Origin of the sequence: Actinoplanes sp. NPDC049118, assembly GCF_040648555.1 — a bacterium.
Classification (GTDB): Bacteria; Actinomycetota; Actinomycetes; order Mycobacteriales; family Micromonosporaceae; genus Actinoplanes.
This window is the reverse complement of the sequence record NZ_JBEZDY010000012.1, coordinates 57,672-115,342: the sequence shown is the minus strand read 5'-3', so window position 1 is coordinate 115,342 and position 57,671 is coordinate 57,672. Positions and strand designations below refer to the sequence as shown.

Genomic DNA, 57,671 nt, shown 5'->3' with positions numbered 1-57,671 from the left:
TGGCTACGGCACCGACGACAGCGTGCGGGCCACGCTGGTGCGGCGGTGCCGGGAGCGGGCCGAGGCCAAGTACGGCGAGCGGTTCCGGGCCGTGGTGGTCGGCGACACCGCCTACGACGTGACGGCCGCGCTGGCCAACGACGCGCTCGCCGTTGGGGTGGCCACCGGATCGGCCAGCATGGCCGAGCTCGCGCTGGCCGGGGCGCATGCCGTGCTGCCCGACCTGTCCGACGTGGACGCCGCCGTCGCGGTCATCACGAGCTGAGGCCGGAGCGGCGGTGACTCACGCGGGGGCGACGGGGTTGGGGATCGCCCCGCCGAAGCGGCGGTCCCGCCGGGCATAGAGCTCGCAGGCATACCAGAGGTGGCGGCGGTCGAAGTCCGGCCACAGCGTGTCGAGGAAGACCAGCTCCGCGTACGCCGACTGCCAGAGCAGGAAGTTCGAGGTGCGCTCCTCGCCGGAGGGGCGCAGGAACATGTCCACCTCGGGGATCTCCGGGTGGTACAGGTATCTCGCGATCGTCTTCTCGTTGATCTTGTCGGCCTTGAGCCTGCCCGCCACGACGTCGCGGGCGATCGCCGCCGCCGCGTCCGCGATCTCCGCCTGGCCGCCGTAGTTCACGCAGAACTGCAGGGTCAGCTTGGAGTTGCCCTTCGACATCTCCTCCGCGGTCTGCAGCTCCGAGATGACGCTCTTCCACAGCCGGCCCGCGCGGCCCGACCACACCACCCGGACGCCCAGCTCGACCAGCTGGTCGCGGCGCCGGCGGATCACGTCGCGGTTGAAGCCCATCAGGAAGCGGACCTCCTCCGGGGAACGCTTCCAGTTCTCCGTCGAGAACGCGTAAGCCGAGAGGTAGGGGATGCCGAGCTCGATCGCGCCCTCGATGGTGTCGAAGAGCGAATACTCGCCCTGCTCGTGACCCTTGGTGCGGGACAGGCCGCGCTCCTTGGCCCAGCGGCCGTTGCCGTCCATCACCACCGCGACGTGCTTCGGGATCGCGGCGGCTGGCAGGGCCGGCGGCCGGGCTCCGGAGGGGTGCGGGGTTGGCGGACGCGTCACGAGGTGCTCTCCCGTCGATCGACAAGTGGCAGCGCGCGCAGGTTGCGCTCCATGTGCCACTGCAGGTGTGCTGCCACGAGGCCGCTGCACTCGCGGCGTACCGGTGGCTCGGTGGCGTCGGCGACCTGCCAGTCGCCGCTGGTCAGGGCCGCCATCAGGGCGATCGTCGCCGGGGCCGGGTGCGCCGCGCCGGGCGGGCGGCAGTCGGGGCAGACCGAGCCGCCCGCGGGCACCGAGAACGCGCCGTGCTGCCCGGGGGTGCCGCAGACCGCGCACTCGGCGAGCGCGGGCGCCCAGCCCGCGAAGTTCATCCCGCGCAGCAGGTAGGCGTCCAGGACCAGGCTGCTCGCGTGCTCCCCCGCCGCGAGCGCCTTGAGCGCGCCGAGGGTGAGCTGGAACAGCCGCAGCGCCGGCTCCCGCTCGACCGGGGAGAGCCGCTCGGCGGTCTCCGCGATGGCGCTGGCCGCGGTGTAGCGGGGGTAGTCGCCGAGGAACCTCTTGCCGAAGAGCGTCACGGCCTCGACCTGGCTGACCGAGTGCAGGCTGCTGCCCACCCCCTCCGGCGAGCCGGCGAGCTGCAGGTCGATATGGCCGAACGGCTCGAGCCGGGCGCCGAAGCGGGACGTCGTGCGGCGCACCCCGCGGGCCACCGCGCGCAGCCGGCCGTGCCGGCGGGTCAGCAGGGTGATGATCCGGTCGCTTTCGCCCAGTTTCTGCACGCGCAGGACCACCGCGTCGTCGCGGTAGAGCTGGCGGCGGTATCCGGCGGGCACGGACGCCATTCTGCCCCCTGGGTACGACGGACCCTGACCCGGATCTCAGGGTCTTCTCCGGGCTGCCTCAGTGGGAGGACCGATAGCGCCCGGACCGGGACGCCCCCTAGCGTCACAGACATGACCCCGACTCTCGCCCGGCGCGCCGGCGCCATCACCCTGATCGCCGCGACCGCGGCCGCCCTGGCCGGCTGCGGCGGCGGGATCGGCGCGCGGCTGACCTACGACGACACCGAGAAGGTCAAGGTCTCCGAGATCGTCCTGAGCGGCGGCAGCGGGAACGTCACCGTGTCGACGGCCCCGATCGCCGAGACCCGGATCAAGCGGGTCGTCCGCACCGGCGGCTCCGACGACCCGCAGGCCTCGTACCGGCTGGACGGCACGGTGTTGAGCATCGACACGCGCTGCGGTGACCACTGCAACGTCTCGTACGAGATCCAGGCCCCGGCCGGGGTTCACGTGCGCGGCAAGCTCGGCTCGGGCGACATCAGCCTGACCGAGGTTGGCGCCGCGGACGTCACCGTGGGCTCCGGCAACGTCGAGATCGACCGGGCGAGCGGCGCGGTGTCGGTCAAGTCCGGTTCGGGCGACATCGTCGTCAACGACCTGCACGGCACCGTCACGCTGGTGGCCGGCTCCGGCAACGTCGAGGCGCGCGCGCTCGCGGGTGGCGCGGCGGTCCGGGCCCAGGCCTCGTCCGGCGACCTCGACGTCGAGCTGGCGCAGGCCGGCCCGGTAACGGCGCGGACGGGCAGCGGGAACGTGGAGCTGCTGGTGCCGGACGGCGCGTACCAGGTGAAGACGCACACCGGCTCGGGCGACGCCGACCTGATCGGCCTGGTCAACGACCCGAGCGCGAAGAACATGCTGGACGTGCAGACCGGCAGCGGCGACGTGACGATCACGACGGTCCCGGGGTCGTAGCCACCGGCGTCAGGTGCGCACGGTCTCGCCCATCGCGGCCCGGTGGCTCACCCGGGGAATCGCCGGGGAGACCGGCGCCTCCGCCGGCCGGCGGGGCCGCCCGCCCGGCACCAGCACCGGCAGGCGCCCGGCGGCGAAGTCCTCGACCCAGCCGAAGAGCAGCACGGCCAGGGTGACGAGGGCGACGATCACCGCGAACCGCCAGCCGATGCCGACCGGGCCGCGCACCGGGAGGCCGTGCGTCTCCCCGATCCGGGTGACGGCCACGATGATCGGCACGTGCCACAGGTAGATCGTCAATGCCCGGGCGTTGAGGATCGTGACCAGCCGCCGCGGCCGCGCCGCGGTCGCGACCGGCGCGAAACCGAGCGCGATCAGCACGAACGCGGCAGACCACAGCGCGTTGCCGAGGGGAATGTCGTTGAGGTCGTAACCGCGCGGGCCGGGATGGGTGGCGATCCAGGCCGCGCCGAGCGCCGCCAGCCCCGCCGCGAGCCCGACGAGGCGCCGCCGCGGCAGCCGGTGCAGCATCCCGTCGTGGTGGGCGAAGCCGAGCAGCCAGGCGCCGCCGTAGAGGGCCATGTCGCGCACGATCGGGTGCGGCGTCAGCCCGCAGAGCGTGATGACGGCCAGCACGACGTAGGGCACCGCGACGGACAGCTTCGGCAGGCGGCGGAAGACCGGCAGGACGAGCGGCGACAGCAGCACGAACCAGAGAAAGTCACGCAGGTACCAGGTGGCGCTCAGCGCCATCGAACCCCAGCCGTTCGCCGGCGGGTCCTGGATCGGGAACGCCCAGTAGAGCACCTTCCAGTCCCAGGCCAGCCCGGTGCACAGCATCGCGGGCACGGCGATCACGGACATGGCCCACAGCGAGGGCAGCAGGCGGCGCAGGCGGCGTTCGGCGGCGAGCGGCCCGCAGCGGTCGATCGAGGCCGCCATCAGGGAGCCGGCCAGGGCGAACATCACGGTCATCGCGGGGAAGGCGATGGTGAGCGCCACCCAGCCGGTGGAGTGGTAGACGACAACCCGGACGATCGCGATCGCACGCAGCAGGTCCAGATACCGATTCCGCATGGTCTAAATGGCTATCGAAATAACCCCCGACAAAGCAAACGAAACGGTCAGACCGTGAGATGACCCACAAATATAGTTAAAATCCCAACTTACGGAGCTGCTTGGGATCTCGCTGCCATTCCTTGGCGATCCGGACGTGCAGATCCAGGTAGATCTTGCGGCCGAGCAGCTTCTCGATCTCGGCCCGCGCCCGGATGCCGACGTCCTTGAGCCGGGCGCCCTTGGCGCCGATCACGATCGACTTCTGACTGTCCCGCTCCACGAACAGGTTGGCGTAGATCTTGGTCGTCCTGCCCTCGACCAGCATCTCCTCGACCAGGACGGCGATCGAGTGCGGCAGCTCTTCGCGCACACCCTCGAGCGCGGCCTCGCGGATCAGCTCCCCGATGAGGACCTGCTCGGGCTCCTCGGTGAGCACGTCGTCCGGGTAGAGCGGCGGCGACTCGGGCAGGCGCTTGACGATCACGTCGACCAGCGTCTCGACCTGATGCCCGGAGACGGCGCTGACCGGCACGATGTCGGCGAAGTCGTAGAGCTTGCTGACGTCGAGCAGCCGCTGCGCCAGCGTCGCCGGGTCGACCAGGTCCACCTTGGTCACGACGGCGATGACGGTCGCCTTGAGCGCGGCGATCTCGGCCGAGATGAACCGGTCCCCGGCACCGACGGGCTCGTCCGCGGGGAAGCAGACCCCGATGACGTCGACCTCGCTCCAGGTCTCGCGGACCAGGTCGTTGAGGCGCTCGCCGAGCAGGGTCCTCGGCCGGTGCAGGCCGGGGGTGTCGACGAGGACGAGCTGTGAGTGCTCCTGGTGCAGGATGCCGCGGATGATGTGGCGGGTGGTCTGCGGCTTGTTCGACGTGATGGCGATCTTCTGACCGATGATCGCATTCGTCAGGGTGGATTTGCCGGCGTTTGGCCGTCCGACAAAACACGCAAATCCGGCACGGTAGGTGGTGTCGACGGTCGCGGCCCGGCTTGCGGCCTTGTGCCGGTGCTTCTTTCTTTCCGTACGGGCGTTCTCCGCGCCGCCGGAAGTCCGTGGCCCCGGGCTCGGCTCCTCCCGAGGGGCGCCGCCGCCGCGAACGGTCTCGCCGGCCGCGCGCGGCTTCGCGCTCGCCGCGCGCTTCGGGGCGCCCGGGGCGGTGGCGCGGCCCGGGGCGGTGGCGCGGCCCGGGGCGGTGGCGCGGCCCGCGCCAGCCGGCGCCGCGTCGGCCTGCTCGCGGCGCGCGGCCCGGCGCTCCTGGCGTCGCTGCTCGTTGCGCTCGCCGGCCGTGAGCCGCCGCTCGCCCGCGGGTGCCTCGGCGGGGCCGGCGGCCCGCGCCGGCCGTCCCTCGCCGCCGGCCGCCTGCGCGCGACCGGGCCTCGCCGGCCGGGCCTCGCCGCCGCGCCCGGCGCCCTGGCCACGCCCGGGCCGGGCGGGGCGCGCCTCGCCGTCCTTGCCGACCCGGGTGGGCCGGGCGTCACCGCGGCCGGCACCCTGGGCCCGCCCGGTCCGAGCGGGCAGAGCCTCGCCGTCCTTGCCGACCCGGGCCGGCCGGGCATCGCCGCCGCGCCCGGCGGCCTGACCACGCCCGGCGGTTTGACCACGCCCGGCGGCCTGACCACGCCCGGTCCGGCCCTCGCGCTTCTCCGGCGTCACGCCGTCACCGTGCCCAGCAGGGCGCCGGTCGGGGCCGCAACGTGGATCGGCGCCTCGGCCGCCAGGTCCCGGACCGCCGCATGCCCCGCACCGTCCAGCGTCGACGCCTCGGTCACCACCGCGGCCGCCTCGAGCCTCGTCGCGCCCGCCGCCACCGCCGAGGCCACCGCGAGCTGCAGGGCCGTGATCGACATGCTGGGCAGGGCAACGCTCGCGGCCGCGTAGGTGCGGCCGTCCTGGTCGCGTACCGAAGCTCCCTCGGCCGCGCCCACCCGGGCGCGTGCGCCGCGGGCCAGGGTGACCAGTTTCGCGTCCTCGGCGCTGAGCTCGCCCTCGGCGGGGTTGACGGCGGATCCGGCGGGGGTGCTCTGGTCAGGCATCGGCGTGCTGTCTTTCCTCGTTCTCGGGGGCGTTCGCTTCTTCGTCACTGGTGTCCGACCCGACGCGGCACACCAGCACCGAATCGATCCGGTTGCGGCGGCCGATCGTGCCCTCCGCGATCAGGTGCAGGCCGCACACGTCGACCGACGCGCCCGGGATCGGCACCCGGCCGAGCGTCTGCGCGAGCAGGCCGCCGACCGTCTCGACCTCGTCGGCGGGCAGTTCCACGCCGAAGATGTCGCCGAGGTCCTCGATCGGCAGCCGCGCGGTCACCCGCACCGCACCGTCCTCGAGGTGGTCGATGGGCGGGTGCTCGACGTCGTACTCGTCGGTGATCTCGCCGACGATCTCCTCGAGGATGTCCTCGATGGTGACCAGGCCGGCCGTGCCACCGTACTCGTCGACGACGATGACCAGGTGGGTGCGGGCCGCCTGCATCTCCGACAGCAGATCGTCGACCGGCTTGGACTCCGGCACGAAGGTCGCCGTGCGCATCAGCTCGGCGACCGGCGAGGCCGAGGCCGCCGGGTCGCCGTTCTGGGTGCTGCGCACGACGTCCTTGAGGTAGAGCACGCCCAGCACGTCGTCGACGCTCTCCCCGATCACCGGGATGCGGGAGAAGCCGGAGCGCAGGAAGAGGTAGAGCGCCTGCTGAAGCGTCTTGGGCGCCTCTATCCACACCATCTCGGTGCGCGGCACCATCACCTCGCGGGCGATGGTGTCACCGAGCGCGAAGACCGAATGGATCATTTCGCGCTCGCCGTGCTCCACGACGCCGCGCTGTTCCGCCAGGTCGACAAGCTCCCGCAGTTCGACCTGGCTGCCGAACGGTCCCTCGGGAAAGCCCTTGCCGGGCGTCACCGCGTTACCGATCAGGATCAGCAGCGACGCCAGCGGGTTCAGCGCGCGGCCGAGCCAGCGCACCAGCGGGGCGGTGGCCCTGCCGACCGCGTACGCGTGCTGGCGCCCGAGCGTGCGCGGCGCGACGCCGACCACGACGAAGCTGACCAGCGTCATCGCGCCGGCCGTGACCAGGGCGGCCCGCCAGCCGGCGCCCCAGCTGTCCACCGCGACGAGCGCGACGAGCGTGGTCGCGGTCAGCTCGCAGAGCAGCCGGAGCAGCAGCAGCAGGTTGAGGTGGCGCACCACGTCGCCGGCCACCGCCGTCAGCGCGGCGGCACCGCGCCGGCCCTCGCGCTCCATCTCCGCGGCGCGTGCCGGGGAGACGGTGGCCAGTGCCGCGTCGGTCATCGACGCCAGGCCGGCGAGGAGGACCAGGACCACCGCGTAGATGATCAGTTGCAGGTCAGGCAGGCCGCCGGGGTGGCCCGCCGCGAGTAACGACGGCTCCACGGGGATCAGCCGGCCCGCCGTCCGGAGCGCCAGCTCTGCAGGAGCCGTGCCTGCAGCGCGAACATCTCGCGCTCCTCCTCGGGCTCGGCGTGGTCGTAGCCGAGCAGATGCAGCACGCCGTGCACGGTGAGCAGGTGCAGCTCATCCGCGGCGGAGTGCTCGGCGGCGGCGGCCTGCTTCGCCGCGACCTCGGGCGCGAGCACGATGTCGCCGAGCAGCGCCGGCTCGCCGGTGCCGGACTCGCCGGGACCGTGGTCGACGCTGCCCTCGTCCATCGGGAAGGCGAGCACATCGGTCGGCCCGTCGCTGCCCATCCAGCGCAGGTTCAGCTCGGCCATGTAGTCGATGTCGACCAGCAGGATGGAAAGCTCGGCGAGGGGGTTGACCCCCATCTCCTCGAGCGCGTGCCGGGCCACCGCCAGGATCGCGTCGGTGTCGACGTCGACTCCCGACTCGTTGGCGATCTCGATGGACATGTAGTGCTTAACCCCTTATCAGCGCCGGCGGTTCGGGCGGCCGCCGCTGGCGGCGCGCCCCTGCACGGCATGGACGGACTGCGTGGCCTGTTGCTCCTGGTCGGCGTCGAAGCGGGCGTACGCGTCGACGATCTCGGCGACCAGCCGGTGCCGCACGACGTCGGAGCTGGACAGCTCCGCGAAGTGCACGTCCTCGACGTCGCGCAGGATCTCCCGGACGACGCGGAGCCCGCTGCTGGTGCCCCCGGGCAGGTCGACCTGGGTGACGTCGCCGGTCACCACGATCTTCGCACCGAAGCCGAGCCGGGTGAGGAACATCTTCATCTGCTCGGGAGTCGTGTTCTGCGCCTCGTCGAGAATGATGAACGCGTCGTTCAAGGTCCTTCCCCGCATGTAGGCCAGCGGGGCGACCTCGATCGTGCCCGCCTGCATCAGCCGCGGGATCGACTCGGGGTCGAGCATGTCGTGCAGCGCGTCGTAGAGCGGCCGCAGGTACGGGTCGATCTTCTCGTTGAGCGTGCCGGGCAGGAAGCCGAGCCGCTCGCCGGCCTCGACCGCCGGGCGGGTGAGGATGATCCGGCTGACCTGCTTGGCCGTCAGGGCCTGCACGGCCTTCGCCATCGCCAGGTAGGTCTTGCCGGTGCCGGCGGGGCCGATGCCGAAAACGATCGTGTTCTCGTCGATGGCATCGACGTAGCGCTTCTGCCCCAGCGTCTTGGGGCGGATGGTCTTGCCGCGCCGGGACAGGATGTTGAGGGTGAGCACCTCGGCGGGGCGCTCGGCGGTGTTCTGCTCGAGCATCGCGACGGTGCGGCGGACGGCGTCGACGCTCAGCGTCTCGCCCTTCTCGGTCAGCTCGATCAGCTCCGAGAAGAGGCGCTCCGCGGTCGCGTTGTCGGCGGGTGCGCCGGTGATGGTGATCTCGTTGCCGCGGACGTGCACGTCGCTGGTGAGGATGCGCTCGATCAGCCGCAGGATCTCGTCCTTGGCGCCGAGTAGATTCACCATGATCTTAGGGTCGGAGACCGAGATTCTGGTCTGCACCCGAGCGGCGGCGCTGCTGGAATCGGTGCCGGTCATAGGGCGGCCGTGAGGCCTACGCCACCTGCTCTCTTTCTCGTCCCCGCCGATGGTCGGCGGCCCGCGTGAGGATCGTGCCATCGTATCCGGTCGGCGCCCCTGCCGCCGAGGCCATTATCGGCGGGTCCGCCGCCGGTAGACAGCCGGGTCAGCCCGTGGAGACCGGCACGCCGTCGAACGTCTCCTGCACCCGGGTGAACCGGTAGGTCGCCCAGTGCATCCGGACCACCGTGCCGTCGGCGTCGCGGGTCAGCCGGAGCAGCTCGCCGGCCTCGCGCCCGGAGACCGTCCGGAGCAGGTCCGGCTGGTCGGGCAGCGGCCGGAAGATCGACGGCGGCCGGTCCGCCGGCGCGTCGGCGGCGCGGGACTGCAGGGCACCGTCGTGCCAGCTGAAGACGTGTGCGAAGCCCTCGCCCCACCACGGCCCGAGCACCGACCGGTACGCCTCCGGCGCGGCCTTGCCGGGCGCCCAGGGCCGGATCTCGGCCGGGTCGGCCTCGACCGCGAGCCCGAGCAGCTCGTGCACCAGCTCGTTGATCTCGACGGCCGTGCCGGAGGAGCCCAGCACCGCCGCGCCCAGCGCGCCCGGGTTGCCCTCCCCGCCCCGGCGGCCGTACACGCCGGCCAGGAAGCCGGGCATGGCGCCGTCGTGCCCCACGTGCATCACCCGCTTGCCCTGCGGCGCCAGGATCAGCCCGAGACCGAAGCCGCCGGCCCAGAGCGTCTCGTCGGTGGTGGTCTGCGGCCAGCACATCTCGGCGACGGTGGCCGCCGGGAGTACCCGGGAGCCCGGGTCGACGGTCTCCGGGCCCGTCAGGAAGGCGGCCCAGCGGGCCATGTCGCCGGCGGTGCTCCAGAGCTGCGCTGCGGGCGCGGCGCCGCCCAGGTCCAGCTGCGGCTCGGGCCGGGCCGCGTCCGAGTACCTGTCCACCAGGTAGCCGACGACGGCGTCACCGGTCGGCTCGACCGTGGTGGCGGAGAGGGACAGGGGCTCGAGGATCCGGTCGCGCAGCACGGACGCCCAGGTGCCGCCGCGCAGCCTGGCCACCAGCTGCCCCAGCACCGCCAGGGCGAGGTTGGAGTAGTGGTAGCGGCGGTTGTTGGGCAGCACCCGCTCGGCCAGCGCGAGGTCGGCGAGCAGGCCGGCGTCGTCCGGCGCGACCAGCACGTCCCACACGTCGCCGTGCGGCTCGCGCTGCAGGCCCGCCGTGTGCGACAGGAGCCGGCGGATGGTGGCGCCGCCGTGCGCGGGCACGTCCAGGTGTGCGGAGATCGGGTCGTCCAGGTCGAGCAGGCCGTCGTCGCGGGCCTGCATGACCAGTACGGCGGTGAACGTCTTGGTGACCGAGCCGATCCGGAACCGGCTGTCCGCGTCCAGCGGGTGATCGGCGTTGCCCGAGTCCCCGACGGTGCAGGTCCAGAGGGCGCGGTCGGGGCGGTGCAGCGCGACGGAGAGCGCCGGGACCCGGGCGTCGGCCTGTACCCGGCGCACCGCGCGTTCGAGCCGTTGCTGGGGCGTCACCGGGACACCATCGGGCCGAGCGGCCGGCCGCCGAGCACGTGGGCGTGCACGTGGAAGACCTCCTGGCCGCCGTTGGCGCCGCTGTTGAAGATCAGCCGGAAGCCGTCGGTGAGCAGGCCCTCGGCCTCGGCGACCGCGGAGGCCGCGGCCAGCACGTCGGCCGCGGCCTTCGGATCCGCGTTCGCGATCGCGGCGACATCCCGGTGGTGCTCCTTGGGGATCACCAGGACGTGCACCGGGGCCTTCGGGTCGATGTCGCGGAAGGCGAGCGTGGTGTCGGTCTCGTGCACGACGGTCGCGGGGATCTCTCCGGCGACGATGCGGCAGAACAGGCAGTCGTTGTCCACCCGGAAGATCCTAGAGTGACCTCATGACAGGACGGGCGATCCTCGTGACCGGTTCCTCCCGTGGCATCGGGCGGGCGATCGCCGCTCGTTTCGCCGCGGACGGCGACCGGGTCGCGATCCATCACCGCGACTCGGCCGACCTGGCGGAGCGTCTGGCCGCGGAGCTGCCCGGCACCGGCCACGTCGTGGTCCGTGCCGACCTGGCGGACCCCGCCGCGGTACGCGCCATGGTCGACGACGCGGCGGCGCGGCTCGGCGCGCTGGACGTACTGGTCAACAACGCGGGCATCTACGGCCCGGTGGACCGCCCGCACCCGGTCTTCGGCACCGGCTACGACGAGTGGCAGGCGACCTGGCGCCACACGTTCGACGTCAACCTCTTCGGCGCGGCGAACGCGGCGTGGGCGGCGGCGCAGCACATGCGCGGCCGCGGCGGCCGGATCGTCAACGTGTCGTCGCGCGGCGCGTTCCGCGGCGAGCCGGACCAGCCCTCGTACGGCGCCAGCAAGGCGGCACTCAACTCGATGGCGCAGTCGCTGGCGGTGGCGCTGGCCCCGTACGGGATCGGGGTGGCCTGCGTGGCGCCCGGCTTCGTCGAGACGGACATGACGAACGAGCACCTCAAGGCCGAGCGGGGCGAGGCGGTCCGTGCGCAGAGCCCGTTCCACCGGGTGGCCCAGCCGGCGGAGATCGCGAGCGCGGTGCACTGGCTGGCGTCGGGCGAGGCGGAGTGGGCCTCGGGCACGATCATCGACCTGAACGGGGCCTCGTACCTGCGCACGTAAGATCCACCGGAGCCGACTGATGGGAGCGCTTCCATGGATGACCTGCTGGCCCGGTTGACCCTCGAGGAGAAGGTGTCGCTGCTGGGCGGCCAGGACTTCTGGTCCCTGCCCGCGATACCGAAGATCGGGCTGCGCTCGCTGGTGATGTCCGACGGCCCGATCGGCGTCCGCGGCACCGGCTGGGCACCGGAGGACCCGTCGATCGCGCTGCCCAGCCCCACCGCGCTCGCCTCGACCTGGGACCCCACGCTGGCCCGCAAGGCCGGGCGGCTGCTCGGCCAGGAGTCCCGGCGCAAGGGCGTGCACCTGCTGCTGGGCCCGACGGTCAACCTGCAGCGGACCCCGCTCGGCGGGCGGCACTTCGAGTGCTACTCGGAGGATCCGCTGCTCACCGGCGAGATTGGGGCGGGCTTCGTGGAGGGCGTGCAGGAGCACGGCGTCGGCACGACGGTCAAGCACCTGGTGGGCAACGACTTCGAGACCGACCGGATGACCGTGGACGTGCGCATCGGCGAACGGGCGCTGCGGGAGCTGTACCTCGCGCCGTTCGAGCGGATCGTCGCGGCGGGCGGCTGGGGCGTGATGAGCGCGTACAACGCGGTGAACGGGCAGCCGATGGCCTCGAACGGGCGCCTGCAGTCGGACGTGCTCAAGGACGAGTGGGGCTTCGACGGCATCGTGGTCTCCGACTGGCGTGCCGCCCGCTCGACGGTCGGCGCGGCGCTCGGCGGCCTCGACGTCGCCATGCCGGCCCTGGAGAACCCGTGGGGCGACCGGCTGGTCGCGGCGGTGCGCGCCGGCGAGGTGCCCGAGGACGCCGTGGACGACAAGGTACGCCGGGTGCTGCTGCTGGCCGCCCGGGTCGGGCTGCTCGACGGCGTACCCCCGGCGGTGCTGCCGCCGCCGGAGGACCTGGACGGGGCCGCCGTGGCACACGAGATCGCGGCCCGGTCCTTCGTGCTGGCGCGCAACGAGAACTTCACGCTGCCCCTCGAGGCGGTGGCCCTGACGAAGGTGGCGGTGATCGGCGCGCTGGCGACGGACGCGCGGGTGCTCGGCGGCGGCAGCGCCCAGGTGACGCCGCCGTACGTGATCTCGCCGCTGGACGGCCTGGGCCGGGCGCTGTCCGGCGTGGACGTCGAGTACGCGGTCGGCGCGGACCCGCGGCCGTTCCTGCCGGTGCTGCCGCTGGCGACGTCGGTCGAGCTGATGGGCGCCGGGCACAAGTTCGGCGTGCAGACCGCGGCCGTGCGCTGGATCGGCGACCTGCCCGGCGGCGTCGACCCGGCCGACGTGACCGGCATGGAGCTGCGCACCACGTTCACGCCGGAGGACGACGGCGAGCACACGTTCGCCGTCTCCGGCTTCGGCACGTTCGACCTGTGGGTCGGCAGCGAGCACCTGTACGTCGGCGCGCTGCACCCCGTCGGCGCCACCCGGGCCGACCTGCTGCTGTCGCCGCGCGAGCACCGGGCGATCGTGCCGCTGAAGGCGGGCGAGCCGGTCGAGATCGTGGTGCGGCAGACGATCCAGCCGGGCATGGCGCACACGGTCAGCGCGGCGCTGGGCCACCGCGGGCCGGGCGTCTCCGCGGAGAGCATGATCACCGAGGCGGTGGAGCTCGCGGCCGAGTCCGACGTCGCGGTCGTCGTGGTGGGCACGACCGAGCAGGTCGAGTCCGAGGGCTTCGACCGCGCCTCGCTCTCGCTGCCGGGCAACCAGGACGAGCTGGTGGCCCGGGTGGCGGCGGCGAACCCACGCACGATCGTGGTGGTGAACGCCGGCTCACCGGTGCTGCTGCCGTGGGAGGACGACGTGGCCGCGGTGCTGCTGACCTGGTTCCCGGGGCAGGAGGCGGGAGCGGCGCTCGCCGACGTGCTGCTCGGCGTCCTCGAACCGGGCGGGCGGCTGCCGACGACCTGGCCGCGCCGCGAGCACGACTGCCCGATCCTCGAGGTGGTGCCCCACGACGGCGTGGTCGCGTACGACGAGGGCCTCTTCATCGGCTACCGCGCCTGGCAACGTTCGGGCAACACGCCGCTGTACGCGTTCGGCCACGGCCTGGGCTACACGACGTGGGAGTACGAGATGCTCGCGGTGTCGGCGACCGAGGCGCTGGTGACGCTGACGAACACCGGCGCACGCTTCGGTAGCGAGATCGTCCAGGTGTACGCGGAGCCGCAGGGTCCGCCGCCGGTGGGCGTGGGACCGGCCGGGGTGGTGCCGGAGCGGCCGGCGAAGTGGCTGGCCGGCTTCGAGGCGGTGTCGGCCCACCCCGAGGAGACGGTGACCGTGCGGATCCCGCTGCCGCCGCGGACCTGGCAGGTCTGGGACTCCGGGTGGCACACCGTGCCGGGAACGTACGCGGTGACCGCGGCACACGCCCTCGACGACCCGCGGCTGACGGCGACGCTGGAGCTGTAGAAACCGAAGGGCCACGACCGTCCGCAGGTCGTGGCCCTTTCGGTTGCTGTGCCTCAGTTCCGGGTCACCGTCAGGTCCAGGCCCTCGGCCTCGTCGTGGGTCCAGGCGACGGTGAAGCCGGGCCAGTCGCCCTGCAACTCACCGTCGGCGGCGACCGTGGAGTACATCCGCGAGCTCAGCGCGCCGGGGACCTGCAGGGTGTCGAGAATGCAGGTCATCGCGCTCTCGGAGAGGCCGTCCTTGGACTTCGTCCCGGCGCCGTCCACGATCAGCTTGCGGTTGCGATCGGCGAATTTGGTGGCCCGCTTGACCGGGTCGCACTTGGCGACGGCGACGAGCAGGGGATCCTGCTCCCCGGCGGCGACGGGCTCCTGCCCGTTGCCGCCACCGTCGCTGTCGAGCAGCTTGGGCACGAAAACGATGCCGGCGGCAACCAGCAGGACGGCGAAGATGATCCAGGGAAGCGGACTTCGCTTCCGGGCGTGCGGTTGTGGCGGGGTCTGGCGAGGGTGCGTCATATGGGTCCTTCGCGTCGGGGGGAGGGGGCGGACGCGCGGACGAAGTGTGCGCCCCCACACGCAGCAAGACAACGATCACGGTGCGAACTGACTAATCGGACGAGTCGACTGTGGAAGTAAGTCTTACCAGACCCCTCAGGTTCAGTCACACACAGTTATATATATCACTCCACGAAGATAGACCGTTACTCTTAGCCGCCGATGATCTATATGCTGTCGGCACCGCAACCTTCGCGTCGCCGCCCCGCCGGGATCACACCCCGATCAGCGCCGGGGCCGACTTCCGGGCCACGACGGAGTCCAGGATCTCGCCCACCCGGATCGCAGTGTTCGACAGCAGCGCCGACGTGATGCCATGGGTGTGCTCCGTGCCGCCCTGCAGGTAGATGCCGACCCGCAGCCGGGGGTCGGTCGCCGCGCGGTAGTCCCGCTCCACCCGTGGCCTGCCCTGCTCGTCACGCCCGCACAGGTCGCCGAGTTCGCCGAGGATCGCGTACGGGTCCGCCTGGTGGTAGCCCGTCGCACACACCACGACGTCGGCCGCCAGGTTCGTCGTCTCGCCGGTCACCAGCGACCTGATGCTCGCCACCACCCGGTCCGGGCCGTCGCTCACCCGGGTCATCCGGGACACGTTCAGCATGCGCAGGCGCTGCCGGCCGAGGACCTTCTCCTGGTACGCGCGCCGGTACAGGTCGTCGATCAGGTCGATGTCCACCACGGAGTAGTTCGTGTTGGCGTGGTAGCCCATCAGCTGCCGCTTCACGTCCTCGGGCGCGAGGTAGAAGTCGTCGACCGCCTCCGGGTCGAAGATCCGGTTGGCGAACGAGCTGTCGTCCGCGGGCGAGTAGCCGTACCGCGAGAAGACCGCGCAGATCTCCGCCGTCGGGAACTCCCGGTGCATGGTCGCCACGGCCTCCGCCGCGCTCTGCCCGGCACCCACCACGACGATGCGCTCGGGATCGGCGCCCTTGAGCTTCGGCATGTTGTGCAGCAGGTCGCTGGTGTGCCAGACCCGGTCGGACGCCGTGACGCCCTCCGGCAGCCGCGGGCGCAGGCCCGTGCCGATCACCAGGTTGCGGGCCCGGTGGGTGCTCAGCCGGCCGCCCTGGCGGGACAGCACGTCGGCCGCCACCACGTCGCCGGCCGTGTCGGTCACCGGGGTGACCGACAGCACCTCGGCGTCGTAGGTGACCTGACCGTCGACCTGCTCCGCCGCCCAGGCGAAGTAGTCGTGGAACTCCACGCGCAGCGGGAACAGGTTCTTGTGGTTGATGAAGTCGATGAGCCGGCCCCGGCTGTGCAGGTAGCGCAGGAAGCTGAACTCGCTTGTCGGGTTCCGCAGCGTCACCAGGTCCTTGAGGAAGGAGACCTGCATGGTGGCGTCGTCGAGCAACATGCCACGGTGCCAGCCGAAGCCGGCCTGGCGCTCGAGGAATCGCGCTGTGACCTGCGCATCCGGACCGCCCGCGTTGTTGTGCTCCGACACGGCGATGGCCATGGCCAGATTGGACGGGCCAAAGCCGATCCCCACGACATCGAGTTCAGGTTCAGACATGTCCGTCCCCTCAATGGCGGGGCCGATCTGGCCCCGGATTTCGGTTAGCCTAACCTAAGCCTCTGCGGTGGCGTCCGCAGTGTCGAGTGAGGGAGTGATCCATGCGTGTCGTCATGTTCGGTTTCCAGACCTGGGGGCACCGCACCCTGCAGGCCCTGCTGGACTCGGAACACGATGTGGTCATGGTGGTGACCCATCCCGCCGGCGACGGCGCGTACGAGAAGGTCTGGTCCGATTCGGTGGCCGACCTGGCGCGGGCCAACGGCGTGCCCGTCCTGCTGCGTGAACGGCCGGACGACGAGGAGCTCCACGACGCACTCAAGCAGGTCGCGCCGGACGTCATCGTGGCCACCAACTGGCGCACCTGGATCCCGCCGCGCATCTTCAACCTGCCCGCGTTCGGCACGCTCAACGTCCACGACGCGCTGCTTCCGGCGTACGCGGGATTCTCGCCCCTGATCTGGGCCCTGCTCAACGACGAGCCCGAGGTCGGCGTCACCGCACACATGATGGACGACACGCTGGACGCCGGGCCGATCGTGCTGCAGCGCGCCGTCCCGGTCGGCCCCACCGACACCACGACCGACCTGTTCAACAAGACGCTCGAGCTGTTCGGGCCGATCACCGTCGACGGCCTGGCCGAGATCGCCGGCGGCCGGCGCGACTTCGTCCCGCAGGACCGCAGCAAGGCGAGCTTCTTCCACAAGCGGTCGGAGGAGGACATCCGCATCGACTGGACCTGGACCGCCGAGGAGCTCGAGCGGCTGGTCCGGGCGCAGTCGGCGCCCTACCCGCAGGCCTTCTGCTATCACAAGGGACGGCGGCTGGAGATCGTCACCGCGGCCGTCTCGCAGGCGGTCTACGGCGGGACGCCCGGGCGCATCTTCTTCCGCGAGGGCGACGGGGTGGCGATCGTGGCGGGCGCGGAGGCCCGGCGCGGGCGCAGCAGGGCGCTGCTGATCCGCTCGGTGCGCACCGACGAGGGCGTCGAGCTGCCGGCGCATGAGTACTTCAAGACCATGGGCGGCTACCTGACCAGCCACCCCGACCGCTAGCGCACGCCGAACGAGGCCGCGACCATGGGCTCCGCCCGGGGTCGCGGCCTCGTTCGTGCGGCGGGGCCACCGCCGTGGGACGGCGGCCCCGCGGTGCTCAGTGGACCAGCACCTTGCCCGAGATCTGGTCGTCCGCGCCCGGCACCGGCGCCGAGGGGTCCGAGCCGATCTCGATCAGTTCGTTGCGCTCGTTCACGTGCGCGACGCGGGGCGCGTAGTCGGCCCGCTCACGCTCGTCGACCTGCTTGAACGACATGATGATGATCAGGTCGCCGACCGAGACGAGGCGGGCCGCCGCGCCGTTGATGCCGATTACGCCGGAGCCGGCCGGGCCCTCGATGACGTACGTCACCAGGCGGGCGCCGTTGTCGATGTCGACGACCTGCACCTGCTCGCCCTCGACCAGGTCGGCCGCGTCCATCAGGTTCTTGTCGATGGTGATCGAGCCAACGTAGTGCAGGTCAGCCTGGGTCACGGTGGCCCGATGGATCTTGCCGCCGAGCAGGGTCCGCTGCATGTGTCGTCCTCCTGAGGTGGGTTACCGCGAAAAGAATAGGGCCCTGGAGCCGCTGCGGAAGCAAAGGTAGCCTAACCTAACCTTCAGACCGAGCCAACGGACCCCCGATCGAGGAGCCACATACATGAACCGACGCCTGGGCGGGTGGCGCCGCGCGCTGACCGTCGCCGCCGCCGGACTTCTCGCCGCCACCACCATCACCGCCTGCGCCTCCGACGAGGACAAGCCCGCCGCGCCCACCGCGTCGGGTTCCGCCGCGGCGGCGTTCCCCGTCACCATCGAGCACAAGTTCGGCTCGACCAAGATCGAGAAGCAGCCGGAGCGGGTCGTCACCGTCGGCTGGAACGACCAGGACCCGGTGCTGGCGCTCGGCGTCGTGCCGGTGAGCACCCGCGAGTGGTTCACCGAGTACCCGACGTACCCGTGGGTCAAGGACGCGCTCGGCGGCAAGCAGCTGACCACGTTCTCCGCGGAGCTCAACTTCGAGGCGATCATCAAGCAGCAGCCGGACCTGATCCTGGCGATCTACGAGACGATCAACAAGGAGACATACGAGAAGCTGTCGCAGATCGCGCCCACGGTCATCCAGTCCTCGGCGTACGCCGACGAGCAGACCCCGTGGGACGTGCAGACCCTGACCACCGGCAAGGCCCTCGGCAAGTCCGCCGAGGCGCAGGCGCTGGTCGACAAGGTCAACGCGAAGATCACCGAGGCGAAGAGCGCGAACCCGCAGTTCGCCGGCAAGACCCTCGTCGTGGACTTCGGCCCGGAGAAGGGCCAGCACTGGCTGATCCCCGCGAAGGACCCGCGCCGCGCCCTGTTCGACGCGCTCGGCTTCGCCGCGCAGACCGAGTCCGAGGACGTCAGCGAGGAGCGGCTCGACCTGCTCGACCGCGACGTGCTCTTCGTCAACGGCGCGACGAAGAAGGACATGCTGGCCTCCCCCGCGTTCAGCCGCCTCAAGGTGGCCACCGAGGACCGCACCCTCTACACGTCGTTCTCCACCCCGCTGGGCGGGGCGCTGGCCTACAGCGGCCCGAACGCGCTGCTCTACGCGCTGGACATCCTGGTGCCGCAGCTGAAGAACGCCACGGACGGCGACAAGGCGACCCCGGTCAGCGACCTGTCGAACGCCGCCTGAGGCGACGCCGCGACAACGAGGAGGGGCGGCCCCGGCCGCCCCTCCTCCACGTGCGCCCACCTGTGATCATGATCCCTATGACGGGCGACGCGGTGGTGCAGCAGGTGGGCGGGCGGCCCTGGGTCTCGTGGTGGCGGATGCTGCGGATCGCGCTGCTGGCCGGCTGGGTCGCGTGGGCCTGCCTCGCCTGGTGGGCGGCGCCCCGGGAGGCGAGCGCCGCGCAGGCCCGTGCCGACCTGGCGGGCGGACATGTCACCTCGTACGAGTGGGGCGACGACTGGGAGCACGACGGCGGGCCGATCCTCCCCGTCGATGTGCGCCTCCGGTCATCCGGCAGCGCCGGCCCGATCTTCCTGTGGCACACCGGCGACGGCCGGACCCACTACACCGTCCTGGACGACGGCGCGACCAGCTACCCGCCGGCCACCGCGGAGAACGGGCTGGAGTATTCCGGACCGCAGGCACAGGCCCTCGGCCTCGCCGTGCAGGCCTACCAGGACCGGGGAGCGCCACCCGAGCCGCCGACCAAGACGATCATGGCCGGGCTCGCGATCGCCGGCAGCCTGCTGGTCCTCGGGGTGCTCGTCTCGGCGCCGGGACCGGTCATCGGCACCCGATGGTTCTGGTTCTGGGTGCTCACGGGCGTGCCGTTCGGCCTGGGTCTGCTCGCGTGGCTGGCCCGGGAACGGCCTTGGTCGCCGCGGGCCGAACCCCGCGAGAAGCCGTACCGGTGGTACGTCGGCATCGGCCTCGCCTTCCTGAGTGGACTGCTGATCAGCCTCGCCACCTGGGGCCTGCACAGCCTGTTCGGCGACGCCCTGATCCCCGATCCCGCCTGATCCAGCCGGCCGGATTCGCCCGCAACGACCTGCGCCCGCCCTGGCGGTCGCGTCGGCCACCCGCCGGCCGGCCCGGCAGGACGTCACCGATCCTCGTCGACGGACCTCCAGGACGCCACCGCCGCCTCCCACGCCAGCCAGTGCAGCAACTGCCGCTCCGCCTTTCGCGAGGCGACCGGAAGACGCCGGAAGGTGGTGAGTGACACGTCGAGCCGACCGAACCGGATTCTCTTGCCCTCGCCGATCTCAACCGGCAGGCCTCCGCTCACGGCGATCACTCGGCATTTCCAGAGCGGCATGGGCTGCGCCTCATAGGAGTACGGCAGGAGGAAGAAGAGGACCTCCTCGTCAAGGCTCATGTCGTTGGCGTTCCAGCCGAGCCGCTCCCGTTCGGCCACCTCGGCGAGCGCGCGCAACTCCCGCGCCGACAAGACCCTTGCCGCCGCGGGGACCACCAGACCGGTCAACGTCGCTACGGTGCTTTCCCGCCGGAACGGCAGATACCGCGGCGGAATCATCAGTCGACCACGCCGACCACGACGACCGTCATCTCGGCCCCTCCTTGCAAATCGACGTCCGCTAACCTATCGCCCCTGGCCGACACCACAACCTCGCCCATCCGACCGCCGGGCCTCGACGGTCCGTCGCCGATTCATCGACAGATGTCGGTATCCTCCGCCGGCCGTCATTTCGCGGTGCCGCCCACCGGACGAGCGAGGCCCGATGCCGACATCGACACCAGACCTCCCCCGCCGGCGACCCGCGTCGCCCGGCACCTACAAGCGCAAGGCCGTCGACGCCTGCACCGCGCCGTCGGCGGCGCAGATGAAGGCGTGGGCGAAGTCGCCGTACCGGGCCGTGGTGGTCTGCTTCGGTGGCGTCGGCCGAGGCCGCAGGCAACTGCCGGCGATCACAGCAAGCACGTGCACATCGACCCGAGGCCGGGTATACCGTTAGCTATACTCGCCTGGTGAGCGATGAGTGGGAGATCTACCTCGTCGACGAGGTACGGGACTGGATCGGCAGCCTCGACCCAGTCGCCCACGCCCGCGTCGTGCAAGCCATCGATCTGCTCGCCGAGCGCGGACCGGGGCTCGGCCGACCGCTGGTCGACACGATTCACGACTCGACGATCGCAAACCTCAAGGAGCTACGCCCCGGCACCGTGCGCATCCTGTTCGCCTTCGACCCCTGGCGTTCCAGCATCCTGCTCGTCGCCGGCGACAAGGCCGGACGGTGGAACGAGTGGTACGCCGAAGCCATCCCCTTGGCCGAGCACCGCTACGAGACTTACCTGAAGGAACGCGCCCAGGAGGAAGGCCCAAAGTCATGAACAGCTATACGCGCTGGAGCGATATCCGAACCACACACGTCGAGCGGGCCGGCGGCGAGCAGGTGGTCGAGGAGGGCAAGCAGGAACTCCTCGCCACCGTCGTGGGTCACCGGCTGGCCGAGGTACGCCGCGCCCGCGGCCTGACCCAGCAGCAGGTCGCCGACCACATGGGCGTCACCAAGGGCCGCGTCTCACAGATCGAGCAGGGAAAGATCTCCGGCCAGGACGTCCTCGCCCGCTACGCCGCCGCGCTCGGCGGACGCCTGCACCAGGCCATCTACTTCGACGACGGCAACATCTCCGCTATCGCGTAACGCAATCCGCATTAAAGACGGGCGAGGCGAGGTTTCGCCAAAGCGCGAAAGCCGATCAGCGCGCGGCCTACCCTTGACGGAGATCCAACTCTGCGGCGGATCCCGCGCTGCCCGCCAGGCCAGGACGTCGAAAAGGCGGTCCATCGTATCCGGCCGATTAGCTGCTTGATACGGACGTTTCGGCACCTGGGGCGGGCCACGGCACGAGGAGGTGACGATGCCCGAGGACAGTTGGCACGCTGCCCGATTGATTCCCACGTCCGGCATCAACGGCGCCGAGGAACAGGAGCGCCGCGCCACTTCCGCTCTACTCGCCGTGATGAGCGCGGTGCGGGAGTTCGGCAGGGCAATCACCCAGCCGTACGGTGCGCCGGCCGGATCTCTTCAAACCTTCATCGAGGTGCCGTTCACCCTGGGAGACGCCAAGTGCTTCCCGGACGGCCTTATTCACGTGACTCGCGGTCAACGCCAATGGAACGCGCTTGTCGAGGTCAAGACCGGCAGCAATGACCTCCAGGCCGAGCAGCTCGACCGTTACCTCGATGTCGCCAAGGAGCAGGGCTTCGACGCCTTGATCACAATTTCGAACGAGATCCCCCCGGTACCCGGTCAACATCCGACCGGGGTGGACAAGCGCAAGCTGAAGAAGGTAGCGCTGCATCATCTGCCATGGTCGGAAGTTCTGACCATCGCCGTGATGCAGAAGGAATACCGCGGGGTGGCGGACCCCGAGCAGGCATGGATCCTGGGTGAGCTGATCAGGTACCTCGAACATCCGAGGTCGGGGGCCTTGGAGTTCAGCGACATGGGATCGAGCTGGGTCCGACTGCGTGAGGCGATCGGCGCAGGGACGCTACGGGCGACTGACGCGGTGGCGGCCGAGGTCGCGGCGAGATTCGATGCGCTCGTGCGGTTCGCCGGGTTGAAGCTCGGCCGAAAACTCGGCACCGAGATAGTTCCGGCACTCAATCGCCGGGAGTTGGCCGAGCCCGCCACGCGCACCCAGACGCTCGTCTCACAACTTGTCACGACTGGTGCGATGACGTCTGCCCTACAGATTCCGGGTGCGATCGGTGCCCTGTACGTGACGGCGGATCTTCGCGCGTCAAAGGTCGTCTGTCATGTCGACGTGGGCGCGCCGCGCGAGGGCCGCCCGACGACCCGGGTCAACTGGCTGGTCCGTCAGCTCGCCGAAGCGCCAGAAACCGTACGTGTGGAATCGTTCGCCGCGTACTCCCGGGGGCCAGGTCACGCGGAGCTGTTGAAGAGCGTGCGGGAGAAGCCGGCGCTCCTGATCGGCGATCCCAGCAAGGAGCTGAAAACCTTCCGCGTCGCGGCGACCTCGGCGGCCGGCGCGAAGCGGGGAACCGGTCGCGGGTCATTCATCGATTCGGTGCTCGAGGCCATCGACGGCTTCTACGTACAGGTCATTCAAAACCTCAGGCCTTGGATGCCCGCACCACCGAAACTTCGCTCCCAAGAGGAAGTGGTCGAGGTCGAGCCCGTACGGTCGGCGCTCGTCTCGACCGCCATCTCGTCTCAGGACGAGCCGCAGATACGACCGGACGCGGCCGCTGAACCCGTGGCGGTGAATGCGGAAGAACCGGTTGACCGGGAAGCGACTGCCGAGCAGGAGAAAAGTGCGACGGCACCGCCGATGTTCAATTGAGCGTCGGCAGGCGCGGCGCGTGTGTTACGGATAGGTCCGCCAGCCGCAGAGCCGGTCGTGGCGATCATGCGCACGACCCGCTCCGCGGCGAGATTCCCGGTTACGCGCCGGGCTCCAGGCGGCTCGCCAGTAGCGGGCCGAGCTGCTCCAGGGTCGCCGGGTCGAGCAGCTCCGAGTGCCGCACCGCCAGCTCGTGCACGTCGATCCCCCCGACCAGCGGACGCCACCCCGGCGCCGCCGGCCCCTCGAAGCCCTGCTCCGCGACCGTCGCCTCGACGAAGCAGATCGCGCCGTCGTACGCCGGGTACTCGGCGCCCGCCAGTAGCCGGTCGGCGGCCAGGTAGTTCTCCAGCACCAGGGCGATCTGGTCGTCGGTCAGCGCGGCCACGCTGCCGCCGGCCGCCCGGACGAAGCCGACCGCGTCGGCGATCGTCAGGTCGGGGTCGGTCACGGCGTAGCCCATCTCGGTGAGCAGACCGGCGACCGTCGACGGCGCCTGGACCGCGTCGCGGCGGGCGTCCAGCATTCCGACGAAGCTCACCTCGCGGCCGCGCGCCCGCAGCGCGGCGGCCACGCACAGCGCCAGCGCCCCGCCGAAGGACCAGCCGAGCAGCCGCACCGGGCCGGACGGCCAGGCGGCGGTCAACCGGTCCGCGTGCGCCTCGGCCAGCTCGGACATGGTCTCGGGGAGGTCGGCGCCGGACAGCAGCGGTGACTGCAGCCCGATCAGCGGCACCGCCGCGGGCAGGTACCGCTTGAGCCCGGCGAACTGCCAGCTCAGCCCGCTGGCCGGGGCCAGGCAGAAGAGCGGTGGCTCCGCGCCGCCGGGGTGCAGCACCAGGACCGGTGCGAGCGCGTCCCCGGCGGGCGCGTCGTCGGCGAGCAGCCGGGCGACGCCGGCGACGGTCGGCGCGGTGAAGAGGCGGGCGACCGGCACGTCGACGCCGAGTTCTCGGCGCAGCGCGGTGGCCAGCCGGACCAGCAGCAGCGAGTGGCCGCCGAGCGCGAAGAAGTCGTCGTGCACTCCTACCGACTCGGCGCCGAGCACGTCGGCGACCAGGGCCGCGACGGCCGCCTCGGTACGCGATCGCGGCCGTGCGCCGGTGGCGGCGACGGCGATGTCCGGCAGCGCGGCCCGGTCGACCTTGCCGTTCGGGGTGAGCGGCAGCGCGTCGAGCACGTGACACACGGCCGGGACCATGTAGCCCGGCAGCGCGTCCTCCCAGAGCCCGGCCGGCACGGCACCGTTGGTCGTGGTCAGGTACGCCACCAGCCGGTCGCCGCGGGCGACGACGACAGCGCGGGTGACCTCCGGGTGGGCGAGGGCGACGGCCTCGATCTCGCCGAGTTCGATGCGGAAGCCGCGCACCTTGACCTGGTGGTCGGTGCGGCCGAGGTAGCGCAGCCGCCCGTCGCGGAACGTGACCAGGTCGCCGGTGCGGTAGAGCCGCCGTCCGCCGTCCGCGGCGACGAACCGGGACGCGGTTAGCGCCGGGCGGCCCAGATAGCCGCGGGTGACCTGGTCGCCGCCGAGGTACAGCTCGCCAACCACACCCGGCGGCACCGGCCGCAGCCGCCCGTCGAGCACGTGCGCGGTGGTGCCGGGCAGGGGCCGCCCGATGGTGCCGTCCCAGTCCGGTCCGACCTCGTCGGCCGTCGCCCAGACGGTGACCTCGGTCGGGCCGTAGAGGTTCGTCACCGACGCGGCGCGTTCGAGGAGCGCGGCCGCCAGGGGTGCCGGCAGCGCCTCGCCGCCGACCAGCGCCCGCGTGCCGGAGAGGTCCACGTCGGACGACTCGAGCAGGGCCGCCCAGAGCGCCGGGGTCGCCTGCATCGCGGTGATCCGCTGTTCGCGCAGCAGGGCGGCCAGCAGCAGCGGGTCGCGGACCTCGGCGGGCGAGGCGAGCACGACCGTGCCGCCGGCCAGCAGCGGGCCCAGCAGTTCCAGCACGGAGATGTCGAACGACAGGGTGGTGACCGCGAGCAGCCGGTCGTCCGGCTTCAGCGGTACGGCGGCCAGGAACGTCCGCAGGTCCCGGTCGGTGACGACGACGCCCTTGGGCCGGCCGGTCGAGCCGGAGGTGTAGATGACGTACGCGGCCCGCTCCGGACGGGTCTCGACCGGGGGTGCGGCGGCGGCCGGAAGGCCGCGCAGCGTCGTCTCGTCGATGATCGCCGCGGGTCGCGCGTCCTCGATCATGAAGGCGAGCCGGGCGGGCGGGAACGCCGGGTCGAGCGGCAGGTAGGCGGCGCCCGCCTTGGCCACGCCGAGCACCGCGACGACCAGGTCGACCGAGCGGGGCAGGCTGATCCCGACGATGCTCTCGGCGCCGACTCCCCGCGCGGCGAGCATGGCGGCGACCGCGTCGGACGCCCGGTCCAGTTCGGCGTAGCTCCACGAGACACCGTCCGCGACGAGCGCCTCGCCCTCGTGCCGCGAGAGCGCGGCGTACCAGGGCGCTGTGACCGTCGGCGCCGCGGCGGGTGCGGAGGAGAGCACCTCCAGGTCGGCGTCGGTCAGCAGCTCCGCCTCGGAGACGAGCACGTCCGGGTCGGCGCCGAAGGCACCGAGCAGCCGGGTGAGCCGGTCCAGCAGCCGCTGCGCGGTCTCGGCGGTGAACCGGCCGGCGTCGTACTCGCAGGTCACCTCGACCCCGTCGGCGCCGCCGTCGACGAATGTGAGGTTCAGGTCGACCTTCGGGTCGGCGGCGAACTCCGGCGCCGCGAGTGCAGGCAGCCCGAGTACGGAGCCGCCGTCCGCCGGGCGGTGGAAGTAGCCGATCATCGCCTGGAACAGCGGGTTGCGGCCCGGCACCCGCGGCGGGTTGACCAGCTCGACCACCTGCTGGAACGGCACGCCGGCGTGCTCGAAGGCGGCCAGGTCCGCGGTGCGCACCCGGCGCAGCAGCTCCGTGAAGGTGGGTTCGCCGGCGAGGTCCGTGCGCAGCACGACCGTGTTGACGAAGAAGCCGACCAGGTCGTCCAGCGCGGCGTCGCCGCGCCCGGAGGTGGGGCTGCCGATCGGCACGTCGGTGCCGGCGCCGTGCCGGGAGAGCAGCACGGCGAGGGCGGCGTGCAGGGCCATGAAGAGGCTGGCGGACTCGCCGCGGGCGATCTCCCGCAGCGGATCGATAAGCGCGGCCGGCAGTGCGGCGCTGACGAGCCCGGCCCGTTTGCGGCCGGCGGAGCGCGGGCCGTCGGCGGGCAGGGTGATCTCGTCCGGCAGCCCGTGCAGGGCCGACCGCCAGAAGTCCAGGTCGGCGGGGCTGTCCGCGAGGGACAGCGCGTAGTCGGCGTACTGCACGGCCAGCGGGGTGAAGTCCGGCGCCCGGCCGTCGACGCGGGCCAGGTAGGCGGTGGTGAGGTCGCGCAGCAGCGGCCCGTCGGACCACTCGTCCATGGCGATGTGGTGCAGCACCAGCGCGAGCACCGTGCTGTCGCCGTCCTCGACGACCGCGGCCCGGATCGGCAGGTCGGCGGAGAGGTCGAACGGGCGGTCGACGAGGTCGTCGACGGTGACGTCGCGCAGCACCGGAATCGAGGCCGGCGCGGCGGCGATGTGCTGCGCGCCGCCGGAGATCAGCGTGCGCAGGACCTCGTGGCGGTTCACCACGTCCGCGAGGGCGAGCGACAGCGCCGGCGCGTCGATGCGTCCGGCGACCCGGACCAGCAGCGGGTAGTTGTAGGCGCTGGAGCCGGGGTCGAGCTGGTCGAGCAGCCAGAGCCGTTCCTGTGCCGGGGAGAGCGGCAGGATCTCGGGCCGCTGCCGGGCGGCGAGGGCGGCCCGGGCGGGGCCGCCGACGACCCGGGCCAGGCGTTCCGGGGTACGGGCATCGAACAGCGCCCGCAGCGACAGGTCGCCGCCGAGCTCCGTGCGGACCCGGCCGAGCAGCCGCAGCGCGGTCAGCGAGTGCCCGCCCGCGTCGAAGAAGTCGTCCTCGACGCCGAACGAGGGCAGGTCGAGCACTTCGGCGAACAGCTCACAGAGCCGGCGTTCCCGGTCGTCGGCGGGGGGCCGGGACTCGGTGGCGACGGGCGCGGGTGCGGGCAGCGCGGCGGCGTCGAGCTTGCCGTTGACGGTCAGCGGGAGCACGTCCACGACGGCGTACAGCGAGGGGACCATGTAGGACGGCAGCCGCTCGGCGAGGGCGGCCTTCACCACGGCGGGGGCCACGGAACCGACCAGGTAGGCGTGCAGGGCCCCGTCGCGGGCGAGCACCGCGGACTGCCGTACGCCGGGCACCGCGGAGACGGCCGTCTCCACCTCGCCGAGCTCGATCCGGTAGCCGCGGATCTTCACCTGGTCGTCGGTGCGCCCGAGGAAGTCCAGGTTGCCGTCGGGGCGCTCGCGGACCAGGTCGCCGGTGCGGTAGAGCCGGGTCCCGCCCGGCCCCGCGACGAAGCGCGAGGCGGTCAGGCCCGGCCGGTTCAGGTAGCCGCGGGCCAGGCCGGCTCCGGCGATGTACAGCTCGCCTGCGACGCCGGGCGGGACCGGGCGCAGCCAGCTGTCGAGGATGTAGCCGGTGGTGTTCCAGATCGGCCGGCCGACGGTGGCGGTGTGGCTGTCGGACGTGCCGCCGCCCAGGGTGTTGATCGTGTATTCGGTCGGGCCGTAGAGGTTGTAGCCGGACACGCCCTCGGTGTCGCGCAGCACCGCCCAGAGCTTCTCGGAGACCGCCTCGCCGCCGAGCAGCACCAGGCACGGCCGGTGGTCGCCGTCGAGCAGGCCCTCGTCCAGCAGCGCCTGCGCGTACGTGGGGGTGAGGTTGACGACGTCGACCCGGTGCTCGGCGCAGTAGGCGACCAGGGCCCGCCCGTCGCGCCGCAGCTCCTCGTCGGCGACGTGCACGTGGTGGCCCTCGACCAGCCAGAGCAGCTCCTCCCAGGACATGTCGAAGGAGAAGCTCACCGTGTGCGCGATGGTCAGGATCCGGCCGCCGGCCGCGGCGACGGTCGGGCCGAAGATCGCGTCGCGGTGGTTCAGCTGCATGTTCGTCAGCCCGCGGTACGGCGTGACGACACCCTTGGGCCGCCCGGTCGACCCGGACGTGTAGATGACGTACGCCGGCCGGTCCAGCCGCCCGGGCGTGCCCGGGGCGAAGTCGGCCAGCCACGGCTCGCCGACCTCCTGGTAGAGCCCGGCCAGCGATTCGAGCACGAGCAGCGGCTCCGCGTCGTCGATCATGTCCTGGCGGCGCTCGGCCGGCAGGTCCAGGTCGAGCGGCAGGTACGCGGCACCGGCGCGCAGCACGGCGAAGAGCGCGACGACCATGTCGATGCCGCGTGGCATCGCGAGACCCACGATGCTCTCGGGACCGGCGCCGCGGGCGCGCAGGCCGCGGGCGACGGCACTGACCCGGCCGTCCAGTTCGGCGTAGCTGAGGGTGACGCCGTCGTGGGTCAGCGCGGCCGCCGCCGGCGTGTGTGCGGCCTGCCGGGCGAGCATCTCCGCGATGGTCAGGTCGGGGATCTCCGCCACGTGGCCGAGCTGCGGCGGCGGAACGGGCAGGGCCACCGCGGCGACCGACGCGGCGGCGTCCAGCGTCCGCAGCACCCGGCCGAGCCGGGCCAGCAGGGACCGCGCCTCCGCCTCGGCGACCACGTCGGAGCGGTACTCCAGCCGGATCCGCAGCTCGCGGCCCGGGGTCGCGACCCAGGTCAGCGGGTAGTGGGTGGCGTCGACGGCCTCGACACCGACGATGCCGTGCTCGGTCTCCAGGTCCGTGAACGTGTCGTCGTCGAGGAAGTTCTGCAGCACGTACAGGTTGTCGAAGAGCTGGCCGCGCCCGGCGGCGCGCTGGATGTCGCCGAGGCCGAGGTATTCGTGTGCCATCAGGTCGATCCGCTCGGCCTGCACCCGCCGCAGCACGTCGCGGACGGGTTCCGCCGCCGACAGGGTGACCCGCTGCGGGACGGTGTTGAGGAAGACGCCGACGACCTCGTCGATGCCGTCGAGCTCGGTGGGGCGCCCGGCGACGGTGGTGCCGAAGACGGCCTCGGTGCGGCCGGACGCGTGGCTCAGCACGATGCCCAGCGCGGTGCTCAGCACGGTGTTGAGGGTGACGCCCGCCGCCCGGGCCTGCTCGGTGAGCCGGGCGGTCTGCGCCTCGGTGAGCTGCAGTGCCAGGCTGGTCGCGAGGACCGGCTGGGTTCCGGCGGCCGCCGGGTAGAGGATGGTCGGCTCGCCCAGCGCCGCCGTCCAGGCACGTGCCGACGCCTCGGTGTCCTGCCGCGACAGCCAGTCCAGGTAGTCGGTGAAGCTGGCGCTCTTCTCCGCGATCGGCCGGCCCGCGTACGCGCCGAAGAGGTCGCGCAGCACCAGCTCGCGCGACCACCCGTCCCAGAGCAGCAGGTGGTAGGTGAAGAGCAGGCGGTCGCGGCCGCCGGGCAGCCGGACCACGGTGAGCCGGGCCAGCGGCGGCCGCGCGAGGTCGAACGGGCGGGCCCGGTCGGCGCTCATGACGTCGTCGAGCCGCGCCTCGTCGTCGAGGTCGAGGACCTCGACGACGGCCGGCACGTCCGTGCCGAGGATCGCCACCGGCTTGTCCCGGCCCTCGTCGGTGAAGCCGAGCCGGGTCGCCGGGTGCGCACGCAGCACGGCCGCGAAGGCCCGTTCGAGGGCCGGCACGTCGAGCCGGTAGTCGACGTCGAAGGCGTTCTGCGCGATGTAGACGTCCGCGTCGCCGGCCAGCTTCGCCTGGAAGAACAGGCCGTCCTGCAGCGGCGACAGCGGCCACTGCTGCTCGGCCGGCGCGAGCGCCGCGGCCCAGCCGTCCGCGATCGCCCTGGCGGCGTCCGCGCCCAGTCCCTCGTCGGCGTAGGTGAAGACCGCGTGCAGCTCACGCCCGCGGACCCAGACGTTGATCTCCAACAGGTACGGCGTGCCGAGGTCGTCGTCGGGCCGGACCCTGATGTCCTCGTCGGCGGATGCCCAGTCGGCGTCGTCGTCGGCGAACCGGCCCAGGTAGTTGAAGAGCACCTGCGGCGTGCCGAGCCGGGACAGGGCCGCGGCCGAGCGCGGGTTGACGTAGCGCAGCAGGCCGAAGCCGAGGCCGTCGTCGCTGCTCTGCGCGGGCAGGCGGACCGGCGACACGGAGGTGAACCAGCCGACCGTGCGGGACAGGTCCGCGTCGCCGATCGGCTCGCGGCCGTGCCGTTCCAGGTCGACGACCAGGTCCGCGTCGTCGCCGCGCCACTCGCCGACCGCGCTGTGCAGGGCGGCCAGCAGCTTCGCGGTGACGTCGCCGCCGAGCAGCGAGCCGTCGATCGGCACGCGTACCTCGTGGTCGCGGGTCTGGCCGACGGTCAGGCCGAAGGTCTGCGCGTCCGGCTTGAGCTCGCCGCCGGGCGCGAGGATCCGCTGCCAGGCCGGGAACTCGGCCAGCCGGGCCGCGGCGCCGGCCTCCTCGGTGAGCTGCCGCGCGAAGGTGCGCAGCGACGTGCCCACCGGCACGAGCGCCCGTCCCTCGTACGCCTGCCGCAGGTCCTCGGCGAGGATGTGCCAGCTCACGCCGTCGACGACGAGGTGGTGCGCGACCAGCAGCAGGCGGCCCTGCCGTTCCGGGCCGGCGTCGAAGAAGACGGCCTCGAGGACGCCGCCGGCGTCCGGGTCGAGCCGGGAGACGGCCGCCTCGGCCTCGCGGGCGATGACGTCCGGTTCGACGCCGTCGACCACGGTCAGGGTGTACCCGCCGGTCGCGGTCACCTCCTGGGACCAGAGCATCGGCGCCGGGCGGCTCAGGCGCAGGCGCAGCGCGTCGTGGTGCGCGACGACGGCGTCCAGCGCCTGCCGCAGGCGGTCCGCGGTGGCGCCCGGCGGCGTACGCAGCAGGTCGGACTGGTGCAGGCGGTCGATGCCCCCGCCCAGCTCGGCCAGCCGGTGCACGATCGGCAGCAGCGCCACCTCGCCGACGCCTTCGCCGGGCGCGGCCGCGGGCGCCGCGGGCGCAGCCAGCGCGTCCGGCCCGGCCAGCGCCGCGGGCGTGCGCAGCAGGAAGACGTCGCGCGGCGACAGCTTCACGCCGGCACGCCGGGCCCGGTTGACCAGCTGGATGGCGACGATGCTGTCGCCGCCGAGGGCGAAGAAGTCGCCGTCGGCCGGTACCGCGCCGAGGCCGAGCACCTCGGCGAACAGCTCGCGCAGCGCGGTGACCGCGGGCGGCTCGTCGGTCGCGGCGACCGCGGCCGGCGCCTCGCGGACCGGCTCGGGCAGCGCGTCGCGGTCGAGCTTGCCGTTGACGGTCAGCGGCAGGGCGGGAAGCGTCACGAACGCCGCCGGGACCATGTAGTCCGGCAGCACCGTGGCGAGGTGCGCCCGGACGGCGTCGATGTCCGGCCGGGTACCGGCGCGGGCGACGAGGTAGGCCACGAGGCGGCGGTCCCGGAGGATCACCGCCGCGTCCGAGACTCCGCCCAGCGACAGCAGCGCCGAGGTGATCTCGCCCAGCTCGATGCGGTAGCCGCGGATCTTCACCTGGTGGTCGGAGCGGCCCAGGTAGACCAGCTCGCCCTCCTCCCAGCGGGCCAGGTCGCCGGAGCGGTAGAGGCGGCCCGGTCCGAACGGGTTCGCCACGAACCGGGACGCGGTCAGCGCGGGCCGGTCCAGGTAGCCGCGGGCGAGCTGGTCGCCGGCCACGTAGATCTCGCCGGTCACGCCCTCCGGCACCGGCTGCAGGTACGCGTCGAGCACGTGCACGCTCAGCCCGGGCAGCGCGGCGCCGATGACGCTGGGCCGGCTCACGTCGTCCGGCCGCAGCGCCCGGAACGAGACGTGCACGGTGGTCTCGGTGATGCCGTACATGTTGACCAGCTGCGGCGCCTCGTTGCGGGCGTACCAGGCGGTGAGCCGGGACAGGTCGAGCGCCTCGCCGCCGAAGACGACGTACCGCAGCGGCAGCCGGTCCGGCTCGCCGGCGTCCGCCTCGATCAGCGGGTAGAACGCGGACGGCGTCTGGTTGAGGACGGTGACGCCCTCGGCGCGCAGCAGCGCCCGGAAGCGCTGCGGGTCACGGGCCACGTCGTGCGGCACGACCACCAGGCGCCCGCCGTACAGCAGCGGACCCCACAGCTCCCAGACGGAGAAGTCGAAGGCGTACGAGTGGAACATCGTCCACACGTCGTCGGCGCCGAAGTCGAAGAGCCGCTCGGCGGCGGCGAAGAGCGCCAGCACGTCGCGGTGGGTCACGACGACGCCCTTGGGCCGGCCGGTCGAGCCGGACGTGTAGATCACGTACGCGGCGTTGCCGGGGCTCAGCGGCACGGCCGGGCGGGTGTCCGGGCGGCCGGGCGCGTCGACCGCGAGGCCGCCCTCGCCGATCACGCAGACCGGTGCCGCGTCCGCGAGGATGTACTCCTGCCGGGACGCCGGTGCGCTCAGGTCGACGGGTACGTAGCAGCCGCCGGCCTTGACCACGGCCAGCAGCGCCACGATCAGGTCGGCGCCGCGCGGCAGGACGACGGCGACGCGGGACTCGGGGCGTACGCCGCGGGCGATGAGCTCGTGCGCGAGCCGGTTGGCGCGGGCCTCCAGCTCCGCGTACGTCAGGCTGGTCTCCCCCGCGGTCACCGCGACGGCCTGCGGATGCCCGAGGGGTAGGTCCAGCGTGGCCTCGCGTACCTCGAGGGCCTCGCCCCCGGTGGAGGCCGCGCCGAGTTCGAGGGCGGCGACCGGGCGGTCGAGCCCGTCGGCGAACTGGTCCAGGACGCGGTGCACCAGGCCGGCGAGGCGCTGCGCGGCCGCGGCACCGATCGCCGCGTCGTACTTGATCTCGAGGGTCAGGTGCTCGCCCGGGAACGCGACGAGCGAAACGGGGTAGTGCGGCGAGTCCGTGCCGGTGAAGCCGCGCACGCCGAGGCCCTCGGCGTCGCCGCCGTCGACGCTCGGGAAGTTCTCCACCACCACCATCGAGTCGAACAGCTCCCGGACCCCGGCCAGCCGGTTCAGCTCGGCGAGGCCGACCTGCTGCACGTCGAGCACGTCGGTCTGCTGCTCCTGAAGGCGGCGCAGCACCTCGCCGAGCGGCTCCTCCGGGCGCCAGGCCATCGGCACCGGCACGGTGTTGATCAGCAGGCCGACGATGGACTCCACGCCGGGCAGCTCACCGCCGCGGCCGGAGACGGTCGAGCCGAAGACGACCCGGTCGCGGCCCAGCAGGCGGCCGAGCAGCAGGCCCCACGCGCCGTGCACCAGGGTGCTGACGGTGACGCCGCCGGCCCGGGCCACGTCGGCCAGTTCGCCGGTGCGTTCGAAGACGGCGAAGGCGCTGTCGTGGTGCGAGACCGCCGTGACGTCCGGGTAGAGCGCGGTCGGCTCCACGCCGGCCAGGGCGGTGGCCCAGGCGGCGCGCGCGGCGTCGCGGTCGCGGGTGACCACGGACTCGATGTGATCGCGGAAAGTCACGGTCGGTGCCGCCAGTTCCTTGCCGTGGTACGCCGCCACGACGTCGGAGAAGACCAGCGGGTACGACCAGCCGTCGGCGAGGATGTGGTGCATCGTCTCGATCAGCCGGTGCTCGGTCTCGCTGAGCGACACCAGCGCGTAGCGCAGCACGGGCGGGTGGGCCAGGTCGAAGGGCTGCGCCAGCTCGGCGGCCGCGATCTCCGCCAGCCGCTGCGGGGTGTCTGCCTGGTACTCGCGCCACGGCACCTGCACGTCGGCGGCGATTACCTGCACGATGCGGCCGTCGCCCAGCTCCCGGAACGAGGCGCGCAGCGCGTCGTGTCGGCGCACGGCGGTCTCGACCGCGCGCCGCAGCCGGGCCGGGTCGACCTCGCCGGTGAGCTCGGCGATCTGCTGCACCGCGTAGGTGTCCACGTCGGAGACGACCGAGTGGAAGTACATGCCCTCCTGCAGCGGCAGCAGCGGCAGCACGTCGGCGGCGTCGGCGAACGCGTCGACGTCGTCCTGGGTCAGCGCCACCAGCGGGAAGTCCGACGGGGTGTGCCCGCCGACGTCGGCGCCGGCCAGTTCGCGCAGCGCCGCCATCCACTGCTCGCCGAGCGCGATCACCCGCTCCTCGGCGAGGATGCCCGCCGGCCAGGAGAGCGTCGCGGTGAAGACGTCGCCGGTGGCGTGCGCGTTGATCTCCAGCGGCATCGCCGGGTTGGCCGGGTCGACGCCCTCGCGCAGCGGGGCCGCGGGGCTCCAGTCGACGCCGCTCTCGCCGGCGCCGAAGCGGCCGAGGTAGTTGAACAGGATCTGCGGCGCCGGGCCGAGGTCCTGGTCGCGCAGCCAGCGCAGGTGGCCGTACCCGATGCCGTCGGTCGGCACCGCGCGCAGCTGTTCCTTGATCGCGCGGGCCGCGGCGGCGATGTCGCCGGTGCCGGGGTCGAGCCGGACCGGGTGGATCGCGGTGAACCAGCCGATCGTGCGGGAGAGGTCGAGGTCGCCGGTTCGGCCGTGTCCCTCCAGGCTGACCAGGACGGGAGCGTCCTCGCCACGCCAGCGGTTGACGGCGACCGCCAGGCCGGTGAGCAGCACGTCGTTGACGCCGCCGTACATGGCGGCGGGGACGCTCGAGAGCAGCGGCACGGCCACCTCGGCGGGCAGGGCGACGGTGATCGAGCGGACCGTGGCGGCGGTGTCGACGGCCGGGTCGACGGGCCGGTCGCCCAGGTCGGGGCCCGGGTCGGCCAGCGTCGCGCGCCAGAAGCCGGCCTGCTCCTCGTAGCTCGCGGGCGTCGCCGCGAACGTGCGGAACGACGCACCGACCTCGTCCAGCGCGACCGGGCGGCCGGCGGTGACGTCGGCCCAGCCGCGGGCCAGGTCGCCGGTGATGATGCGCCAGGAGACGCCGTCGACGACCAGGTGGTGGATGACCAGCAGCAGCGTCCGGCCGTCCCAGGCGGCGCGCAGCATGATGCCGCGCGCCGGGTCGAGCCGGGCCACCTCGGCGGCCTCGTCGATCGGCCCCTCGGTGATCAGGCCGGCGGCGCTGAGTCCGGCCGCGGGCACGTGCAGGGTGCCGTCGAAGCTCGCGCGCAGCAGGTCGTGCCGGTCGAGCAGCGCCTGGAGGATCGCCTCGAGCTGCGCGCGGGTCAGCGTCGCCGGGGTGTGCCAGGCCATCGACTGGTAGAAGTGGCCGAGCGGCGTCGCGGACTTCACCGTCTCGGCCAGCATCGGGGTCAGCGCCACGTCGCCGACGCCGGTGTCCGCCCGGACCTCGACGGTCGTGGCGGGCAGCGCCGCGGCGAGCGCCAGCACCGTACGGCGGCGGAACACGTCGCGGGGCGTCACGTGCAGGCCGGCCTTGCGGGCGCGTCCGGCCACGGCGATCGACGAGATGCTGTCGCCGCCGATGGCGAAGAAGTCGTCGTCGATGCCGACCTGCGGCAGGCCGAGGACGTCCGCGTAGATGCCGGCCAGCAGCGTCTCCCGGTCGTCGCGCGGGCCGCGGGCGGCGGACATGATCGGCTCCGCCGGCGGCAGCGCGGCGGTGTCGAGCTTGCCGTTGACGGTCAGCGGCAGCGCGTCCACGACGGCGTAGAGCGACGGGACCATGTAGGACGGCAGGCGCTCGATCAGGGCCGCGCGCACCTCGCCGGGCGAGGCGCCGCCGACCAGGTAGGCGTGCAGCCTGCCGTCGCGGGCGAGGACGGCCGACTGGCGTACGCCGGGCACCGCGGCAACGGCGGTCTCGACCTCGCCCAGCTCGATCCGGTAGCCGCGGATCTTCACCTGGTCGTCGCTGCGGCCCAGGAAGTCCAGGTTGCCGTCCGCGCGCTCGCGCACCAGGTCGCCGGTGCGGTAGAGGCGGCCGCCGCCGGGACCCGCGACGAAGCGGGACGCGGTCAGGCCGGGCCGGTCCAGGTAGCCGCGGGCAAGTCCGGCGCCCGCGATGTACAGCTCGCCGACGACGCCGCGCGGTACGGGCCGCAGCCAGCCGTCGAGCACGTACCCCTGGGTGTTGAAGATGGGCCTGCCGACCGTCGGGGTGCCGCTGTCGCCGGTGCCCGCGCCGAGGGTGTTGATCGTGTACTCGGTGGGGCCGTACAGGTTGTAGCCGGTCGGGCCGTCCGGGTCGCTGAGCCGCGACCAGACCGCCTCGGTGACCGCCTCGCCGCCGAGCAGCACCAGCCACATCCGGTGCCCGTCCAGCAGGCCCTCGTCGAAGAGATGGTGCGCGTACGTCGGGGTGACGTTGATGACGTCGATGCCGCGCGAGTGGCAGTAGGCGACCAGCGCGGTCGCGTCGCGGCGCAGCTCCTCGTCGCAGACGTGCACCTCGTGGCCCTCGACGAGCCAGAGCAGCTCCTCCCACGACATGTCGAAGGAGAAGCTCACCGTGTGCGCGATCCGCAGCCGCTCGACGCCGGCGGCCCGGGCCCGCGCCACGGTCGGGTCGAAGATCTCGGCCCGGTGGTTGAGCTGCATGTTCGTCAGCCCTCGGTACGGCGTGACGACGCCCTTGGGCCGCCCGGTGGAGCCGGAGGTGTAGATCACGTACGCGGGCCGGTCCATCCGGTCCGCGGCGAAGTCCGGGTGCACCGCCGGGCCCTCGTCGCGCGCCAGGCCGTCCAGCGAGGTCAACACCAGCAGGGGCCGCGCGTCCTCGATCATGGTCTGCCGCCGGTCCTCGGGCAGGTCCAGGTCGAGCGGCAGGTAGGCGGCGCCGGCCCGGAGCACGGCGAAGAGCGCGACGACCATGTCGATGCCGCGCGGCAGCGCCAGCGCGACGATCCGCTCGGGTCCGGCGCCGCGCGCGACGAGCCCGCGGGCCACGGCGTCGATCCGCGCGTCCAGCTCGGCGTAGGTCAGCCGCTCGTCACCGAAGACCAGCGCGACGGCGGCCGGGGTGCGCGCGGCCTGCGCCGCCAGCATCTCGGCGATCGTCTCGTCGGGGATCTCGGCGACCCGGCCGTCCAGCACGTCGTCCGCGCCGAGCGCGAGCGAGCCGGCCGGCACGTCCAGGCCGTCGGCGAGCGCCCGCAGGACGGCGACCAGCGAGTCCACCATGGACCGGGCCTCGGCCGCGGTGATCACGTCCGGCCGGTACTCCAGCTTGATCCGCAGATTCGCGCCCGGGGTCAGCACCCAGGTCAGCGGGTAGTGCGTGGTGTCGGTGTACTCGACGTCGACGATGCCCTGCGCGGCCTCGAGGTCCTCGAAGGTGCTGTCGGCGAGGAAGTTCTGCAGCACGTACAGGGTGTCGAAGAGCTGGTCGTGGCCGGCCGCGCGCTGGATGTCGCCGAGGCCGAGGTACTCGTGCGGCGCCAGGTCGATCCGGTCCTGCTGGGCCCGGCGGGCCAGGTCGGCGACGGACGTGCCCGGTGCGGCGGCGACGCGCGCCGGCACGGTGTTGAGGAACAGGCCGATGACGTTCTCGATGCCGGGCAGGTCCGTCGGCCGGCCCGCGACCGTGGTGCCGAAGGTGACGTCGCCGCGGCCGGTGCGGTGGCCGAGCACGAGCCCGAGCGCGGCGGTGAGCACCGAGTTCAGGGTGACGCCGGCCCGGCGCGCCTGCTCCTGCAGCCGGCTGCTGACCGCGGTCGGCAGCGCGGCGAGGATCCGGTCGGAGAGCACGGGTTCGAGCCCGGCGGCCTCGGGCACGACGATGGTCGGCTCGTCGAGGACGGCCTTCCAGGCGGCGGCCGACGCGGCCGCGTCCTGTGCGGCGATCCACGCCAGGTAGTCCGGGAAGGCGGGCCCGCCGGTGGGCAGCGCGCCGCGGGCGCCGCGCGAGTCGTAGAGCGCGAACAGCTCGCGCAGCACCAGCTCGCGCGACCAGCCGTCCCAGAGCAGGAAGTGGCAGGTGAGCAACAGCCGGTCGGTGCCGTCCGGCCCGCGGACGACGGTCAGCCGGATCAGCGGCGGGTTCGCGAGGTCGAACGGGCGCTCGCGGTCCTCGACGGTGATCCGCTCGATGTCGCCCTCGGCGACGGTGACGACCGCCGGCACGCTCGCACCGATGTACTGCAGCGGCCGGGGGTCGCCGGTGAAGCCGGCCCGCAGCGTCGGGTGCCGGTCGAGCAGCGCGGCGAACGCCAGCTCCATCGCGGGCACGTCGACCCGGCGGTCCAGGTCGAAGACGTTCTGGGCGATGTAGGTGTTCGCGCCGTCGGAGAAGGTCGCCTGGTAGTAGACGCCCTGCTGCAGCGGCGACAGCGCCCAGATGTCGGCGACCGGCACCGGTGCGGCCGCGACGACGGCGTCGACCTCGGAGTCGGTCAGCTCGACCGTCGGCCGGAGCCGGTCGGCGACGGCCGGCTCGTTCGCGGCGGCGATGGCGGCGGCAGTGCGGGTGCGGAAGACGTCCTGGGTGGAGAGCACGATCCCGTCCTGGGCGAGCAGATTGACGAGGCGGATGGCGGTGATGCTGTCGCCGCCGACGGCGAAGAAATCGTCGTGCACGCCGACGGTCTCGGCGCCGAGCACGGCCGCGAGCCGGGCGCAGACCAGCGCCTCGCGCGGGGTGCGCGGCGGGGCCGCGACGGCCGCGGCCGGGTCCGGCAGGGCGCGCCGGTCCCGCTTGCCGTTCGGCAGCAGCGGTACGGCGTCCAGCACGGTCACCGTCGCCGGCACCAGGTACGCGGGCAGCTCCTCGCGCAGGGTGGCGAGCAGCCCCTGCGGGTCCAGCGTCTCCCCCGCCTCCGCGACGACGTACCCGTGCAGGCTGGATCGGTTGCGCGCGACCGCGACGGCCTCCCGCACGCCGAGGCGCCGCAGCAGCGCGGCCTCGACCTCGGCCAGCTCCACCCGGTGCCCGTTGACCTTGACCTGGTCGTCGTTGCGGCCCAGGAACTCGACGGTGTCCGCGACCCAGCGGCCCAGGTCACCGGTGCGGTAGAGCCGCTCGCCGGGTGTGAACGGGTCGGCGACGAAGCGGGCGGCGGTCGCGCCGCCCTGGCCGCGGTAGCCCCGGGCGAGCTGCACGCCGCCGACGTAGATCTCGCCGACCGCTCCGGGCGCGACCGGGTCGAGGGCGGCGTCGAGCAGGTAGATCCGCACTCCGGGCACGGCCCGGCCGAGCGTGACGCGGCCGCCGGCGCTGACCTCGCCGGCGAGGACGTCGCCGGTGTTCTCGCTGGCGCCGTAGGAGTTGACGATCGTGGCGCCGGGCGACGCCGCGGCGAGCGCCGCCACGGTGCCGGCGTCCAGGGCCTCGCCGCTGGTGATCCAGCGCCGCAGGCCGCGTACCCGGTCCGGTGCGGTCTCGGCGAGGGCCGCGGCGAGGCTGGGCACCGCGAGCAGTTGGGTGGCGCCGGACTCGGCGACGAGCCTCGCCAGGGCCGCGCCGTCGGCGGCCGCCGCCTCGTCGGCGACGACGACCGTCGCGCCGGCGACGAGGCCGCCGAGCAGCTCGGTGGTGCCGTCGATGAAGCTCATCGAGCTCTTGGCGACCCGCACGTCGCCGTCCCAGGCGTCCCGTGCCCAGGCGAGCCGGTTGGCCAGGGCTGCGTGGGTGCCGACGACGGCCTTGGGCCGTCCGGTCGACCCGGAGGTGTACACGACGGACGCGGCGTCGAGCGGTCCGACCGTGACGGCGGGCGCCTCGCCCGCGCCGACGGTCCGGATCCGGACCGTGCGCACGTCGTGCGGCGGCAGGGCCCGGGCGCTCGCGTCGTCGACCAGCAGGCAGGCGGGCTCGGCGTCGGAGAGCATGAACTCGATCCGCGCGGCCGGATAGCCCGGATCCACCGGCAGGTACGCGGCACCGGCGCGCAGCACGCCCAGCAGCGCGACGGGAAGCTCGGCCGTGCGCCGGGTGGCGACCGCGACGACGTCGCCGCGGCGCACGCCGGCGGCGTGCAGCGCGGCCGCGACGGCACCGGCCCGCTCCCACAGCCGGCCGTAGGTGAGCTCGGTCGCGCCGCCGCGCACCGCCACCCGGGCCGGGTCGACGGCGGCGATCATCGCGGGCACGCCGGTGCCGGCGGCCGCGGGTCCGCCCGCGCCGAGCGCGAGCGCCTCGGCCCGCTGCGACGGCGAGAGCAGGTCGAGCGCGGCGACCGGGCGGGAGGCGTCACCGGCGATCGCGGTCAGGACGCGGACGTACTGCTCCAGCAGGAGCTCCGCGGCGGCGGGATCGAGGCGGTGGGTCAGGTCGACGGCGATGGTGTCGCCCGGCTTGACCATCAGCGTCACCGGGTAGTGCGGAGCCTCGATCACGCTCATCCCGGCGATCCGCAAGTCACCGTCCGCGGGTGTGGACGCCGCCGGGTAGTTCTCGATCACCACGAGGGTGTCGAAGAGCTCGGGCAGGCCGATCCGGCGCTGCACGTCGGCCAGCGCGGTCTGCTCGTGGTCGACCACCTCGCGCTGGGCCGCGGCGAAGCCGCGCAGCACGTCGGCCAGGGTGCCGTCGCCGGACCAGCGGACCCGGGCGGGCACCGTGTTGATGAGCAGGCCGGCCATCGCGTCGATGCCGGGCAGGTCCAGGCCGCGGCCGGAGACCGTGTGACCGAACACGACGTCGGTGCGTCCGGTGACGCGGCCGATCAGCACACCCCAGGCGGCGGCGAGGACGTTGCTCACGGTGACCCCGTACGCGCGGGCGACGGCCTGCACCCCCGCGCCGTCGACGGTGGCCCGGACCCGGGCGGCGGGCGCCGAGGCCTCGGGAGCGAGCAGCGTCGGCTCGGTGACGCCGTCGAGCAGGCGGGCGAAGGCCTCGGGGTCGCCGGTGCCGCGCCGGGCGAGGAAGTCCCGGTAGGACGGCGCCGGCGGCAGCTCCCGGCCCGAGTAGAGGGCGAGCAGGTCGCGGAGGATCAGGGGTACCGACCAGCCGTCGGCGACGATGTGGTGCACGGTCTGCACGAGCACGTGCCGGTCCGCGGCGAGCCGGACCAGCGCGAACCGCATGGCCGGCGGGCGGGCCAGGTCGAACGGCTCGGCGCGCTCGGCGGCGGCGACGGCCTCGACGTCGTCGCTGATCACCGTGCGCCAGGGCAGGGCTGGGCGGGCGCCGACGACGGCCACCACCTCACCGCCGCCGACCGGCCGGAAGCCGGCGGCCAGGTTCGGGTGGCGGTCAAGGATGTCGCCCGCGGCGCGGCGCAGCCGCTCGGCGTCCAGCGGCCCGTCCAGCTCGATGAGCTGCTGCACGACGTACGGGTCGGCGCCGGGCGCGTAGGTGGCGTGGAAGTAGAGGCCGGCCTGCAGCGGCGTCAGCGGCAGCACGTCGGCGATCCGGGCGCCGAGGGCGTCCACGTCGGACTGGTCGAGGGCGACCAGCGGGAAGTCTGACGGGGTGTGGCCGGCGACGGCCGGATCGGCGGCGATGCCGGTCAGCAGCTCGACCCAGCGCTCGGCGAACTCCAGCACCCGCTCGCGGGTCAGCACGCCGGACGCCCAGCCGAACGTGGCGGACAGGCCCGCATCGACCGCGACGGCGTTGACCTCCAGGGCCCGGGGCAGCGGCATCCGGGGGTCGCGCCGCTCGACGACGACCTCGCCGTCGACGACGGTCTCCCAGTCGGCGCCCGTGTCCGTACCGAAGCGGCCGAGGTAGTTGAAGAGCACCTGCGGCTGCACGGCGAGGTCCGGACGGGGCGCGAGGTAGCGCAGGGCGCCGTACGACAGGCCGTTGTGCGGCACCGCCCGCAGCTGGTCCTTGACCGCCTTCACCGCCTGCGCAGGGGACAGGCCGGTGACGTCGAGGCGGACCGGGAAGAGGGTGGTGAACCAGCCGAACGTGCGGGACAGGTCGAGGTCGACGGCGTCCTCCTCGCGGCCGTGCCCCTCGAGTTCGAGCAGCAGCGGCGCGTCCGGCGAGATCGCCAGCACCAGGGCGGCGAGGAGCGCGTCGTTGACCCCGCCGTGGACGGCGGCGGGCACGGCACCGAGCAGCCGCTCGGTGACCTCCGGCGGCAGCGTGACGGTCAGCGTCTCCTCGGTGGCCACGGTGTCCCGTGCCGGGTCCAGCGCCCGGCTGCCGAGCGGCCGGGCGGGCTCGGCGGCGGCCCCGGCCCAGTACGCCGCGTCCGCGGCGAAGTCCACGCCCGGCAGCGCGGTCGCCCACTGGCGGTACGAGGTCGGCGCGGGCGCGATCGGCAGCCCGTTGCGCAGGTCCTCGGCCAGCACCCGCAGCGACACCCCGTCGACGACGACGTGGTGGACGGCCACGATCAGCCGCCGGGATTCGGGCCGGAACGAGAAGGCCACCATCCGCTCGGTGCTCAGCCGCGCGACGGTCGCCTCCAGGTCCTCGTCCAGCGTGACGACGTCGGCGGCGGTGAGCGCACCGACCGGTGCGATCGTCAGCACGGCGCCGTCGGCGGTGGCCCGGAGCACGTCGTGCGCGGCGAGCAGGCCGTCGACCAGCTCGTGCAGCCGCTCGACGGTCAGGCCCGCGGGGGTGCGCAGCGTCACCGCCTGGAAGAAGCCGTCCATGGCGTCGCCGACCTCGTCGAGCCAGGCGACGATCGGCGTCGGCGGCACGGCGCCGACGGCGTCCACCGCCGCGGCCCGCGGCTCGGCGGCGGACCCGGCGACCAGCGCCAGCGCGGCCGGCGTCGGGTTGGCGAACAGGTCCCGGGCGCGCAGGGTGAAGCCGGCCCGGCGCGCGGCGCGAACGGCGCCGATGGCGACGATGCTGTCGCCGCCCAGCGCGAAGAAGTCGTCCTCGGCGCCGACCGCCGCAAGGCCCAGGACCCCGGCGAAGACCTCGCAGAGCGCGGCCTCGGCCGGGGTCCGGGGTGCCCGGGAGATCACCGTGGCGAGCACCGGCGCGGGCAGCGCGCGGCGGTCGACCTTTCCGTTCGCGGTCAGCGGGAACGCGTCCAGCACCACGACCGTCGACGGCACCATGTACTCCGGCAGCCGGTCCGCGCACCACTCGCGCAGTCCCTCCGGGGCGATCGCGAGGTCCGTCACCGCGTACCCGATCAGGTGCCGGTCGTGCACGAGCACGACGGCCTGGCGCACCGCGGGGTGGGTGGCGACGACGGCCTCGACCTCCTCGAGCTCGAGGCGCATGCCGCGGATCTTGACCTGGTTGTCGGCGCGGCCGACGAACTCCAGGGTGCCGTCGCCGTGCCAGCGGGCCAGGTCCCCGGTCCGGTACATCCGGGAGCCGGGCTCGCCGAACGGGTTGGCGACGAAGCGGGCGCCGGTCATCGCCGGCGCGTTGACGTAGCCGCGCCCGAGCAGGAAGCCGGCGGCGTACAGCTCGCCGGCCACGCCGGTGCCGACGGGGTTCAGGTCGTCGTCGAGCACATAGAGCTGGGTGTGCGGGTTGGGCCGGCCGATCGAGGTGGCGATCCGCTCGGCCGAGTCGCGGTAGACGACGTGCGAGACGCCGATGGTCGCCTCGGCGGGGCCGTAGCCGTGGTACAGCGTGGTGGCGAGCTGGGCGCGGAACCGGTCGAACAGCTCCGGGGTGAGCACCTCGCCGCCGCACCAGACGTGCTTGAGGCCGTCGAGCAGGTGGGTGCCGCGGGCGAGTTGCAGCAGCACGTCCAGCATGGACGAGACCAGATAGACGAAGGTCACGCCCTCGGTGGCGATGAGCTCCAGCAGATACTGCGGGTCGCGCTCGCCGCCGGGCTCGGCCACCACGACGTACCCGCCGGAGACCAGCGGCAGCAGGATCTCGTTGACGCTGATGTCGAACGAGAGCGGCGCCTTGAACAGCGACGCGTCGCCCGGCCCGAAGTGCAGGATCTGCTCGACCTGCCAGCGCAGCCGCTCGGCGATGGCCTCGTGGCGGATCATCGCGCCCTTGGGCTCGCCGGTGGAGCCCGAGGTGAAGATGACGTAGGCGAGGCGCTCGCCGGCGATGTCGGGCTCGGTGGCCTCGGCGGGCCGCGCGGACTGCCGCTGGACGTCCTCGGCGGTGAGGGTGAGGCGCACGCGGGCCCCGGCTAGCACCTGCTCGCGGCGCCGGGCCGGCCAGGCCGGGTCGACCGGCACGAACGCGCCGCCGGCGACCATGACGGCGAGGACCGCGACGACCATCTCGGCGCCGCGCGGCATGCCGATGCCGACCGTGTCCTCGGGTCCCACGCCCCGCTCACGCAGGTGCCGGGCGACCGCGTGGACCCGGCCGCTCAGCTCGCGGTAGGTCAGCCGGGTCTCCCCCGCGACCAGCGCCAGCGCGTCGGGCGTGCGCCCGGCCTGTGCGATGAAATCGGCGACCACGGTCGAGGTCGTCGCCGGCCGGGTGTGATTGTTCCACCTTGCGAGAAGCTCCTCGAACCCCTGCAGCCCTGCCGTCATCTTTCCCGCACCTCCGATGTGGAACGCCCGAGGGCGCGCGTCATCGACGCGGGATTAGGTTAGCCTAACCTCTTCCCGGAGGCGCATGCGGATATGCGTGAGGCCGGATACCCGTGCGGTATCCGGCCTCTCAATCGGTGCGAGCGTCCTATGCGGGTGCGGAGCTCCTCGACTCCCACGCCGACCAGAACTGGGCGTAGCGGCCGCCCTCCGCGACGAGGCCCGCGTGCGGGCCCGACTCCACGACGACGCCGTGCTCCATGACGATGACCCGGTCCGCCGACGCGGCCTGGGTGAGCCGGTGCGCCACGATCAGCACCGTCCGGCCCCTCGTCGCGGCGGCCGCCGCCTGCTCCAGCGCGCGGGCACCCGCGCTGCCGGCCTCGGCGGTGGCCTCGTCCAGCACCGCGACCGCCGGGTCCAGCAGCACCAGCCGGGCCAGCGCCAGCTGCTGTGCCTGCGCGGGGGTCAGGTCGTGGCCGCCGTCGCCGACCGGTGTGTCCAGCCCCTCGGGCAGCTCCCGCGCCCAGTTGAGCGCGCCGACCGTGTCCAGCGCCGCCTCCACCTCGGCGACGCTCGCACCCGGCCGGGCCAGCCGCAGGTCCTCCACCAGCGGACCGGCGAAGACGTGCGTCTCCTGGCTGATGATGGCCACGGTCCCGGGCGGCAGCTCCCGCACCGGCACGCCGTCGACCCGGGCCGTTCCCTCGTCGGGGCTCAGGATGCCCGCGGCGATCGAGGCCACCGTGGTCTTGCCGGCCCCGGTCGAGCCGACCAGGGCGACGCGCTCGCCCGGCTCGAGGCGGATGCTCACGTCACGCAGCACCGGCGTCCGGCCGTCGTAGCTGAAGCTGACCCCGTCGAGGGTCAGCGAGGCGTCCGCGGGCCGCCGTCCGGCCTCGCGCCGCTCCACCGGCACCGTCTCGACGCCGACCAGGCGGGACAGGCTCGCGCCGGCCGCCTGGATCTCGTCGAACGTGAAGAGCAGCATCGACACCGGGTTGAAGAGCCGGTGGAAGAGCAGGGCGGCCGCGGAGGCCTCGCCGACCGAGACGGATCCATTGCGTACCAGCAGGAAGCCGACCACCAGCAGCGCGGCGAGACCGAAGAACTCGGCCCGGTTGACCCGGCCCACGAAGCGGGTGAAGAGCGTGAAGACGCCGACGTCGATGTCGCGCGCCTTGGCCGACGCCCTGTCGATGTCGTCCAGGTGCCGCCCCTCGAGCCGGTACGCGTGCACGGTCCGCAGCCCCTGCATGCTCTCCACGAGCAGCTGGGAGCGCTCCGCGACGGCCTTGCGCTCCTCGGCGTACCGGGGCGCGGAGAGCGGCAGATACCAGCGCAGCGCGATCACGTAGAACGGCACCGCCACGGCACCGGCCAGGCCGAGCCGCCAGTCGATACCGGTCATCGCCGCCAGGCTCAGCACGCCGAGCAGCAGGGCCGAGATCACATTGGGCAGCACGTCCGCGACGGCCTTGCCGATCGCCGCGATGTCGGCGCCGACCCGAGACAGCAGGTCGCCGCGCCCGGCCCGGTCCAGCACCAGCGCGGGCAGCCGCAGCGCGGTCGCGACGGTGCTCTCGCGCAGATCCGCGAGCATCCGGGACCCGAGCCGGCCGATCAGATACGTGGACAGCCCGATCGCGCCGCCGCCGACCAGCGCGGCGGCGCCGATGACGATCGAGATCGAGACGATCGCGGACGTGCCGGCGCCGGCGCGGACCCGGTCGACCAGCACGCCGAGGGCGTACACGGGCAGGATCGCGGCCGCGGCCGCGAGGATGCCGACCAGCAGGGTGCCGATCACCTCGCCGGGGCGTCCGCGAAGCTCCGCCCACAGCCAGGCACGGGTCTGCCGCGGAGTCGCGATGGGCAGGATCTGGCTCATCTCAGCACCAACTGACGGTAGGTCTCGTCGCTCGCGCCCAGCGCCTCGTGCCCGCCCTCGGCCGCGACGGCGCCCTCGCCGAGCACGACGACCCGGTCGGTGGCGGCGAGCAGCGCGGGGCTGCTGGTGATGACGACGGTGGCGAAGCCGGCGCCGGGCCCGTGCCGCAGCGCGCGGATGCCCTGCGCGATGGCGTGCTCGGTGACCGCGTCGACGGCGGTGGTCGGATCGTGCAGCACCAGCACGGGCGGGCGGGCCAGCAGCGCACGGGCGAGCGCGATCCGCTGCCGCTGCCCACCGGACAGGCTCGCGCCCCGCTCGGCGACGACCGCGTCGAGCCCGTCCGCCTGGGTGGCGAGGACCTCGTCGGCGGCAGCGGCGCTCAGCGCCTCGGTCAGGATCTCGCCGTCCGCGTGCACGGCGACGTTAGCGGCGATGGTGCCGGTGAACAGGTCGGCGTGGTGCGGCTCGACCAGCAGCAGCCGGCGGGCGTGCGCGCGCTCGACCTGCTCGAGCGGCGAACCGCCGAGCAGCAGGCTGCCCCGGTAGCCGTCCGGCACCGAGAGCAGCTTGACAAGCGCCTCCGCGTCGCCGGGGCGGCGGGCGACGACGCCGACGAACTCGCCGGGGAGCACGTGCAGGTCCAGGCCGTCGAGCGGGCCGTGACTCACGCCGGACAGGCGCAGGTCGCACGGGTGCTCGACCGGCGTCGCGGCGCCCTCGGGCAGCACCAGGCCGGCGTCGGCGATCAGGGCGACCCGGTCGGCGGACGCCCGGGCCTCGCCGACCCAGCTCGGCACGACGGCGAGGGTCCCGAACGGCTCGATCAGGAACTGCGCCAGGCCGATCACGGCGATGAGCTGGCCGACGGTGATCCGGCCGGTCAGCGCGAACCAGCCGGCCATGATGGCGATGCCGCAGGCCAGCAGCGTGCTGAGGGTGGTCGAGGCGGCCAGGTAGCCGCCCTGGGTGCGCGAGGCCCGCAGGGTGGCCCGCAGCGAGCGGCGACTGACCTCGCGGTAGCGCTGCGCGGCGGCGTCCTGTGCGCCGAGGCCGCGCAGCGGCCGCAGCCCGGTGACCAGGTCGGTGGCCAGCGAAGTGGCGCGACCGGCCTGCTCCTGCTGGTCGGCGACGCGCCTGGTGATCACCGGCGAGCTGATCTGCAGCAGCACGAGCACGATCGGCGTGGCGATCAGCACGACCAGGCCGAGCGGCACCGAGATCAGGAACAGCGCGACCGCGCTGATCACCGTGGCCACGAGCGCACCGACGATCCGGGGTATGTAGTCCAGCACGTACGACGTGTTGTCCGCGTCGCTTGTCGAGACCGTCAGCAGGTCACCCGCGCGCATGTCGGTACGCACCCCGCGCGGGTGCAGGATCTTCGCCGACACCTCGAGGCGCAGCTGGTGCCCCTCCTCGGCGATGGCGGCCATCAGCTGCCGGGCCCCGAACCGGTACGCGGTCGTCAGCAGCGTGAACTGCACGGCGAGCACGCCGACCCAGAGCAGCAGCTGGCCGAGGTCGCCGGGGGTGACGGCCCGGTCGATGACGATGCCGATCAGGATCGGGACGAACGTCTCGCAGGCCTGGTGCACCGCGATCAGCGCCGTGCCGGTCCAGAGCCGGCGGGCGTTGCGGGTGGTGCTGCGAAGCAGGATGCGCGCGCCGGAGCGGCTCACGGGGCCGAGCTCACTGGGCCATGCTTTCGCGCAGCGACTTGGGGCGCAGGTCGGTCCAGTTGGCGTCGACGTAGTCGACGGCCTCACTCCGCGGCGCCGGTCCGAAGACGCTGCGCCAGCCCGCCGGGACCTCCTTGAAGGACGGCCACAGCGAGTGCTGTTCCTCGTCGTTCACGAGGACGTGGAAGGTGCCGTTCTCGTCATCGAACGGGTTGCTGGACACGACGTCTCCCCACCGATCTGCCTGAAAGTAAGGTCAGCCTAACCTATGCGCTGGAACACCGACGATCGCGGGATGACCAGCGGGGTGTGCGTCTCCGGGTCGTCGATGATCCGGCAGCCCAGCCCGAAGACGTCCTCGACCAGCTCGGCCGTCATGACCTCGCGCGGGTCGCCCTGCGCCACGATCGCCCCGGCCTTCATCACCACCAGATGATCCGCGTACCGGGCCGCCTGGTTGAGGTCGTGCAACACCGCTACCATCGTCGTCCCCTGCTCCCGGTTGAGCCGAACGCACAGCTCGAGCAGCTCGATCTGGTGCGCGATGTCCAGGAACGTCGTCGGCTCGTCGAGGAGCACGATCGGCGTCTGCTGCGCGAGCACCATCGCCACCCAGACCCGCTGCCGCTGCCCGCCGGAGAGCGTGTCGACCAGCTCACCGGAGAGTTCGGTCACACCCGTGGCGGCCATCGCCGCGACGACCGCGTCCTCGTCGCCGGCCGACCACTGCCGGATCAGCTTCTGGTGCGGGAACCGGCCCCGGGCGATCAGTTCGGCGACCGTGATCCCGTCCGGCGCGATCGAGGACTGCGGCAGCAGCCCCAGCCGCCGCGCGACCTCCTTGGCGGGCTGCGCGTGTATGTCCCGGCCGTGCAGGAGCACCTCGCCGCGGGCCGGTTTGAGCAGCCGGGACAGGGCGCGCAGCAGCGTCGACTTGCCGCAGGCGTTGGGGCCGATGATCGCGGTGAACCGGCTCTCGGGCACCTCGAGGTCCAGGTGCTCGCTGATCGTCTTCTTGTCGTATCCGATGGTGATGTCCCGGGCGGCCAGACTCTCGCTCACTGGTGCTCCCTCTCCTTACCGCCGGGCCTGGCGGACCAGCAGCCAGACGAAGTAGATGCCGCCTACCGAGACGGTCACGATGCCGACCGGCAGCTGGGTCGGCGCGAACGCGCGCTGGGCGAGCCAGTCGCTGAGCATCAGGAGGAAGGCGCCCATCGCCGCCGACGGCAGCAGCGCGATGCCGCCCGTGCGGGTGAGCCGCTGTGCCAGCTGCGGCGCGGCCAGCGCGACGAAGGCGATCGGCCCGGCGGCCGCCGTCGCGACCGCGGTCAGCCCGACCCCGATGACCAGGTACGCGAGCCGGGTCGGCTCCACCCGTACGCCCAGAGCGGCCGCCGCGTCCTCGCCCATCTCCAGCATCGACAGCCGGGGCCCGAACGCGATCAGCGCCAGGCAGAGCACGCCGACGCCGGCCGCGACCGGGACGACCTGGGACCAGCCGAGCCCGTTGAGGCTGCCCTGCGACCAGATCGCGGCGGCGTACGCCGCCTGCAGGTCGGCCTTGATGATGAACCACTGGTTGGCGGAGGCGAGCATGGCGCTGATCGCGATGCCCACGATGATCAGCCGGAAGCCCTGCACGCCCCGCTTGAAGGCGAGCACATAGACCACGATCGCGGTGACCAGGCCGCCGACCAGCGCGCCGGCCGCGGTGACGTAGTAGGAGTTGCCGACGAACACGGCGGCGACGAGCACCCCGGTGTACGCGCCCGTGCTGAACCCGATGACGTCCGGGCTGCCGAGCGGATTGCGGGTGAGCGCCTGGAAGACGGCACCGGCGAGCCCGAGCGCGGCACCGATGATCAGCGCGAGCAGCACCCGCGGCAGCCGCCACTCGACGACGACGAGCCGCGCCGCCCGGGTGCCCTCACCGGCCAGCGCCCGCAGCACGTCCCCCGGCGAGAGGGTGAACTCGCCGGTGCCGAGCGCCAGCACGGCCACGGCCAGCGCGGCCAGCACGAGCAGCAGGCTGACGACCGCGGGCCGCACGCTCATCCGGGCCGAGGCGTTGCGGTGCGGCCGGAGCACCAGCACCCGGCGGCCGAAGTCGACGCTCACAGCCCGCTCACCCGGGACCGGCGAACCCACCAGATGAGCACGGGCGCGCCGACGAACGCGGTGACGACGCCGACCCGCAACTCGCCGGGCCGCACGATGAGCCGCCCGACGATGTCGGCGAGCAGCAGCAGGATGGGCCCGCACACGACGGTGTATACGAAGATCCAGCGCTGATCCGGCCCGACGATCCAGCGCACGACGTGCGGGACCATCAGGCCGACGAAGCCGATCGGCCCGACCGCGGCGGTGGCGGCGCCGGCCAGCAGCATTACCGAGACGGTGGCCAGGAGCCGGGTCCGCCCGATGCCGGCGCCGAGCGTGCGGGCCAGGTCGTCGCCGAGCGCCACGGCGTTCAGCGAGCGGGCGACCAGCAGGGCGAGCACGGCACCGGCGAGCACGAACGGCAGGATCGTCGTCGCGACCTCGAGGGGGCGGCCGGCGAGCGAGCCGACGTCCCAGAAGCGCAGGTAGTCGAAGGCGCGCGGCCGGACCATCCGGATGCCACCGGAGATGCCGTCCATGACCGCGCCGAGCGCGACACCGGCGAGCGTCAGCCGGATCGGCGTGGCACCGGCCCGCCCCACGGATCCGAGCAGGTAGACCAGGCCCAGCGCGAAGGCGACACCGGCGAAGCCGAACCACATGTACTGCGACAGGCTGGTCAGGCCGAGCACGCCGACCGCGAACACCACGAACAACCCGGCCCCGGCGTTGATGCCGAGGATCTGGGTGTCGGCGAGCGGGTTGCGGGTGACCGCCTGAATGACCGCACCGGACAGTCCGAGTGCGACACCGGCGAGCAGGCCCAGGATCGTGCGCGGCACCCGCAGGTCCCGCACGATCGACTGGTCGTCGGTGTCGGCGAAGTGGAAGAACGCGTCCCACACCGTGCCGACGGAGATGTTGCGGGTGCCGAGCGCGATGCTGGCGAGGCAGACCAGCGCGAGCACGCCAAGGCAGGCGAGTAGCCCGGCAACCCGCCTTCCCCGCCCGGCCGCGGCACCCGCCGCGGCGACCGGCCCCGGCCGCACGGGAGCCGGCGTACGCGTGAGGACCATGCGGCGAAGCTTAGGCTAACCTTCCTAGCGCGTCACCACCGCGCCACCATCGACTGACGCCGGTGCGTCACCAGCGCTCGAGGCGCGCGGAGAGCACCGCGAGCGCGGCCATCCCGGCCGTCGAGGTCCGCAGCACCGCGTCGCCGAGCCGTACCGGATGCGCGCCGGCGCCAACGAAGGCACCCAGTTCCTGGTCGGTGATACCGCCCTCGGGCCCCACGATCAGCACGATCTCCCCGGCGCCGGGGAGCTTGGCCGCGGTGAGCCGGTCGGTGGCCTCCTCGTGCAGCACGAACGCGGCGGCGGCCTCGGACAGCCGCGCCGCGACCCGCTTGGTGCTGACGTCGGGGTCGCCGGAGACGGCCGGAAGCCACGGCCTCCTCGCCTGCTTGGCGGCCTCGCGCGCGGTGCTGACCCACTTCTCCCGGGCCCGCTCGCCGCGGTCGCCGCGCCACTGTGCGACCGACCGCGAGGCGGACCAGGGCACGATCTCGTCGACCCCGATCTCGGTCATGGCCTGCACTGCGAGCTCGCCCCGGTCGCCCTTGGCGATCCCCTGCACCACGACGAGCCGCGGATCGGGCGCCTCCCGGAAGTCCCGGCCGAGGACGGCGACGTCGATGCTGCCCCGGCCGACGGCGGTGACCTCGGCGGTGGCGGTCCCGCCCCGCCCGTCGCCGAGCAGCAGCGTCTCGCCGACCTTCAGCCGCTGCACGGTGGCGGCGTGATGCCCCTCGGCGCCGGCCAGGGTGTACCGCTTCCCGCCGGGCAGGTCATCAACCAAGAACAGAGGCGCAGACACCAGCACACGCTACCCAACATCGCGCGCCGGAGATCACCGGTCGGGCACGTCGGCCCGCTCAGTGCCCGTTGAAGGCGTCCCGCATGCGGGAGAAGAATCCGCCCTGCTTGCTCAGCTCGGCGATGTCCTCACCCCGGGTCTTGGCGAAGTCGCGCAGCATCCGCTCCTGGTCGGCGGTCAGCTTGGTCGGCGTCTTGACGTCGAGGTGCACGAAGAGCTCGCCGCGGCCCTGGCCGCGCAGGTGCGGCACGCCCTTGCCGCGGATGCGCAGGGTCGATGCCGGCTGGGTGCCCGGCTTGACCTCGATGTTCTCCTCGCTGTCCAGCGTCTTGATGGTCAGGCGCGTGCCCAGCGCCGCCGCGGTCATCGGCAGGGTCACCCGGCAGTGCAGGTCGTCGCCCTTGCGGGAGTAGACGTCGTGCGGGCGTTCGTGGATCTCGACGTAGAGGTCGCCCGCCGTGCCGCCGCCCGGGCCCACCTCGCCCTGCTGGGCCAGGCGGATGCGCATGCCGTCCTCCACGCCCGCCGGGATCTTCACCGTCAGGGAGCGGCGGGTGCGGATGCGGCCGTCGCCGGCGCAGGTGGGACAGGGCTGCGGGATGACCGTGCCGTGCCCCTGGCAGACCTGGCAGGGCCGGGCCGAGACGACCTGGCCGAGGAAGGTGCGCTGCACCGACTGGACCTCGCCGCGGCCGCCGCACGTCTCGCAGGTCGCGAGGTGGGTGCCGGGCGCGGTGCCCGCGCCGGAGCACTGGGTGCAGAGCACGGCCGTGTCGACGGTGATCGGCGCCTCGACGCCGAAGGCCGTCTCCACCAGGTCCAGTTCGAGGCGCAGGATCGCGTCGGCGCCCGGGCGGGTACGCGGCCGCGGGCCGCGGGAACCGCCGCCGGCGGCCGTTCCGAAGAAGGCGTCCATGATGTCCTGGAAGCCCACGAACGGTCCGGCTCCGCCGGGCCCGCCGGGGCCCGCCCCGCCACCGGGTGCCAGCGGGTCGCCGCCGAGGTCAACGATCTGACGCTTCTGGTCGTCCGAGAGGACCTCGTACGCCGCGTTGATGTCCTTGAACTTCTCGTGCGCTTCCGGGTCCGGATTGACGTCCGGGTGGAATTGACGGGCCAGCTTGCGGTAGGCGCGCTTGATCTCGTCGTCGGTGGCTTCGCGGCCGATGCCGAGAATTCCGTAGTAGTCCTTGGCCACAGGGTTTCGAGTCCTCATGTCTGCCCCGCGCTTCGCGCTGGAGACCTTCGTCGCGGTTGCGTCAGTTTTGTGCCAGCAGGTCGCCAACGTAGCGTGCCACGGCACGCACGGTCGCGATGGTGCCGGGGTAATCCATCCGGGTGGGCCCCAGCACGCCGAGCCCACCAACGATCGTCGTGCCCGGTCCGTAACCCGTGCTCACCACGGATGCCGCCCGCAGGTTGTCGATCTCGTTCTCGTCGCCGATGCGGACCCGGGTGGTGCTGGGCTCGACCTCGCCGATGAGCTTGAGGAGGATGACCTCCTCCTCGAGCGCCTCCAGGACCGGCCGCAGCGAACCCTGGAAGTCCAGCACGCCGCCGCGGGTCAGGTTCGCCGTACCCGCCAGGGCGAGGCGTTCCTCACTGCGCTCGACCAGCGTCTCCAGCAGCACCGACGCGACGCAGGCCATCGTGGTGCGCTTCTCCGGGTCCGACTCGTCGACCAGGGCGGCCACCAGCGGCGGGGTGTCGGACAGCTTCTCGCCGCTCAGCTTGGCGTTGATCTTGCGGCGCATGTCCAGCACGTCGTCGGTCCGCGTCGGCCCCGGCAGCTCGACCAGGCGCTGCTCGACCCGCCCGGTGTCCGCGATCATCACCAGCATCAGCCGGGTGGTGGAGATCGGGACCAGCTCGAGGTGGCGCACCGACGAGCGGGCCAGGCTCGGATACTGCACGACGGCGACCTGGCGGGTGAGCTGGGCGAGCAGGCGCACCGTGCGGTGCACCACGTCGTCGAGGTCGACCGCGCCGACCAGGAAGCGCTCGATCGCGCGCCGCTCGGCCGGGCTCAGCGGCTTGACCCGGGACAGCCGGTCGACGAAGAGCCGGTAGCCGGCGTCGGTGGGCACCCGGCCGGCGCTGGTGTGCGGCTGCCGGATGTAGCCCTCCTCCTCGAGCACGGCCATGTCGTTGCGGACCGTCGCCGGGGAGACGCCGAGCTGGTGCCGCTCGACCAGTGCCTTGCTGCCGACGGGTTCCTGGGTCGACACGTAGTCCTCGACGATGGCGCGGAGCACTTCGAGCTTGCGGTCATCGAGACTCACGCCGAACCCCTCCCCGCCGTTTTGGCACTCCTCAAAGTCGAGTGCCAGTCTACGTCGCCGCCACGCCCCGCGCGATGATCAATCCTGAGCACCCGCGGCAGTTAGCCGACTGTCTATTCTCCGACCTCGACCGGTGTGTTTCCCTCGCCACGTTCGACCTGCGGTCTTACCGTGTGCGACATGACTGAACCGCCGCGCCCGCCCGGTGAGGGGAACCCCTCGGACCCCACCGCGCCATTCAACCCATATCCGGGTAACGATCCGGCCCCCGGATCGACCCCGCCGCCGCCCCCGGCGTACGGCTCCCCGCAGCCGCCGACCTACGGCACCCCGCCCACCTCGGGCGGGGGCTACGCACCGCCGCCGTCGTCCGGCGCCGGTGGCTACGGCCCCCCGCCCGGCCAGGGCGCCCCGGGTTACGGGCCGCCTCCCGGTGGCACGCCGTACGGCGCGCCTGGCGCCTACGGCCAGCAGCCCGGCGGTTACCCGCCGCAGGGCTACGGGCCGGGCAACGACGACAAGACCTGGATCCTGGTCGCCCACTTCGGCGGCGCGGCCGGCGCCTTCCTCGGCGGCGGCTGCTCGGGCTGGATCGCGCCGCTGGTGGCGCTGCTGGCCCGGGGCAACCAGTCCCCGGTCGTGCGCGCCGAGGCGGTCAAGGCGCTGAACTTCCAGATCCTCTGGTCGATCATCGCGCTCGTCGGCTGGGTGCTGACCTGCGCGCTGGTCGGGTTCATCATCGGCCCGGCGGCCTGGGCCATCGGCACGATCTTCGGCATCATCGCCGGCGTCAAGGCGAACAACAACGAGCCGTACAACTACCCGATGACGGTCTCGATGATCAAGTAGTGGCCGTTCGTGACGCCGGGCTCCAGCCCGGCGTCACGGCAGCAGGTCGCGGATGACCGCGTCGGCGAGCAGCCGGCCACGCAGCGTCAGCACGACCCGGCCGTCGGAGTAGGCGCCGGGCTCCAGCAGGTCGTCCGCGAGGGCCTGCGCGGCTCCGGCCAGCCCGACCGCGTCGAGCGCGGCCACCGGCAGCCCGTCGCGCAGGCGTACCCGCAGCATCACGTCCTCGACGTGGCGGTCGGAGTCCGTCAGGATCTCGCGCCCCAGCCCGGGCGAGACGCCCTCTTCAACCCTTTTCGCGTACGCCGTGGGGTGCTTGACGTTCCACCACCGCACGCCGCCGACGTGGCTGTGCGCGCCCGGCCCGAGCCCCCACCAGTCGCCGCCGGTCCAGTAGAGCAGGTTGTGCCGGCAGCGCGCCTCCGGCGACGTCGCCCAGTTGGACACCTCGTACCAGGAGAAACCCGCACCGCCGAGCGCGGCCTCCGCGGCCAGGTAGCGGTCCGCGGCGACGTCGTCCTCCGGGTACGGCAACTCGCCGCGACGCATCTTCGCCGCCATCCGGGTGCCGTCCTCGACGATCAGCGAGTACGCGCTGACATGATCCACCCCGGCCTTGATCACCGTGTCCAGCGAGGCGGCGAAGTCCTCCGGCCGCTCCCCCGGCGTCCCGTAGATCAGGTCGAGGTTGACGTGGTCGAAGCCGGCCTCGCGGGCCTCGATCGCGGCCTGCGGCGCCCGGCCCGCCGTGTGCTTGCGGTCGAGGATCGCCAGCACGCCCGGGGCGGCGGACTGCATGCCCAGCGAGATGCGGGTGTAGCCGGCCCCCCGCAGCGCCCGCAGCGAGCGCGGGTCGACCGACTCGGGGTTGGCCTCGGTGGTGATCTCGGCGTCGCCGGCCAACCCCCAGGTCTTGTCGATGCCCTCGAGGATCCGGCCGAGGTCGCGCGGGTCGAGCAGGGTCGGGGTGCCACCGCCGACGAACACGGTGTCGACCCGGGCGCCGGTGACGGTCGCGGCCAGCCGCAGCTCGGCCAGAACCGCGTCGGCGTAGCCCTCCCGGCTCGCGCCGCCGCCCAGCTCAGCGGCCGTGTACGTGTTGAAGTCGCAGTACCCGCAGCGGCTCGCGCAGAACGGGACGTGGACGTAGACCCCGAACCCGCGCCGGCCGACCGCGCCCAGGGCGCTGTCGGGCAGGGAGCCGTCGCTGGGTACGGGCTCGCCGTCGGGTGGAGGACCAGGCATCCGTCAAGTGTGCACGCACACGGCTAAGGTTCCGCCATGGAGCTGGTCCGTACCGCCACCGACGCCGGGGTCGCCACCTTGACCCTCGACAGCCCGGCGAACCGCAATGCCCTTTCCGCCCTGCTGATGCGCGAGCTGCTCGACGCGCTCGGCACCGCCCTCACGGACCCCGAGGTCCGGGCGGTGGTGATATCGCACACCGGGCCGGTCTTCTGCTCGGGCGCCGACCTGAAGGAGACCGCGGCGGCCCGCGAGACCGGCAAGATACCCGCCGAGCTGCTCGCGGACGTGCTGGCGGCGATCTGGGAGTTCCCCAAGCCGGTCCTGGCCCGGATCGCCGGCCCGGCCCGGGCGGGCGGGCTCGGCCTGGTCGCCGCCGCGGACATCGCCGTCTGCGTCCGGGAGGCGACGTTCGCGTTCTCCGAGGTGCGGCTCGGGGTGATCCCCGCCGTGATCAGCGCCACCGTGCTTCCGCGGCTCGCGCCCCGCGCCGCGGCCGAGTACTACCTGACCGGGGACGTCTTCGACGGCGCACGGGCCGCCGAGATCGGGCTGGTCACGGCCGCGGTGGACGCGGACGCGCTGGACTCGACCGTCACCGCGTACACGAATGCCCTGGTCCGCGGCGGTCCGCTGGCCCTGGCCGGCACCAAGCAGCTGCTGCGCCGGCCGCCGGCCGACAACATCCGCGCCGACCTGGCCGACCTGTCGGCCCGCTCGTCGGGCTACTTCCGATCGGAGGAGGGGCGCGAGGGCGTCGCGGCCTTCCGGGAGAAGCGTCCCGCCTCGTGGGTACCGGTCACCCACGACGCGAGCGCTCGTTGATTACGCTTGTCACCTGACGGAGGGAGTGTGCGTGCGGAGAAAGCCGGTTGTACTGGTGGCTCTGCTCGCGCTCGTCGGCGCCCTCGGGGTCGTCGTGGCCGTCAATTCGATCGGCGGAAAGCTGAACCTGCCGCGCCTCGGGCCCGAGTGCACGGTGCGCGCCGACGGCGAGGTCACGCTCGACCTGGTCCAGATGGCGAACGCGGCGACGATCGCCGCGGTCGGCGTGCGGCGCAAGATGCCCGAGCGGGCCGTGGTTGTCGCCCTGGCCACCGCCTTCCAGGAATCCAAGCTGGAAAACCTGGAGAGCGGTGACCGGGATTCGGTCGGGCTGTTCCAGCAGCGGCCCAGCCAGGGCTGGGGCACCCCGGAGAAGATCCAGGATCCCCGGTACGCCGCGGGCAAGTTCTACTCCTCCCTCAAAAAGGTCAAGGGCTGGGAGCGGATGCGGGTGACCGACGCGGCGCAGAAGGTGCAGCGCTCGGCCTACCCGAACGCGTACGAGAAGTGGGCCGACGAGTCCGCCGTGCTCGCCAAGGCGCTGACCGGCGACGCCATCGGCGCGGTCGAGTGCACGATCAGCGGCGAGCCCGCCCTGCGCGGGGCCGCGGCGGCCACCGCGCTGGCCGACGGCATGCGACTCGACTGGGGCAACGGCCTCGACTCCATCGGGTCGGCGCGGGCCGACGGCCTGACCGTCGCCGTCAAGGACGTCAAGATCGGCTGGCGCTACGCGCACTGGCTCGTCTCACACGCGAGCGGCACCGGCCTCTCGCGGGTGCGTTTCGCCAGCCTCGAGTGGAACGCGGCCGACGGCAAGTGGCAGCCGGTAACCGGCGAGCGGACCGCGGACAACGGCACCGTCGTCGCCGAGGTCTTCAGCTGAGCGGCACATCGAAGGACGTGAGCAGGAAAGCCCCGCACCTCACCTTCGCATTCTCCGCCGTTCGGGTCACCCGGGACCACGCCTCGGA

At 73.0% G+C, this 57,671-nt stretch carries 37 protein-coding genes and 1 pseudogene (1 of these 38 only partly in view); 13 read left to right on the top strand and 25 right to left on the bottom strand.

Going from position 1 to position 57,671, the window contains the following annotated elements; genetic code table 11:
• Positions 1 to 265, top strand: the end of a protein-coding gene (locus tag AB0B58_RS20340; protein WP_360225474.1) for an HAD family hydrolase. 410 nt of this gene lie to the left of the window's left edge; the window shows 265 of its 675 coding nt (coding positions 411-675); the start codon falls outside the window, past its left edge; its stop codon occupies positions 263 to 265.
• 18 nt (positions 266 to 283) lie between these two features.
• Here AB0B58_RS20340 and AB0B58_RS20335 read toward each other — a convergent pair whose 3' ends face one another.
• Both AB0B58_RS20335 and recO read right to left on the bottom strand, forming a co-directional pair.
• The gene (locus tag AB0B58_RS20335; protein WP_360225472.1) at positions 284 to 1,063 is read right to left on the bottom strand and encodes an isoprenyl transferase; all 780 of its coding nucleotides are present in this window, start codon (positions 1,061 to 1,063) and stop codon (positions 284 to 286) included.
• Entirely contained in the window at positions 1,060 to 1,845 is a 786-nt protein-coding gene (gene recO / locus AB0B58_RS20330) for a DNA repair protein RecO (RefSeq protein WP_360225470.1), read from the bottom strand. The genes AB0B58_RS20335 and recO overlap by 4 nt, the downstream gene beginning before the upstream one ends.
• A gap of 111 nt (positions 1,846 to 1,956) precedes the next feature.
• On the opposite strand from recO, the gene AB0B58_RS20325 reads away from it, so the two are divergent.
• Entirely contained in the window at positions 1,957 to 2,760 is an 804-nt protein-coding gene (locus tag AB0B58_RS20325) for a DUF4097 family beta strand repeat-containing protein (RefSeq protein ID WP_360225468.1), read from the top strand.
• A 9-nt stretch (positions 2,761 to 2,769) separates the two neighbouring features.
• On the opposite strand, the gene AB0B58_RS20320 is transcribed toward AB0B58_RS20325, so the two are convergent.
• The 8 genes and pseudogenes from AB0B58_RS20320 to AB0B58_RS20285 all read right to left on the bottom strand — a co-directional run bounded on the left by AB0B58_RS20320 (position 2,770) and on the right by AB0B58_RS20285 (position 10,635).
• On the bottom strand, positions 2,770 to 3,837 hold the full coding sequence (locus tag AB0B58_RS20320; RefSeq protein WP_360225466.1) for an acyltransferase: 1,068 nt from the start codon (positions 3,835 to 3,837) through the stop codon (positions 2,770 to 2,772).
• A 76-nt stretch (positions 3,838 to 3,913) separates the two neighbouring features.
• Positions 3,914 to 4,786: pseudogene (gene era, locus AB0B58_RS20315) on the bottom strand (GTPase Era); the annotation flags it as partial.
• Positions 4,787 to 5,472: 686 nt separating this feature from the next.
• Positions 5,473 to 5,856: a cytidine deaminase gene (locus tag AB0B58_RS20310; RefSeq protein ID WP_360225464.1), complete on the bottom strand. Its 384-nt coding sequence runs from the start codon at positions 5,854 to 5,856 to the stop codon at positions 5,473 to 5,475.
• Positions 5,849 to 7,210 (bottom strand): hemolysin family protein, encoded by a 1,362-nt coding sequence (locus AB0B58_RS20305; RefSeq protein WP_360225462.1) that lies wholly within the window; start codon positions 7,208 to 7,210, stop codon positions 5,849 to 5,851. The genes AB0B58_RS20310 and AB0B58_RS20305 overlap by 8 nt, the downstream gene beginning before the upstream one ends.
• Positions 7,211 to 7,215: 5 nt before the next feature.
• Positions 7,216 to 7,686 carry an rRNA maturation RNase YbeY gene (gene ybeY, locus AB0B58_RS20300; protein WP_354720597.1) on the bottom strand — a complete coding sequence of 157 codons (471 nt, stop codon included), beginning with the start codon at positions 7,684 to 7,686 and terminating at the stop codon, positions 7,216 to 7,218.
• 18 nt (positions 7,687 to 7,704) lie between these two features.
• Positions 7,705 to 8,766 carry a PhoH family protein gene (locus AB0B58_RS20295; RefSeq protein WP_360225460.1) on the bottom strand — a complete coding sequence of 354 codons (1,062 nt, stop codon included), beginning with the start codon at positions 8,764 to 8,766 and terminating at the stop codon, positions 7,705 to 7,707.
• Between the two features lie 148 nt (positions 8,767 to 8,914).
• Positions 8,915 to 10,288, bottom strand: a complete 1,374-nt coding sequence (locus AB0B58_RS20290; protein WP_360225458.1) for a serine hydrolase domain-containing protein — start codon at positions 10,286 to 10,288, stop codon at positions 8,915 to 8,917.
• Positions 10,285 to 10,635 carry a histidine triad nucleotide-binding protein gene (locus tag AB0B58_RS20285; protein ID WP_360225456.1) on the bottom strand — a complete coding sequence of 117 codons (351 nt, stop codon included), beginning with the start codon at positions 10,633 to 10,635 and terminating at the stop codon, positions 10,285 to 10,287. The genes AB0B58_RS20290 and AB0B58_RS20285 overlap by 4 nt, the downstream gene beginning before the upstream one ends.
• 23 nt (positions 10,636 to 10,658) lie before the next feature.
• On the opposite strand from AB0B58_RS20285, the gene AB0B58_RS20280 reads away from it, so the two are divergent.
• Positions 10,659 to 11,420, top strand: coding sequence for an SDR family oxidoreductase (locus AB0B58_RS20280; protein ID WP_360225454.1), 762 nt, complete (start codon positions 10,659 to 10,661; stop codon positions 11,418 to 11,420).
• Positions 11,421 to 11,453: 33 nt separating this feature from the next.
• A complete protein-coding gene (locus tag AB0B58_RS20275; RefSeq protein WP_360225452.1) occupies positions 11,454 to 13,844 on the top strand; it encodes a glycoside hydrolase family 3 C-terminal domain-containing protein in 2,391 nt (796 codons plus the stop codon).
• Positions 13,845 to 13,897: 53 nt separating this feature from the next.
• On the opposite strand, the gene AB0B58_RS20270 is transcribed toward AB0B58_RS20275, so the two are convergent.
• Positions 13,898 to 14,362, bottom strand: a complete 465-nt coding sequence (locus tag AB0B58_RS20270; protein WP_360225450.1) for a hypothetical protein — start codon at positions 14,360 to 14,362, stop codon at positions 13,898 to 13,900.
• A gap of 253 nt (positions 14,363 to 14,615) precedes the next feature.
• On the bottom strand, positions 14,616 to 15,917 hold the full coding sequence (locus AB0B58_RS20265) for a lysine N(6)-hydroxylase/L-ornithine N(5)-oxygenase family protein (protein WP_360225448.1): 1,302 nt from the start codon (positions 15,915 to 15,917) through the stop codon (positions 14,616 to 14,618).
• A gap of 101 nt (positions 15,918 to 16,018) precedes the next feature.
• Here AB0B58_RS20265 and AB0B58_RS20260 point away from each other — a divergent pair, with 101 nt between their 5' ends.
• On the top strand, positions 16,019 to 16,972 hold the full coding sequence (locus AB0B58_RS20260) for a methionyl-tRNA formyltransferase (RefSeq protein ID WP_360225446.1): 954 nt from the start codon (positions 16,019 to 16,021) through the stop codon (positions 16,970 to 16,972).
• A 97-nt stretch (positions 16,973 to 17,069) separates the two neighbouring features.
• Here the strand turns inward: AB0B58_RS20260 and panD are convergent, their stop codons facing one another.
• Positions 17,070 to 17,489, bottom strand: a complete 420-nt coding sequence (gene panD / locus AB0B58_RS20255) for an aspartate 1-decarboxylase (protein WP_360225444.1) — start codon at positions 17,487 to 17,489, stop codon at positions 17,070 to 17,072.
• 124 nt (positions 17,490 to 17,613) lie between these two features.
• Between panD and AB0B58_RS20250 the strand changes: the two genes are divergently transcribed.
• A complete protein-coding gene (locus AB0B58_RS20250; RefSeq protein WP_360225442.1) occupies positions 17,614 to 18,630 on the top strand; it encodes an ABC transporter substrate-binding protein in 1,017 nt (338 codons plus the stop codon).
• Positions 18,631 to 18,707: 77 nt separating this feature from the next.
• Positions 18,708 to 19,469, top strand: coding sequence for a hypothetical protein (locus tag AB0B58_RS20245; protein ID WP_360225440.1), 762 nt, complete (start codon positions 18,708 to 18,710; stop codon positions 19,467 to 19,469).
• Between the two features lie 83 nt (positions 19,470 to 19,552).
• Here the strand turns inward: AB0B58_RS20245 and AB0B58_RS20240 are convergent, their stop codons facing one another.
• Positions 19,553 to 19,936 carry a hypothetical protein gene (locus tag AB0B58_RS20240; RefSeq protein WP_360225438.1) on the bottom strand — a complete coding sequence of 128 codons (384 nt, stop codon included), beginning with the start codon at positions 19,934 to 19,936 and terminating at the stop codon, positions 19,553 to 19,555.
• Positions 19,937 to 20,436: 500 nt separating this feature from the next.
• Here AB0B58_RS20240 and AB0B58_RS20235 point away from each other — a divergent pair, with 500 nt between their 5' ends.
• The 3 genes from AB0B58_RS20235 to AB0B58_RS20225 all read left to right on the top strand — a co-directional run bounded on the left by AB0B58_RS20235 (position 20,437) and on the right by AB0B58_RS20225 (position 22,785).
• Positions 20,437 to 20,802 carry a type II toxin-antitoxin system RelE/ParE family toxin gene (locus AB0B58_RS20235; RefSeq protein WP_360225910.1) on the top strand — a complete coding sequence of 122 codons (366 nt, stop codon included), beginning with the start codon at positions 20,437 to 20,439 and terminating at the stop codon, positions 20,800 to 20,802.
• Positions 20,799 to 21,116, top strand: coding sequence for a helix-turn-helix transcriptional regulator (locus AB0B58_RS20230; protein WP_360225436.1), 318 nt, complete (start codon positions 20,799 to 20,801; stop codon positions 21,114 to 21,116). The genes AB0B58_RS20235 and AB0B58_RS20230 overlap by 4 nt, the downstream gene beginning before the upstream one ends.
• Positions 21,117 to 21,333: 217 nt before the next feature.
• Positions 21,334 to 22,785, top strand: coding sequence for a stress response protein (locus tag AB0B58_RS20225; protein ID WP_360225434.1), 1,452 nt, complete (start codon positions 21,334 to 21,336; stop codon positions 22,783 to 22,785).
• A gap of 100 nt (positions 22,786 to 22,885) precedes the next feature.
• Here the strand turns inward: AB0B58_RS20225 and AB0B58_RS20220 are convergent, their stop codons facing one another.
• The 10 genes from AB0B58_RS20220 to hrcA all read right to left on the bottom strand — a co-directional run bounded on the left by AB0B58_RS20220 (position 22,886) and on the right by hrcA (position 53,778).
• Positions 22,886 to 43,942 carry an amino acid adenylation domain-containing protein gene (locus tag AB0B58_RS20220; RefSeq protein WP_360225432.1) on the bottom strand — a complete coding sequence of 7,019 codons (21,057 nt, stop codon included), beginning with the start codon at positions 43,940 to 43,942 and terminating at the stop codon, positions 22,886 to 22,888.
• A gap of 148 nt (positions 43,943 to 44,090) precedes the next feature.
• A complete protein-coding gene (locus AB0B58_RS20215; RefSeq protein ID WP_360225430.1) occupies positions 44,091 to 45,833 on the bottom strand; it encodes an ABC transporter ATP-binding protein in 1,743 nt (580 codons plus the stop codon).
• The gene (locus tag AB0B58_RS20210; RefSeq protein WP_360225428.1) at positions 45,830 to 47,515 is read right to left on the bottom strand and encodes an ABC transporter ATP-binding protein; all 1,686 of its coding nucleotides are present in this window, start codon (positions 47,513 to 47,515) and stop codon (positions 45,830 to 45,832) included. The genes AB0B58_RS20215 and AB0B58_RS20210 overlap by 4 nt, the downstream gene beginning before the upstream one ends.
• A 10-nt stretch (positions 47,516 to 47,525) precedes the next feature.
• Complete coding sequence (locus tag AB0B58_RS20205; RefSeq protein ID WP_360225426.1) at positions 47,526 to 47,738, bottom strand: MbtH family protein; 213 nt, start codon at positions 47,736 to 47,738, stop codon at positions 47,526 to 47,528.
• Between the two features lie 38 nt (positions 47,739 to 47,776).
• Positions 47,777 to 48,550, bottom strand: a complete 774-nt coding sequence (locus tag AB0B58_RS20200; RefSeq protein ID WP_360225907.1) for an ABC transporter ATP-binding protein — start codon at positions 48,548 to 48,550, stop codon at positions 47,777 to 47,779.
• A 42-nt stretch (positions 48,551 to 48,592) separates the two neighbouring features.
• The gene (locus tag AB0B58_RS20195) at positions 48,593 to 49,636 is read right to left on the bottom strand and encodes an iron chelate uptake ABC transporter family permease subunit (protein ID WP_360225424.1); all 1,044 of its coding nucleotides are present in this window, start codon (positions 49,634 to 49,636) and stop codon (positions 48,593 to 48,595) included.
• Positions 49,633 to 50,694, bottom strand: coding sequence for an iron chelate uptake ABC transporter family permease subunit (locus tag AB0B58_RS20190; RefSeq protein ID WP_360225422.1), 1,062 nt, complete (start codon positions 50,692 to 50,694; stop codon positions 49,633 to 49,635). The genes AB0B58_RS20195 and AB0B58_RS20190 overlap by 4 nt, the downstream gene beginning before the upstream one ends.
• A 67-nt stretch (positions 50,695 to 50,761) precedes the next feature.
• Positions 50,762 to 51,496, bottom strand: coding sequence for a 16S rRNA (uracil(1498)-N(3))-methyltransferase (locus AB0B58_RS20185; RefSeq protein ID WP_360225420.1), 735 nt, complete (start codon positions 51,494 to 51,496; stop codon positions 50,762 to 50,764).
• Between the two features lie 58 nt (positions 51,497 to 51,554).
• Positions 51,555 to 52,694 carry a molecular chaperone DnaJ gene (dnaJ, locus tag AB0B58_RS20180; RefSeq protein ID WP_360225904.1) on the bottom strand — a complete coding sequence of 380 codons (1,140 nt, stop codon included), beginning with the start codon at positions 52,692 to 52,694 and terminating at the stop codon, positions 51,555 to 51,557.
• A gap of 61 nt (positions 52,695 to 52,755) precedes the next feature.
• Entirely contained in the window at positions 52,756 to 53,778 is a 1,023-nt protein-coding gene (hrcA, locus tag AB0B58_RS20175; RefSeq protein ID WP_360225418.1) for a heat-inducible transcriptional repressor HrcA, read from the bottom strand.
• A gap of 180 nt (positions 53,779 to 53,958) precedes the next feature.
• Between hrcA and AB0B58_RS20170 the strand changes: the two genes are divergently transcribed.
• Positions 53,959 to 54,627 (top strand): DUF4870 domain-containing protein, encoded by a 669-nt coding sequence (locus AB0B58_RS20170; protein ID WP_360225416.1) that lies wholly within the window; start codon positions 53,959 to 53,961, stop codon positions 54,625 to 54,627.
• 33 nt (positions 54,628 to 54,660) lie between these two features.
• Here AB0B58_RS20170 and hemW read toward each other — a convergent pair whose 3' ends face one another.
• A complete protein-coding gene (gene hemW / locus AB0B58_RS20165) occupies positions 54,661 to 55,872 on the bottom strand; it encodes a radical SAM family heme chaperone HemW (RefSeq protein ID WP_360225414.1) in 1,212 nt (403 codons plus the stop codon).
• 36 nt (positions 55,873 to 55,908) lie between these two features.
• Between hemW and AB0B58_RS20160 the strand changes: the two genes are divergently transcribed.
• Positions 55,909 to 56,697, top strand: coding sequence for an enoyl-CoA hydratase-related protein (locus AB0B58_RS20160; protein WP_360225412.1), 789 nt, complete (start codon positions 55,909 to 55,911; stop codon positions 56,695 to 56,697).
• Positions 56,698 to 56,722: 25 nt separating this feature from the next.
• Positions 56,723 to 57,583, top strand: coding sequence for a hypothetical protein (locus AB0B58_RS20155; RefSeq protein ID WP_360225410.1), 861 nt, complete (start codon positions 56,723 to 56,725; stop codon positions 57,581 to 57,583).
• Positions 57,584 to 57,671 lie beyond the last annotated feature (88 nt).

What these genes read in the sequence shown, in the direction of transcription:
- recO (WP_360225470.1), bottom strand. Translation starts at nt 1,845, where the DNA reads ATGGCGTCCGTGCCCGCCGGATACCGCCGCCAGCTCTACCGCGACGAC.
- AB0B58_RS20325 (WP_360225468.1), top strand. Translation starts at nt 1,957, where the DNA reads ATGACCCCGACTCTCGCCCGGCGCGCCGGCGCCATCACCCTGATCGCC.
- AB0B58_RS20320 (WP_360225466.1), bottom strand. Translation starts at nt 3,837, where the DNA reads ATGCGGAATCGGTATCTGGACCTGCTGCGTGCGATCGCGATCGTCCGG.
- AB0B58_RS20310 (WP_360225464.1), bottom strand. Translation starts at nt 5,856, where the DNA reads ATGCCTGACCAGAGCACCCCCGCCGGATCCGCCGTCAACCCCGCCGAG.
- ybeY (WP_354720597.1), bottom strand. Translation starts at nt 7,686, where the DNA reads ATGTCCATCGAGATCGCCAACGAGTCGGGAGTCGACGTCGACACCGAC.
- AB0B58_RS20295 (WP_360225460.1), bottom strand. Translation starts at nt 8,766, where the DNA reads ATGACCGGCACCGATTCCAGCAGCGCCGCCGCTCGGGTGCAGACCAGA.
- AB0B58_RS20280 (WP_360225454.1), top strand. Translation starts at nt 10,659, where the DNA reads ATGACAGGACGGGCGATCCTCGTGACCGGTTCCTCCCGTGGCATCGGG.
- AB0B58_RS20275 (WP_360225452.1), top strand. Translation starts at nt 11,454, where the DNA reads ATGGATGACCTGCTGGCCCGGTTGACCCTCGAGGAGAAGGTGTCGCTG.
- AB0B58_RS20270 (WP_360225450.1), bottom strand. Translation starts at nt 14,362, where the DNA reads ATGACGCACCCTCGCCAGACCCCGCCACAACCGCACGCCCGGAAGCGA.
- AB0B58_RS20265 (WP_360225448.1), bottom strand. Translation starts at nt 15,917, where the DNA reads ATGTCTGAACCTGAACTCGATGTCGTGGGGATCGGCTTTGGCCCGTCC.
- AB0B58_RS20260 (WP_360225446.1), top strand. Translation starts at nt 16,019, where the DNA reads ATGCGTGTCGTCATGTTCGGTTTCCAGACCTGGGGGCACCGCACCCTG.
- panD (WP_360225444.1), bottom strand. Translation starts at nt 17,489, where the DNA reads ATGCAGCGGACCCTGCTCGGCGGCAAGATCCATCGGGCCACCGTGACC.
- AB0B58_RS20250 (WP_360225442.1), top strand. Translation starts at nt 17,614, where the DNA reads ATGAACCGACGCCTGGGCGGGTGGCGCCGCGCGCTGACCGTCGCCGCC.
- AB0B58_RS20245 (WP_360225440.1), top strand. Translation starts at nt 18,708, where the DNA reads ATGACGGGCGACGCGGTGGTGCAGCAGGTGGGCGGGCGGCCCTGGGTC.
- AB0B58_RS20230 (WP_360225436.1), top strand. Translation starts at nt 20,799, where the DNA reads ATGAACAGCTATACGCGCTGGAGCGATATCCGAACCACACACGTCGAG.
- AB0B58_RS20225 (WP_360225434.1), top strand. Translation starts at nt 21,334, where the DNA reads ATGCCCGAGGACAGTTGGCACGCTGCCCGATTGATTCCCACGTCCGGC.
- AB0B58_RS20220 (WP_360225432.1), bottom strand. Translation starts at nt 43,942, where the DNA reads ATGACGGCAGGGCTGCAGGGGTTCGAGGAGCTTCTCGCAAGGTGGAAC.
- AB0B58_RS20215 (WP_360225430.1), bottom strand. Translation starts at nt 45,833, where the DNA reads ATGAGCCAGATCCTGCCCATCGCGACTCCGCGGCAGACCCGTGCCTGG.
- AB0B58_RS20190 (WP_360225422.1), bottom strand. Translation starts at nt 50,694, where the DNA reads ATGGTCCTCACGCGTACGCCGGCTCCCGTGCGGCCGGGGCCGGTCGCC.
- AB0B58_RS20170 (WP_360225416.1), top strand. Translation starts at nt 53,959, where the DNA reads ATGACTGAACCGCCGCGCCCGCCCGGTGAGGGGAACCCCTCGGACCCC.
- hemW (WP_360225414.1), bottom strand. Translation starts at nt 55,872, where the DNA reads ATGCCTGGTCCTCCACCCGACGGCGAGCCCGTACCCAGCGACGGCTCC.
- AB0B58_RS20160 (WP_360225412.1), top strand. Translation starts at nt 55,909, where the DNA reads ATGGAGCTGGTCCGTACCGCCACCGACGCCGGGGTCGCCACCTTGACC.